This is a genomic window from Achromobacter marplatensis, assembly GCF_049060505.1.
Lineage (GTDB): Bacteria > Pseudomonadota > Gammaproteobacteria > Burkholderiales > Burkholderiaceae_B > Achromobacter > Achromobacter marplatensis_A.
In genome coordinates, this window is sequence record NZ_JBMGRB010000003.1 from 449063 (window position 1) to 504430 (window position 55368).

55 protein-coding genes (2 of these 55 only partly in view) are annotated in these 55368 nt (G+C 63.7%); 29 read left to right on the forward strand and 26 right to left on the reverse strand.

Annotated features, from left to right (window positions below):
• From ACI0FO_RS10325 to ACI0FO_RS10335, 3 genes are all read right to left on the reverse strand, one after another.
• Positions 1-2118 carry the 5' portion of a fimbria/pilus outer membrane usher protein gene (locus tag ACI0FO_RS10325; RefSeq protein WP_416026358.1) on the reverse strand. It extends 450 nt beyond the left edge of the window, so 2118 of the gene's 2568 nt are visible here — the first part of the coding sequence; it begins with the start codon at positions 2116-2118; the stop codon falls past the left edge of the window.
• 115 nt (positions 2119-2233) lie between these two features.
• Positions 2234-3004 carry a fimbria/pilus periplasmic chaperone gene (locus tag ACI0FO_RS10330; RefSeq protein ID WP_416026360.1) on the reverse strand — a complete coding sequence of 257 codons (771 nt, stop codon included), beginning with the start codon at positions 3002-3004 and terminating at the stop codon, positions 2234-2236.
• 92 nt (positions 3005-3096) lie between these two features.
• On the reverse strand, positions 3097-3642 hold the full coding sequence (locus ACI0FO_RS10335; RefSeq protein WP_416026362.1) for a fimbrial protein: 546 nt from the start codon (positions 3640-3642) through the stop codon (positions 3097-3099).
• Between the two features lie 279 nt (positions 3643-3921).
• Here ACI0FO_RS10335 and ACI0FO_RS10340 point away from each other — a divergent pair, with 279 nt between their 5' ends.
• The gene (locus ACI0FO_RS10340; RefSeq protein ID WP_416026364.1) at positions 3922-4758 is read left to right on the forward strand and encodes a putative bifunctional diguanylate cyclase/phosphodiesterase; all 837 of its coding nucleotides are present in this window, start codon (positions 3922-3924) and stop codon (positions 4756-4758) included.
• A gap of 23 nt (positions 4759-4781) precedes the next feature.
• Here ACI0FO_RS10340 and ACI0FO_RS10345 read toward each other — a convergent pair whose 3' ends face one another.
• The 7 genes from ACI0FO_RS10345 to ACI0FO_RS10375 all read right to left on the reverse strand — a co-directional run bounded on the left by ACI0FO_RS10345 (position 4782) and on the right by ACI0FO_RS10375 (position 14705).
• A complete protein-coding gene (locus tag ACI0FO_RS10345) occupies positions 4782-8165 on the reverse strand; it encodes an ATP-binding protein (RefSeq protein WP_416026366.1) in 3384 nt (1127 codons plus the stop codon).
• A complete protein-coding gene (locus ACI0FO_RS10350) occupies positions 8152-8814 on the reverse strand; it encodes a response regulator (protein ID WP_416026368.1) in 663 nt (220 codons plus the stop codon). The genes ACI0FO_RS10345 and ACI0FO_RS10350 overlap by 14 nt, the downstream gene beginning before the upstream one ends.
• Positions 8815-9014: 200 nt before the next feature.
• Positions 9015-9443: a hypothetical protein gene (locus ACI0FO_RS10355; protein ID WP_416026369.1), complete on the reverse strand. Its 429-nt coding sequence runs from the start codon at positions 9441-9443 to the stop codon at positions 9015-9017.
• A gap of 334 nt (positions 9444-9777) precedes the next feature.
• Complete coding sequence (locus ACI0FO_RS10360) at positions 9778-12600, reverse strand: autotransporter outer membrane beta-barrel domain-containing protein (protein ID WP_416026371.1); 2823 nt, start codon at positions 12598-12600, stop codon at positions 9778-9780.
• 367 nt (positions 12601-12967) lie between these two features.
• Positions 12968-13813, reverse strand: coding sequence for an MBL fold metallo-hydrolase (locus ACI0FO_RS10365; RefSeq protein ID WP_416026373.1), 846 nt, complete (start codon positions 13811-13813; stop codon positions 12968-12970).
• Positions 13814-13832: 19 nt separating this feature from the next.
• Positions 13833-14159: a hypothetical protein gene (locus ACI0FO_RS10370; protein ID WP_416026375.1), complete on the reverse strand. Its 327-nt coding sequence runs from the start codon at positions 14157-14159 to the stop codon at positions 13833-13835.
• A gap of 18 nt (positions 14160-14177) precedes the next feature.
• Complete coding sequence (locus tag ACI0FO_RS10375; RefSeq protein WP_416026377.1) at positions 14178-14705, reverse strand: sugar ABC transporter; 528 nt, start codon at positions 14703-14705, stop codon at positions 14178-14180.
• Between the two features lie 161 nt (positions 14706-14866).
• Between ACI0FO_RS10375 and ACI0FO_RS10380 the strand changes: the two genes are divergently transcribed.
• The 4 genes from ACI0FO_RS10380 to ACI0FO_RS10395 all read left to right on the forward strand — a co-directional run bounded on the left by ACI0FO_RS10380 (position 14867) and on the right by ACI0FO_RS10395 (position 19987).
• The gene (locus ACI0FO_RS10380; RefSeq protein ID WP_416026379.1) at positions 14867-15760 is read left to right on the forward strand and encodes a LysR substrate-binding domain-containing protein; all 894 of its coding nucleotides are present in this window, start codon (positions 14867-14869) and stop codon (positions 15758-15760) included.
• A 196-nt stretch (positions 15761-15956) separates the two neighbouring features.
• Positions 15957-16463: a sigma-70 family RNA polymerase sigma factor gene (locus ACI0FO_RS10385; RefSeq protein WP_416026381.1), complete on the forward strand. Its 507-nt coding sequence runs from the start codon at positions 15957-15959 to the stop codon at positions 16461-16463.
• Positions 16456-17427, forward strand: a complete 972-nt coding sequence (locus tag ACI0FO_RS10390; RefSeq protein ID WP_416026382.1) for a FecR domain-containing protein — start codon at positions 16456-16458, stop codon at positions 17425-17427. The genes ACI0FO_RS10385 and ACI0FO_RS10390 overlap by 8 nt, the downstream gene beginning before the upstream one ends.
• 115 nt (positions 17428-17542) lie before the next feature.
• Positions 17543-19987: a TonB-dependent siderophore receptor gene (locus ACI0FO_RS10395; RefSeq protein ID WP_416026384.1), complete on the forward strand. Its 2445-nt coding sequence runs from the start codon at positions 17543-17545 to the stop codon at positions 19985-19987.
• A gap of 78 nt (positions 19988-20065) precedes the next feature.
• Here the strand turns inward: ACI0FO_RS10395 and ACI0FO_RS10400 are convergent, their stop codons facing one another.
• Complete coding sequence (locus ACI0FO_RS10400; RefSeq protein WP_416026386.1) at positions 20066-20962, reverse strand: oxidoreductase; 897 nt, start codon at positions 20960-20962, stop codon at positions 20066-20068.
• Between the two features lie 261 nt (positions 20963-21223).
• Here ACI0FO_RS10400 and ACI0FO_RS10405 point away from each other — a divergent pair, with 261 nt between their 5' ends.
• From ACI0FO_RS10405 to ACI0FO_RS10425, 5 genes are all read left to right on the forward strand, one after another.
• Positions 21224-21592, forward strand: a complete 369-nt coding sequence (locus ACI0FO_RS10405; RefSeq protein ID WP_416026387.1) for a VOC family protein — start codon at positions 21224-21226, stop codon at positions 21590-21592.
• 686 nt (positions 21593-22278) lie between these two features.
• Positions 22279-22965, forward strand: coding sequence for a protein-L-isoaspartate(D-aspartate) O-methyltransferase (locus ACI0FO_RS10410; protein WP_416026388.1), 687 nt, complete (start codon positions 22279-22281; stop codon positions 22963-22965).
• Entirely contained in the window at positions 22943-24259 is a 1317-nt protein-coding gene (locus tag ACI0FO_RS10415; RefSeq protein WP_416026390.1) for an erythromycin esterase family protein, read from the forward strand. The genes ACI0FO_RS10410 and ACI0FO_RS10415 overlap by 23 nt, the downstream gene beginning before the upstream one ends.
• Positions 24260-24336: 77 nt before the next feature.
• Entirely contained in the window at positions 24337-24720 is a 384-nt protein-coding gene (locus ACI0FO_RS10420; protein ID WP_416026392.1) for a c-type cytochrome, read from the forward strand.
• 106 nt (positions 24721-24826) lie between these two features.
• Positions 24827-25210: a YkvA family protein gene (locus ACI0FO_RS10425; protein ID WP_416026393.1), complete on the forward strand. Its 384-nt coding sequence runs from the start codon at positions 24827-24829 to the stop codon at positions 25208-25210.
• Here ACI0FO_RS10425 and ACI0FO_RS10430 read toward each other — a convergent pair.
• Complete coding sequence (locus ACI0FO_RS10430) at positions 25203-25775, reverse strand: TetR/AcrR family transcriptional regulator (RefSeq protein ID WP_416026395.1); 573 nt, start codon at positions 25773-25775, stop codon at positions 25203-25205. The genes ACI0FO_RS10425 and ACI0FO_RS10430 overlap by 8 nt on opposite strands.
• A gap of 207 nt (positions 25776-25982) precedes the next feature.
• Between ACI0FO_RS10430 and ACI0FO_RS10435 the strand changes: the two genes are divergently transcribed.
• Both ACI0FO_RS10435 and ACI0FO_RS10440 read left to right on the forward strand, forming a co-directional pair.
• Positions 25983-27074: an alkene reductase gene (locus ACI0FO_RS10435; protein ID WP_416026397.1), complete on the forward strand. Its 1092-nt coding sequence runs from the start codon at positions 25983-25985 to the stop codon at positions 27072-27074.
• On the forward strand, positions 27071-28072 hold the full coding sequence (locus tag ACI0FO_RS10440; RefSeq protein WP_416026399.1) for an NADP-dependent oxidoreductase: 1002 nt from the start codon (positions 27071-27073) through the stop codon (positions 28070-28072). The genes ACI0FO_RS10435 and ACI0FO_RS10440 overlap by 4 nt, the downstream gene beginning before the upstream one ends.
• 15 nt (positions 28073-28087) lie before the next feature.
• Here the strand turns inward: ACI0FO_RS10440 and ACI0FO_RS10445 are convergent, their stop codons facing one another.
• From ACI0FO_RS10445 to ACI0FO_RS10455, 3 genes are read right to left on the reverse strand one after another with little or no spacing between them, the layout of a single operon-like run.
• Complete coding sequence (locus ACI0FO_RS10445; protein ID WP_416026400.1) at positions 28088-29170, reverse strand: HlyD family secretion protein; 1083 nt, start codon at positions 29168-29170, stop codon at positions 28088-28090.
• A 4-nt stretch (positions 29171-29174) separates the two neighbouring features.
• Entirely contained in the window at positions 29175-30701 is a 1527-nt protein-coding gene (locus ACI0FO_RS10450; protein ID WP_416026402.1) for an MFS transporter, read from the reverse strand.
• Positions 30698-32170: an efflux transporter outer membrane subunit gene (locus ACI0FO_RS10455; RefSeq protein ID WP_416026403.1), complete on the reverse strand. Its 1473-nt coding sequence runs from the start codon at positions 32168-32170 to the stop codon at positions 30698-30700. Before ACI0FO_RS10455 ends, ACI0FO_RS10450 begins: the two co-directional genes overlap by 4 nt.
• 308 nt (positions 32171-32478) lie before the next feature.
• On the opposite strand from ACI0FO_RS10455, the gene ACI0FO_RS10460 reads away from it, so the two are divergent.
• Complete coding sequence (locus ACI0FO_RS10460) at positions 32479-33297, forward strand: AraC family transcriptional regulator (protein WP_416026404.1); 819 nt, start codon at positions 32479-32481, stop codon at positions 33295-33297.
• Here the strand turns inward: ACI0FO_RS10460 and ACI0FO_RS10465 are convergent.
• Genes ACI0FO_RS10465 through ACI0FO_RS10475 form a run of 3 tightly spaced genes read right to left on the reverse strand, consistent with a single transcriptional unit; the run spans position 33270 to position 37186 of the window.
• A complete protein-coding gene (locus ACI0FO_RS10465) occupies positions 33270-34793 on the reverse strand; it encodes an amidase (protein WP_416026406.1) in 1524 nt (507 codons plus the stop codon). The genes ACI0FO_RS10460 and ACI0FO_RS10465 overlap by 28 nt on opposite strands.
• 14 nt (positions 34794-34807) lie before the next feature.
• Positions 34808-35788, reverse strand: coding sequence for a Bug family tripartite tricarboxylate transporter substrate binding protein (locus ACI0FO_RS10470; RefSeq protein ID WP_416026408.1), 981 nt, complete (start codon positions 35786-35788; stop codon positions 34808-34810).
• Between the two features lie 48 nt (positions 35789-35836).
• On the reverse strand, positions 35837-37186 hold the full coding sequence (locus tag ACI0FO_RS10475; protein ID WP_416026410.1) for a D-serine ammonia-lyase: 1350 nt from the start codon (positions 37184-37186) through the stop codon (positions 35837-35839).
• Between the two features lie 117 nt (positions 37187-37303).
• Here ACI0FO_RS10475 and ACI0FO_RS10480 point away from each other — a divergent pair, with 117 nt between their 5' ends.
• The 6 genes from ACI0FO_RS10480 (at position 37304) to ACI0FO_RS10505 (ending at position 42609) form a co-directional block, all read left to right on the forward strand.
• Positions 37304-38206, forward strand: coding sequence for a LysR family transcriptional regulator (locus ACI0FO_RS10480; RefSeq protein WP_416026614.1), 903 nt, complete (start codon positions 37304-37306; stop codon positions 38204-38206).
• 146 nt (positions 38207-38352) lie between these two features.
• Positions 38353-38859 (forward strand): ferritin-like domain-containing protein, encoded by a 507-nt coding sequence (locus ACI0FO_RS10485; protein WP_416026412.1) that lies wholly within the window; start codon positions 38353-38355, stop codon positions 38857-38859.
• A 182-nt stretch (positions 38860-39041) separates the two neighbouring features.
• The gene (locus tag ACI0FO_RS10490; protein ID WP_416026413.1) at positions 39042-40211 is read left to right on the forward strand and encodes a zinc-dependent alcohol dehydrogenase; all 1170 of its coding nucleotides are present in this window, start codon (positions 39042-39044) and stop codon (positions 40209-40211) included.
• Positions 40212-40596: 385 nt separating this feature from the next.
• A complete protein-coding gene (locus ACI0FO_RS10495; RefSeq protein ID WP_416026415.1) occupies positions 40597-40821 on the forward strand; it encodes a hypothetical protein in 225 nt (74 codons plus the stop codon).
• 121 nt (positions 40822-40942) lie between these two features.
• Positions 40943-41446 carry a DUF421 domain-containing protein gene (locus ACI0FO_RS10500; protein ID WP_416026417.1) on the forward strand — a complete coding sequence of 168 codons (504 nt, stop codon included), beginning with the start codon at positions 40943-40945 and terminating at the stop codon, positions 41444-41446.
• A gap of 128 nt (positions 41447-41574) precedes the next feature.
• A complete protein-coding gene (locus tag ACI0FO_RS10505; RefSeq protein WP_416026616.1) occupies positions 41575-42609 on the forward strand; it encodes an FUSC family protein in 1035 nt (344 codons plus the stop codon).
• Positions 42610-42676: 67 nt separating this feature from the next.
• Here the strand turns inward: ACI0FO_RS10505 and ACI0FO_RS10510 are convergent, their stop codons facing one another.
• Positions 42677-42901 carry a winged helix-turn-helix domain-containing protein gene (locus ACI0FO_RS10510; protein ID WP_416026419.1) on the reverse strand — a complete coding sequence of 75 codons (225 nt, stop codon included), beginning with the start codon at positions 42899-42901 and terminating at the stop codon, positions 42677-42679.
• Between the two features lie 2 nt (positions 42902-42903).
• Positions 42904-43416: a hypothetical protein gene (locus ACI0FO_RS10515; protein WP_416026421.1), complete on the reverse strand. Its 513-nt coding sequence runs from the start codon at positions 43414-43416 to the stop codon at positions 42904-42906.
• A gap of 96 nt (positions 43417-43512) precedes the next feature.
• Between ACI0FO_RS10515 and ACI0FO_RS10520 the strand changes: the two genes are divergently transcribed.
• On the forward strand, positions 43513-44805 hold the full coding sequence (locus tag ACI0FO_RS10520) for an SDR family oxidoreductase (RefSeq protein ID WP_416026423.1): 1293 nt from the start codon (positions 43513-43515) through the stop codon (positions 44803-44805).
• On the forward strand, positions 44805-45269 hold the full coding sequence (locus tag ACI0FO_RS10525) for a DUF2269 family protein (protein ID WP_416026424.1): 465 nt from the start codon (positions 44805-44807) through the stop codon (positions 45267-45269). The genes ACI0FO_RS10520 and ACI0FO_RS10525 overlap by 1 nt, the downstream gene beginning before the upstream one ends.
• A 48-nt stretch (positions 45270-45317) precedes the next feature.
• Here the strand turns inward: ACI0FO_RS10525 and ACI0FO_RS10530 are convergent, their stop codons facing one another.
• Positions 45318-46673, reverse strand: coding sequence for a PQQ-dependent sugar dehydrogenase (locus ACI0FO_RS10530; RefSeq protein ID WP_416026426.1), 1356 nt, complete (start codon positions 46671-46673; stop codon positions 45318-45320).
• A complete protein-coding gene (locus ACI0FO_RS10535; RefSeq protein ID WP_416026428.1) occupies positions 46670-47098 on the reverse strand; it encodes a DUF2231 domain-containing protein in 429 nt (142 codons plus the stop codon). Before ACI0FO_RS10535 ends, ACI0FO_RS10530 begins: the two co-directional genes overlap by 4 nt.
• Before the next feature lie 146 nt (positions 47099-47244).
• Here ACI0FO_RS10535 and ACI0FO_RS10540 point away from each other — a divergent pair, with 146 nt between their 5' ends.
• From ACI0FO_RS10540 to ACI0FO_RS10550, 3 genes are read left to right on the forward strand one after another with little or no spacing between them, the layout of a single operon-like run.
• Positions 47245-47505: a hypothetical protein gene (locus tag ACI0FO_RS10540; protein ID WP_416026430.1), complete on the forward strand. Its 261-nt coding sequence runs from the start codon at positions 47245-47247 to the stop codon at positions 47503-47505.
• On the forward strand, positions 47502-47789 hold the full coding sequence (locus ACI0FO_RS10545) for a hypothetical protein (protein ID WP_416026431.1): 288 nt from the start codon (positions 47502-47504) through the stop codon (positions 47787-47789). Before ACI0FO_RS10540 ends, ACI0FO_RS10545 begins: the two co-directional genes overlap by 4 nt.
• Positions 47786-48616 (forward strand): DUF2243 domain-containing protein, encoded by an 831-nt coding sequence (locus ACI0FO_RS10550; RefSeq protein WP_416026433.1) that lies wholly within the window; start codon positions 47786-47788, stop codon positions 48614-48616. The genes ACI0FO_RS10545 and ACI0FO_RS10550 overlap by 4 nt, the downstream gene beginning before the upstream one ends.
• 50 nt (positions 48617-48666) lie before the next feature.
• Here ACI0FO_RS10550 and ACI0FO_RS10555 read toward each other — a convergent pair whose 3' ends face one another.
• A complete protein-coding gene (locus tag ACI0FO_RS10555) occupies positions 48667-49659 on the reverse strand; it encodes an SDR family oxidoreductase (RefSeq protein ID WP_416026434.1) in 993 nt (330 codons plus the stop codon).
• Positions 49660-49777: 118 nt separating this feature from the next.
• Here ACI0FO_RS10555 and ACI0FO_RS10560 point away from each other — a divergent pair, with 118 nt between their 5' ends.
• Positions 49778-50860 carry a flavodoxin family protein gene (locus tag ACI0FO_RS10560; protein ID WP_416026436.1) on the forward strand — a complete coding sequence of 361 codons (1083 nt, stop codon included), beginning with the start codon at positions 49778-49780 and terminating at the stop codon, positions 50858-50860.
• Between the two features lie 187 nt (positions 50861-51047).
• Here the strand turns inward: ACI0FO_RS10560 and ACI0FO_RS10565 are convergent, their stop codons facing one another.
• The gene (locus tag ACI0FO_RS10565; protein ID WP_416026437.1) at positions 51048-51473 is read right to left on the reverse strand and encodes a CBS domain-containing protein; all 426 of its coding nucleotides are present in this window, start codon (positions 51471-51473) and stop codon (positions 51048-51050) included.
• Between the two features lie 21 nt (positions 51474-51494).
• On the opposite strand from ACI0FO_RS10565, the gene ACI0FO_RS10570 reads away from it, so the two are divergent.
• Both ACI0FO_RS10570 and ACI0FO_RS10575 read left to right on the forward strand, forming a co-directional pair.
• A complete protein-coding gene (locus ACI0FO_RS10570; RefSeq protein WP_416026439.1) occupies positions 51495-51821 on the forward strand; it encodes a hypothetical protein in 327 nt (108 codons plus the stop codon).
• A gap of 2 nt (positions 51822-51823) precedes the next feature.
• Complete coding sequence (locus tag ACI0FO_RS10575) at positions 51824-52081, forward strand: DUF1488 family protein (RefSeq protein WP_416026441.1); 258 nt, start codon at positions 51824-51826, stop codon at positions 52079-52081.
• A gap of 55 nt (positions 52082-52136) precedes the next feature.
• On the opposite strand, the gene ACI0FO_RS10580 is transcribed toward ACI0FO_RS10575, so the two are convergent.
• Positions 52137-52988 (reverse strand): c-type cytochrome, encoded by an 852-nt coding sequence (locus tag ACI0FO_RS10580; RefSeq protein WP_416026442.1) that lies wholly within the window; start codon positions 52986-52988, stop codon positions 52137-52139.
• Positions 52985-53455: a c-type cytochrome gene (locus ACI0FO_RS10585; RefSeq protein ID WP_416026443.1), complete on the reverse strand. Its 471-nt coding sequence runs from the start codon at positions 53453-53455 to the stop codon at positions 52985-52987. The genes ACI0FO_RS10580 and ACI0FO_RS10585 overlap by 4 nt, the downstream gene beginning before the upstream one ends.
• Positions 53456-53557: 102 nt before the next feature.
• Between ACI0FO_RS10585 and ACI0FO_RS10590 the strand changes: the two genes are divergently transcribed.
• Both ACI0FO_RS10590 and ACI0FO_RS10595 read left to right on the forward strand, forming a co-directional pair.
• Complete coding sequence (locus ACI0FO_RS10590; RefSeq protein ID WP_416026445.1) at positions 53558-54541, forward strand: cytochrome c oxidase subunit II; 984 nt, start codon at positions 53558-53560, stop codon at positions 54539-54541.
• On the forward strand, positions 54487-55368 hold the start of the coding sequence (locus ACI0FO_RS10595; protein ID WP_416026447.1) for a cbb3-type cytochrome c oxidase subunit I. It continues 1716 nt past the right edge of the window; the window shows 882 of its 2598 coding nt (coding positions 1-882); its start codon is at positions 54487-54489; its stop codon lies off the right edge, out of view. The genes ACI0FO_RS10590 and ACI0FO_RS10595 overlap by 55 nt, the downstream gene beginning before the upstream one ends.

Sequence of the window (55368 nt, forward strand, 5' to 3'; positions counted from 1 at the left end):
CGCATTGGCAATACGCGCGCCTGCCGCGTCCTTGGCCTCGACGATGGCGATGGTGTCGCCCACGGTAGGCGTGAATGCCACACCGCCCGAGTAAGCCACGATTCCGCCGCTGATGCCGAGGCCAGCCTGGGAGTAATTACGCCCTGTGCTGGCGCTGCCGGTCAGCGTTGCAACCGGCGACGCGTAGCCCACGTTGGCGCCAGCAGTGGCCGAGTCCCGAGTATTGCCGCCTCCGGTGTAGCCGGCATTCACCCCGTAGCTAAACGCGTTGTCCTCGCCCAACGTGCCAGTCACCGATTCCTGTAGCGAGTTCCCACCAGAGGAGTTATGGACAAGGCTGGTCATCGAATACGGCGCGTGTTGACCCTTGCCCAAAGGAATGCCCACGTTGAACATCACCTGGTTGTCCCATTTGCCCGTGCCCAAATTCAACTGGCGCGCTGCGGAGACACCATAGGTAATGCGCTGGTAGCTGTTGTTGTAGCCCGCCTGGAACTGAGTATCCCGGCCGCTTCGGTTCCAGTAGTTTTGCGTGGAACCCGACACGTAAAATGAGCCATAGCCTTGCGGAAGCATCTGGTTGATGATCATTTGCAAGCGCCCGCGCTGGATACCGTTCAGGTACGGGTTATCAGCCTGACCACGCTGGTTCAGGCTGCGCAGCGCCATGGCATCAGTCATGCTTAGGTAACCACTACTGGAATACCGATACGCGGCAAGAGTCAGGTTGGTGTTGGTAGGCGCAAGCAGCTTGCTGTATGACAGCCGCGCGCTCTGCCCCGATCGGCTGGACGCGTTCTGAAGGTTGGTCCAGGCTTGCGTCAAGTCGGCACCGAATGCACCGTAGTCCGTGTTCAGCGCGCCACCGCCCATTACTGCACGATAGTCTTGCGCGGCGATCAGGCCGCCATAACCGGTCACCATATTGGTGATGCCATGCTGTAGCGTCGCCTGCATCAGCATCGGCCGACTGCTGATCGACGTATTGCGGTACTGACCCACGGTCATGCCGTAACGCGTGATCCCCGGTCGTAGCGCGTTGACTGCCGCGGCATACGGCATACGCGAGGTATGTACACTGCCGTCGGCCTCGGTCACGATGACTTCCAGATCTCCGCCATAGCCGGTCGGATACAGATCGTTAAGCTCGAACGCGCCCGGTGCCACGGTAGTTTCGTAGATGATGTTGCCAGCTTGGCGGACCTGCACGCGGGCGTTACTGTTGGCTATGCCACGGACGGTTGGCGCATAACCGCGCTGCGATTCTGGATACATCCGATCATCGCTGGCAATTTGCACGCCACGAAAGCCGAAACTGTCGAACAGCGCGCCATCCGTGAAAGCCTCGCCAATGATTAGCTGGCTCTTGATCGACACGATGGAGCGCTGGAGGTTGGTCTGGATACTCTGATAGCGCGTTCCCATCACGTCGTCGTGCGAAAGGTTGCCGACATGTCGGAAGCGCCACCCGCCGAAGTTCAGCCCTGCGTTCAAGCCCGCATAGCTTTGCGTGAACGACATGCCTTGCGATTCGGAGCGATAGACATTGGCGTTGTACTGTAGCTGTGCCGCGGTGACACCATCGTCCCAGTACTGCGGGTCGACATAGCCCCGCGCCGAGTGCGACATCGCGACCTGCGGAATCGATATATCCAGGCGCTGCTCGCCGTTGTCGAAACTGGCGGAGGCATCTGGAATCAGCACGGGCAGCGGCGCACAGCCGGCCGCCAGGCGATCAGCCGCTTCCGGTCCCAGCTTGGACAGGTCTACCCCCATACGCTCGATGGCCGCGCGGTCGAAGCAGGGTTGAATGTTGTGGATGTCGCGCCCAACCTGGCTTAGCGTGACGTCGAGGTGGCCCAGCCATACCTGGTTGACGTACAAGTCGGCGCGATAGTTGCCGGGCAGCGCAACGTTACCCTTGTTAAAACGGCTGACGTCAATGCCGGCGCCACCAGACTGCTGCAGGAAGATGTCGTTGAATTGCACATCCGCCACCTGAGTCGCAACGCTGGCGCCAGATGACGCCCAAGCTCCGGCACATGCAAACAGGGACCATACTACTGCGCTGACCGGGCGCAGCCGGGACGGAAACGAAGAGGTCTGCTGGGTTTTCATGGATTTATCGTCAATCTCTGGCTTTTCGCGGACAACACTTGCCCTTGCCGCTGGCGCGGTATCGTCAGTCGGGGAGACTTGCGTGGAAATGCGCCGGGCGCGGCCCGGCGTGCGGTTATCGCGAAGGACCTTGCGGCGCGCTGCTGCCTGGTATGGCTTCACCGCTTACTGCGCCACCGTAGTCGTTGATAGCGTTGAAATGGACCTTGGTGCCAGGACCCTGCGATACATCGCCGGTCAACAGGAACGTCCTGGTTTCACCTGGACCGACCATGCCGCCGTCTTCAAACTTCGCGGTCTTGCCACCGCCAGTGAGCTCGATGCTGGCGAAGGACACGTGGTATGGGCTCGGATTGCGGGCTTCAAGCCCTAGCTTTCCCTCTACCTGCGTGACGCGCCAACTGATACTGCCAGGGGCGTCGTCCGGACTGCTCTTCAGGCCCGCAGGGCGGAAGAACAGCTTGATCCGCGAGCGGAAAGCCATTTGAAGTTTGTTTGCGCCTGCCTCGTCGGCCGTTGGCTTGGGCGGGATCTCGAGCACATTCAGCCAGAACACGGATTCGCGGTCCTGCGCCAGCGGTTCGCCGGTGTAAATAATGCGCAATGTCTGGGCTTTCTTGGGATCGATACGGGACACCGGCGGCGTCACCGTGAACGGTACGTCAATGGACGATGGGCTGGCTTGCGCGTTGCCGTTGTCAATCCATGCTTGGGTCAATGCCGGCGATTCGCCTTCATTGGTTAGTTTGATCGTGGTCTCAGTGTCTTTGGCGTTGTAGATTACCCGCGTCCCCGCTATGACCACGGAAGCGTGCGCGTGCGGCACACCCATAAGCCCCAGCGCCACAACGCCAGCGGAAATCAGGGATTTTATATTCGCTTTCATGAGGGTCACGATGAACAGTAGCGGTTGGCCGGCAGACCTTGATTCCAGCGAGGTGCGGAGCGCACCGGGAACACGCTCCGCAGCCTCGCGGTTTATTGGTAAGCGATGGTGTACATCACGCTGGAATTGGCCAGACCGGCCGTGGCGACGCCAGTGGCCACATACTGCGCGATATAAGACAAGGTTGCAGCACCGGTCGTGATTGCAACGGACTTCGAGTTCTGCGATGCGTCGGCGAAGCCCGCCTTGATTGGGCTGAAATCGCTGGCATTGAGCAAACCGATCTGCACGTTGCTGGCACCACCCGCATTCAGAATGAGATTGCCCGTGGTGGCATCCGTCGTGGGACCTGCCTCAAAGAACGTATGCACATTGCCAGAGCTCGGCGTACAGGCGGTCAACGCGATCTGGAACGGCGTGCGGCCGGCAGTAGCCCCCGTGTTTGCCAGCGTCGACGACGACACCGTGGGCAGCTTCACCGTGAAGTCTTTGGCGCCTGTGCCGTTGCCATTGATAGTGCAAGTCTGTGCAGTGATCTGGCCGTTAAAAGTGATGGTACCGTCGGCCGCATGCGCCGACTGCACGCCCATTGTGGTAACGGCGACGATCAGAGCGGCGAAGAGTTTGGTATGGGTCATGATGGCTTTTTCATAATGGTTAATAAATCACAATCGAATCCATTGGATCCGCCTAACCCGTGCCGCCATACTTCAGGCTTGTGGAAACCACAGCCGCTGGTAGCCGGGATGTGAGAAATTCTAGTGATCGCCAGTCATGCTTCACATAGAACAACTTCGAAAGCCATAGCACCTTTTTAAAAGTATTTCTATGTCCTGCCTGCAGTACGGAATCTAGTCTGGCGTTGAGGAATCGCGCCGCACTCTGGCTCGAGATTCCACATCTCCCGGGTCGACACAATGAACGAAAAATCCACAAACCTGCACGGCTCATGGCAGCCACCAGAGGCATCGCCGGGCAATTCCCAGTTTGAGCAGGCGTTGCAATGTGCCATTGCACGCGGCGAACTGTTCATTGATTACCAGCCGGTTTTTCGGCTGCTTACCGGAGACATGACAGGCGTGGAGGCCCTTGTACGCTGGAGGCATCCTGTACGCGGCGTGATATCACCTGCCGAGTTCATTCCAGCGGCAGAGGCAACCGGGCTCATCGTGCCCATAGGCGAGTTAGTACTTGAGGAGGCGTGCCGAGTTCTGCGCGCATGGCGCGTGCCAACGATGCGAGAGCTATCCGTTTCCGTGAACGTCTCTCCGGCACAACTTGCATACGGCGACTTCGTCCGCGTGGTACGCGAATGCGTGGCGGAATACGAGGTCGACCCACGGCGTTTGCAACTTGAAATCACCGAGACAGCACCGTTAAACGATCGCCAACTCGTCATCAAACGACTGGTAGAGCTACGCGGAATCGGCGTCTCCATTGTGCTCGATGACTTTGGATGCGGCTACATGTCGCTCCTGCAGTTGGCCACACTGCCTATCGATGGCATTAAGATCGGCCACCAATTCACAGTTGCTCTGCCGGACGATCCTCGTGCCGCGGCAATTGTTTCGTCCATGATTGAACTGGCAACGATCCTTGGACTATCCGTCGTCGTTGAAGGCGTTGAGACCGCCGGCCAGGCATCGTGGCTAAGTGCCTATAGCAATGTTTGCGTGCAGGGCTTTCTGTATGCCAGGCCACAACCCGCTCTGCGCGAGCCAATCCATATCCCAAGACCTCTTGCTCGCGGCTGAAGCACTGCGTATGCCATCGAATTTCAAGCGTCGCGCAAGTGGCCCGCTCTTGGCGGCCCCGAATGGACAAGCATCTGCGAAAGTTCCTCTCCAATTGCTCGCGCCAGCGCTTCGATGCTGTCGTTCCAGCCGTTGGCGTCCGCGATGGATCCCCGCAACTCTTCGCACGCCTCGCGCAGCATAGACGGCCCTAATACCGACAAGGCGCCCGACAGACCGTGCGCCCAGCGTTCCAGCGCATGAATATTTCGGTAGTTGACGGTATTCTCTAGCGCCGCGAGATCACGATTGCCTTGTTCGATGAAAATAATGGCGTACTCTTCGGGCAATACTGGAAAGCGTGGAGCATCGGCGTCGGTGGCGGTGTCGTCCTGAGGGGGCACCGCCAAAGCGGGAGCCTCGCCGGATGCGTCAGCAATACCCGGCATGCTTCGCAGCCCAAGATCCGGATTCGCAGCTTCATCGAGAACGCGAGCAAGTACAGAAAGAGCCACCGGCTTGCTAAGGTAGTCCGTGAACCCTCGCTGCCGTCCCAGCTCCGCGTCCTCGGCGCTCGCGGTCGCGCTAACGGCGTAGACGGGCAGCGACGGGACGCGCGCACGGATCGCCGCCAACAGTTCGTAGCCGTTCATGACTGGCATGTTGATATCCGTCAGCACGATATCGACGTCTATCGAGGCAATTTTTACAAGCGCCTCATTTCCGTCTTTAGCCTCGACGACACTTGCCCCCAGCGTGCCCAGCTGGTCGCTTAGTAATCTGGCGTTGAGCAGATTATCCTCGACGATAAGAACCGTCACACTGCCGTAGTTTCGCCCCGCCAAGGGCCTCTCCCTGACTGTCGGGCTATCCGATGCTATGGTGGCTGTCCCCGGCAACGCGCGCAGCAACTGTGTGGCCGCGCGAATGCCAGCCAGACTGTAAAGACTGACTTCGATGCCCCCGCCCTCGCGCAACACGGGCACCAATGGCCCGTCCTGGCGCAGCCATACTACGTTGTGCAAAGTTCCCCATAGATTCAGGACCTCGAGCTCCGTGTACTCGTCGGTCACCAGCAGATAGTCCGCCGGTTCCCGCACCTGAGCGTGGCCGGTCAGTACGACGGGTGGATTCTGCTGCGGATCGAAGAAATTCGTCAGCCATTCTTGGTTCTCGATCGCACGGAATAAGATCGCAACGCGCGGGTCGGGCAATGTCCACGCTGAGCCGGCCGTGCATGTATCCATTGCCGGCAGCGGCAATGTGACGGTGATCCGGGTTCCAACCCCCAACGTACTGTCGACTTCAATACGACCACGCATCAGCGCGCTTAGCCGCGCGCATATCGAAAGCCCAAGCCCCGTGCCGCCGGCACACGCAAGCCGCTGATCATCGCTCTGCGTGAACGGGCGAAAAAGCCGCCGTTGCAGCTTATCGTCGATGCCAATACCCGAATCGGTCACGCTGATTTTGAGTTCCGCGTCTATCCATTGCGCACGAACTACGATTTTTCCAGAGAGCGTGAATTTGAACGCGTTCGACAGCAGGTTGTCGACGATTTGGGCCAGCCGAATCGGATCGACCTTCATCTGCGCCGGAAGGGCACGGTCCATCACAAAGTAAAAGCGAAGCCGATGACGCACTGCAAGCGGCGCGTGTGTCAGCACGATACGGTCGAGTAGATCTGTGACCGACGTCCATTCCTCGGTAAGACGCATCTCGCTTACGTCCATTTTCGAGAAGTCGAGCACATCGTTGACAATCTGCAATAGGCCGGCCGCCGACGACTGCATCGCCTGTACGCGCGCGGTCTGCTCCCGAGAGAGCGGGCCGAGCGCGACTAATTCCAAATTACCAACGAGTGAAGCGAGCGGCGTTCGGATTTCGTGGCTCATGGAGGCGAAGAAACGTACCTTCTCGCGCGCCGATTCGTCACTTGTGCGCTTTGCCTCGCGCAACAGAAGCTCTGCCTCATAATGGCTGGACATGTCATTTATTGCGCAAAAAAGCACATCCTCTTGGTCGATCTTCGCGGGTGCGTAAGTGATTTCGAGGTGCAGGCTGTCTTCGCCAATCCGCTCCATGGCGAACACGAATTGGTAGAGCGACGGTGCATCCACGCCCGTTACGGCGGCAGGAGGCGACAGACGCGGGGCTAGCGCGGCGCAGAGCGCGTCAGGCAGCTTCGTCGCCTCCTCGCCAAGACCGAGTACGTTGCGCGCAATCTGGTTCGCAACTACCAAGGAAAAGTCCCGCTGGCGAACCACACACAGGCCGACCGGTGTCGCGTGGACGAGCAAATGGTTGATCAGTTCGCCTTCCAGGGCGCGTCTTGCTTGCTCGTAGCTGCGCGTGAGGAAGCGATAGTTCCAATAGCGCGCCATTGCGATCAGCAGCCAGATCAGCGCCGATGTCAGGAAAAATATGATCAGCAGCGGTACGCGGACGAGCACAAGGTACTGTTGCCACGTAATTGAAAGCAGATATCGACCAAAGCCAAGAGCCAGCGGTCCCTGGTTCGATACCCAGCCGAAGCCAGAGACATAATGAAAGCTCTCGTCCTCCTTGGTGGCGAGGCGATCTTCGAAAAGCTTGGCGCTCGCCGTTGACAGCGGCCCGGCTAGCGGCTTACCGCTGGGACCGATCAGCGTCGGGACAGGCATACCGGCGTCACCTCCGGCAAGCAGCGAAATCTCGTTTAGAGCGACTGCGGTGATAATGAGTGCATCGGGCTGGCTATTTCTTTCGACAAGCAGGGCGCCAAGGACAAGCGCTGGGGCAAAGCCCAGTTCCGGCGGCGGCTGGAACCAATGGACTGTGCGAACCGCGTTGGCAGGCGTCGACACCAGATTCGCGTTGTCTGCTGCGATTTTCTTGAATGCGGCATCGACCAGGGCGTCTAGCATAGCGCTAGCACCCGCAGGCGATCTGCCATCTACTGGCTTTGCCACGATCTGGTAGCCATATGCGGCTTTGCCGTCCAACCGCACGAACATGAGCGGTGACTGGGCGCCATACGGAGCAAACATCCGCACCGCGCGGTTGCAAAGTCCACGCAATTCCGGATCATCCGGTAGCCCCTCAAACGTCGAACCGCACGCAGGCGACGGCCAAGGTTCCTCAACCACGAGCATGTGCCGTTCATCAAGGCCGAACAGCATACGCGCGCCAAGCAAAAGGCTATAGCGCCGCATCAATAGCCCATCGCTTTCGGTGGCGGTCCTATGCAGCCGATTCAACTGTTGCTGCAGAGCATTCGAGCCGACGCTGAATGCCGTGAAACCCGCCGCACATAGCGCCGCGAAAATGAGCAGCGCGATCACCATCGTGAAAACCCGCCGTTCGCGCTTGAGGTTGATGTCCAGCGCGCGGATCGTCCTCAGCGGCGACGTCGGTGCCGGGCCCAGCGAGCGATCACTGGAATCCATTTTCGGCGGCATAGGAGATGAGGTCAGCGGTCGTTTCAACGTGGAGTTTTCGCATTGCCATACGCTTCTGCGTTGCAACGGTCGTGACTGCGCGGTTCAGGCGCTTAGAGATATCGGTGACCGACAGTCCAAGAGCGAGGAGGCGCACGACTTCAAGCTCGCTCGGCGAAAGCGGCTTTGTGCTGCGAAACTCGTCCACGGTGCTACCTTCCCGCGCGAGGCGTGCCTCGATCCTGGGCGAGAGCACGGTCTGCTTCGATTCCAGCGCGCGGAGGCAGACTTGCGCGAGCGCATCACTCGGTTCTTCTTTGCTGACGATGGCAGCTACGCCAAGGCTGCATAGACGGCTCAATATCCCACCGTTCTTTAGCATCGTGAACACAACAATGGGCATATTGGGATAGAGGCGTCGCAAGCGTCCAATGAGACGCAGGCCATCCTCTTCATTACCCTCGCCTGGCATTGCGTAGTCTGTAATGACGAGTTCGCAGGGGCCGTTGGCAGCCAACTCTGCAAGTAACTCACGGCCTGAGCGTGTTCTTGATCGCACATTGAAGCCAAACGGCCCGAGCGCGTTGGTCACGGCTATCAGGATCATGGGATGGTCATCCGCGATGACGATTTGTACGTTGTGCAGAACGCTCGTCATATTCGCCCCGATGTTTGTGCGCCGATAGGAGAACGATGCGCCTGCTGCTTCAATGCGGGGCGCAAATGAAGGACCAGACTGTAAAACCTAGCCCTGCACCGGAATTTATTCTAGACGATTCGGAAACAAAAGTAGATTCAGTGATACTGGAGTATGTGCAGCGCAACAAGTCATAGGCGGCTACCGTCCAACGGCATGGCCTATCTATCTTTGGCTATGGCTGAACTTTGGGCAGCATCACACTGCACGTGAAAACAGGCCACCGAGAACTGCGCATCACCGCGACTTAAACCGCGGCATATGCGTGTCGGCATCTGGTCTATGCGGATCGGCACCGACTCAATGGACGAACGGCGCGTGGCGACAGTCTCGGGAACCGAGAAGGTCTCGCCCTTTTTTGGCGTTCGGCACTCGTAGCTAGCGGCCACGAACGCCGTGGCCGCAAAAGCAATGGCAAATATGGCGGCCACGCCAAGCCAGGGGCTAAATGTCGCTTGCTGCCAAACGAGAAATAGAACTGTGAAGAACAACAGGAAGCAGGTTGGCAGAATCCAGAGTGCCAACTGGCAAACTTTCTCGCACAAGCGCATTACGTACAGAGGGCGTTGTTGGCGTTGCAATTCACTCATGGCGGCTAGCACGGCAGATCTCTCTCCCGCGCAAATGATTGGGTTCCGCTAATTTATTAGCGGAGCGTCAAGATCTCTATAGAACAACTTCTATAGAGATCCCGGCGGCTGTGCAATTCTTGTCGCGGCCCATGGTGATCCCCCCGCAAAAGCGTTGTAGTCAGAAGTAGAATTTTCTCATTGAGGAGTTCTACCGCATGAAGACGTCGAGATTCACGGACAGTCAGATCATTGAAGCCATCAAGTGCGGGAAGGCCTTAGACCAAGTACAAAAGAAGCTTGTGCCCCCATCGCCGGACGGCAATCACGCCGACGCCCTAGCTTCGTGCCGGCGTCAGAACGCCCAGCGCCAGGACAGCGCTGCACCATGGTCGCGGTTGCCGCCGCCGAATTGACCGGAATATGCCAAGCCGAGCGTCGCATTGCGGCCCACGGCGGCATTCAGCCCGACGTCTAGCAGCGCCGCATCCCGAGCGATCGGCGCGCCCGCCACGGAGAAGGAATCGCCCGCGTCGAAGGCCATGCGCGTGGCGGGCAGCACGTCGCCAAAGGCGTGGCGCCAGCCCAGCCCGGCAGTCACCGAGGCCCGCACTGTTCCCAGCAGCATTTCCTGGCGCCCGCGCACGCCTAGCGTGGCGGTCGTGGTGTTGGCGGCCTGGCTTGCGCCCGACAGCGCGGCGCTGCCGCCACTTTCGCTAAAGCTGCGGGTGCGCCGGCCGGCCCAGGCCACGCCCGCGTAGGGTTCCAGCGTGAACGCCGCGCTTGCCTGCCAGGCATAGCCCAGCTCGGAGAACAACTGCGTGGTGCTGGCGCCGTAGTCGGCGGTCAGCGTCTGGTCCAACCCGCCCATGGCGATGCGCCGTTCGCTGCCGATGTCGTGCCAGCTATAGGCGCCGCCCAGCAGCAGGTTCAGTTTGCCTGAACCGGCCTGGAAGGATTGGCCGCCATACATCACGGCGCTGTAGCTTGACACGTCGGTTTGCGCGTCCACGCCGTCCAGGCGCAGATCGCTGTCCGTGTAGCCGAGCGCGCCGCCCAACCGCCAGCCACTACCGATGGCGTGGTCGGCGCCCACAAACACGCCACCCGTGTGCTGGCGCACGGCTGCCGTATTGCTGGTGGCACCCAGGCGCTGCCAGTTGCCTACGAGCTGGGCCCAGGCCGGCTGCGACGCGAAGACGGGCAAGGTGGAGGCCGCTGGCGCAACGTCACTCAAGCCCGCCCCGGCAGTGGGCGCGCCCGGACGCATGCCGGCGCCCAGGCTGGCGCGCAAGTGCGCGAACGGCACGTTGCGGGTCTGGCTGTCGATGCCTCGCAGCGCGCTGACGGTGCTGGCGTGCACCTCGCCCGACAGGGCAGAAAAGAAGGCGGGCGGAGCGCCCACGGGCAGGTTCAGCGCCGAGCGATAGACCTCGTTGCCGATGGGCATGCTGTCGACCGCATTGGCGGTGGCGCGCGCGTTGGGCGTGGAAACCAAGTCGGCGAAGCGGATCGGGCGCGTGGCGGGGTCGACCGACCCGGCGCCCGGCTGCGTTCCAGGTTGCGGCTGGGGCAAGGGTTCCGGTTCCGGGTCGATCTGCTTGCGCGTCAGCGTCAGGATCGCGTCGCGGTCGTCGGCCGAATAGCTCAGCGAGGGCACCAGATAGGCCAAGTTCGACGTCGCCGAAACAAAGCGCGTTCCGCTGAAGGCGCCATCGGCATGCAGGACGACGTGCTGGGAGTTTTCGGCAAAGGCTCCCGGGGTGGCCGCGACCTGCACGGTTGCCCCGGAAATCTTGGCGGCACCGCCCACATCCAGGCGGTCCGCCTGCGTGGCCGTGGCGCGCACGACATAGATGCCGCCGCTGCCCAAGTCCAGTCCGCCGGCCATCGCCACCCTGACCGGCGCGCCGGAATCGCTGCCCAGCGCGAGCTGGTTGCCGGTACCCTTGAAGCGCACGTCGCCGGTGGTAGCCGATCCTTGCCACAGGACCAATTTGTTGCGGTCGCCTTCGAAGATCACGGCCGCCGTGGTGCCGGCAAGCGCGCCCTTATTGACGACAGTGGTCATGGTGCCGGCCCGCAGCGCGGCGCCGTCGGCGCCCTGCTCCGACCAGAACGGGGCACTGCCGGCGGCGCCGCCTGCAATACTGCCGTTGTTGACGACGGAGCCCGAGCCGATCGATACGCCAGTGCCGCCATCTCCGCTGCGGGTGTCGTACATAATCAATCCACCCGAATAAATGCGTCCGCCTGCGCCGCCTGTAATGACGGCTTGAGGGCCTACTGTGATGTCGCCGGAAGTCAGCACAACGGCATCGCCGCCGCCACCGCTGCGGTAATAGGACGTGCCGCCCGCACCGCCGGATATATTGCCATTCAGGATCAGCGCGCCAGAGTCGATGGCAATGGCCGCGCCGCCGCCGCCACCGCCGCCGCGGCTCAGGCCCCCAGCGAAGGGGATGGCATTGACGGAATCCGAGCCGGCGCCGCCGCGCATGATGACCGGAGCATCGATAAACAAGTCGACGCGGGAAAGGCCAATAATGGACGTGCCCCCACCGCCAGCCCCGCCGGAGGCGGCGTTCATGCCGTCCTTACCCACCACCGTCGAGGGGCCATCAATTCTGTACGACGGCACTCCCGTGAGATCGATGTTTTGGTTGCCGCCGTAGCCCCCCCTTTCCGCAAAACCCCATTGAGCCGTGCCGCTGGAACCGCCGCCGCCGCCACCCGCGCCAGCCACGCCGCCACTGCCGCCGCCAGCGCCCAGCAGCAAGATGGCGCCTGACGCATCTCTAGAGGGCGTCCCCGCACTTCCTGCCGTGCCGCCCGTGCCGCTGGGCCCGCCGCCCGCGTTGCCGGGGCTGCCAGCGGGAACGCCGGTGCCGCCAGGAGGAGCATTCCAAAACCCGCCGCCCGCCCCACCATAGCCGCCTATCGCCACGGATTCGGGGATGACATCGCCCCCCTGACCTCCGTTGCCCCCCTTAAGGCCACCGCCGCCTCCGCCTTGGCCGCCCGCGTAGGCGCCCATGCCGCCCATGCCGCCCCCTCCATGGCCCGCAGCCGCCAGCGTATCTGCGGGAATGAACAGATAGAGGTTCAGGGACAGGGCAACGGCCGTCGCTTGTTTCAACCGGGAGGGCGGGCGACGATCATTCGGGCGTAACAGCATTGGGGTATCCGGTGAAACTCTGCGTTAGCGGCTTCAGTAACGAATCCGCCTACTGGAGGGCCCGGACAATTCGTGAATGTACCGCCGCAGCCGGGTCGGCTGCTCCTGCGGAAGGATTTGCTCTCGGCCTCAGGTCGTTACACCTTATTCGTTAAATGCCGTCGGCGCATCGGACTTTAGTCGCAGAGACGCAGCCTGCTGAACGCTACTGAAAATTGGGCAAGACGGACAGCATGGCCGCCGGCCTTGCGCCGGGTATGACCGACCTGCGCTTCTGGCCGCTGCCGGCTACGGGCCAAGCCACACCGATCCCGCAACCCGCCCTATAGCGCAACACGTCCTGAGTTCACCGGCACGTCTTGGGGCTTCATACTTCAGCCTGATAGACCAGGCCGTACCTTCCGCGGTTTCGCTTGATTCGCGCGAAGCCCAGTTCCCCCAAGTGCATGCCGGCGATCAGGAGCCCTTCCGAACAGACCAGGTCCAGCAGTTTTGAGCGAGTTGCAGCGGCAAGAGACGGGTCCTGGTCAAATGCAATCGACACGTCCGGCCGTTCGATCTGGATGTGGGGGAAATGAACGATGTCTCCCCAGACGACCAGGCTCTGATCAGGTGATTCGAAAAGATATCCGGTGTGCCCCTGTGTGTGCCCCGGTAGCGGCATTGCTCTGATGCCCGGAAGCACTTCCCCTTCATGGAAAGTACGGAGCGTATCGCGGTAGCCGTCGAACACGCGACGCGCGATCAGGAAGTTGCCGCGTGCGCGCTCGGAGGCACGGCTCAAATTCCCGTCGTCTTGCCAGAACGCAAGCTCTTGCTGATGCACAACAAGCTCCGCATTCGGAAAGGTAATGTTCCCGGCGGCATCCACCAGTCCCCCGACGTGATCGGGATGGGCGTGCGTGAGCAGGATGGTGTCGATATCGGAGGGTTCGACGCCGGCAAGCGATAAATGGGATATCAGGCGGCCGCCCCATTGTTTGATCCCCCCTGCCCCGCCGTCGATGAGAATGGTGCGGCCCGCTCCGCGGACCAGGTAGCAGTTGATATGCACCGCGGCAGGCTCCTTCTGGCCCGCGTCATTTTGCATTCTGGAGGCCTCGCATGGGTCGATATTCGAGAGGAAATCCAGGTTGGCGGTAAGGTAGCCGTCGCTGATTGCGGTGATCGTGAAATTTCCGGCTTGCTGACTTGGAAACGTGATGGCGGACACAACGGTTCTCCGGGGGACTTTAGTTTCGGGCGTGGACGTTCGACGCTGCATAACCGAAACAGCGGATGCGCGCCTTAAGCTCCGTGCAACGCGCGATGGCGTCATCAAGCCCTTCCATGAACTGGTTCATTACCGAGGCCGTGCGAAACGTCTCAAGGCGATATTGGACTTCCGCGAAGACGGGATGTCCCTGACCATGCCGAACCGCGACATAAATGATATGGACGTTCTCAAGTGTCGCGGCAAGGACGTCCGTACAGAGTGTGATGCAGTCGCCGCTAAGTTCGGCAAGCCGCTCATCCGACGGCATTTGCACGGTAGGAATATAGATAGTGACGTTGGGCATAGCGTGCCTTTTTTCGGTTTACACGGCGCGCGCGCGAGTCAGTTGTTCCGTCATCGGCGAATAGAGGTGCACGCCTTCGGGCAGGCAGTCAACAGGCTGAGCCTTTTGCCGAGGCAATTTTGCCAACCAGCGGCGCGCCGGGAACTTCTCCAGTGCAACGGCGCGCAGGGCCAAGGGTGTGAGGCCCATCCGCATCAGAGGTTCAGGGCCGCTTGCGCAAAGCACAAGGAGCTCGTCTTCGTTGACCGCCGGCGCCAAGCCGATATCGCCATACAGATTTCGGTGCCAGTCGGTGATGTGCTGCTGCCACGTTGCGAAATTGCCGCCGCCTTTCTGGCGATATTCCTCTCCCGTCAGAACATCCAGACCGTCGATCGTGTGGATGGCCAGATACATCGGGCAACCCTCGCTTAACGCCTTGAAGCGCTGCGACGTAAGAAACCCCGTAACCGAGATGAGGGCAGGCAGTTTTTCAGCGCTGTAGAAGTCGTTCCATTCGGCTTCGCTGCGGGGATCGGCGAAGCTGCATTCCACGGTGTAGATCATCAAATATCCTTCGTGACGGGGCGCGTGCTTCCAGCACCCGACTCCAATTCATTGCAGTAAGGTAATGCTAAGCTGACATATTCCGCGTAGCTAGCGATATAAAATCAGCCTTCATTGACATTTGCTCAAGCTGGCTGACGCCCACCCCCGAAGAGTCCTGCATGCGACGTAAGATTCCCAGCAACTCCGCGCTGATGGCTTTTGAGGCAGCGGCTCGCCATGGCAGCTTCGCCCGCGCCGCCGAAGAACTCGCGCTGACCGAGGGCGCGATCAGTCGTCAGATCGGTCGCCTGGAGGCGTTTTTAAGCGTCGCGCTCTTCGAGCGGATTGGAAACCGGGTACGGCTTGCACCCAACGGCATGCGATATGCGCAGCAGGTTCGCCAGATTCTGGACAGGCTGGAGCGCGATAGTCTTTATTTGATGGGGCAGCCCATTGAGGGAGGGACCATTGATATCGCCGCGATTCCGACCTTCGCCACCCGCTGGCTGATCCCTCGGCTGAAACGCTTTCAACGTGCGCATCCAAACATTACCGTGCACATCACCGAGCGCATGGAGCCCTTCATTCTTGCGGGTAGCGGCTTCGACGCCGCGATCCATTTCGAGCATCCAGCATGGGCGGGTATGCATTTACATCACCTGCTAGAAGAGGTGCTGGTGCCCGTCTGTAGTCCGGCGCTGCTTGCGGAAGCCGGCGCAAACGTGTCGCTGGACGAGCTGCCGCGCCTTCACAGGCGGCAGAATCCCGACGCTTGGCAGCTTTATGCCCAAGAGGCCGGCATTGTGCTGACCAATTCGGCCGTAGGCGCACGTTACGATCTCCATTCCATGCTGATAGCCGCGGCGGTAGCCGGCCTGGGGGTCGCTTTGGTGCCCCGTCTTTACATCGAGCCAGAGCTTGAACAAGGTAGCCTGGTAGCGCCTTGGCCGGACAGCAAAGCGATTAGCAAGCACTTCTGCCTGGTTCTACCCGAGCCGGTCGAGTTCAGCGCAGGGGCACTACAGGCCTTTGCGAAATGGATTCTTCACGAAGCGCAGGGCGTGGCGTCGTAATTTTCTACGCACGGTCGCCACCGAGGGAAACCCGGCACTACTGTCGAAGTTCAATGATGGCGGAAGCCCACATTTCTTAAATCAAAGACTTAGCGAAGTTCGGTTCATTCATTCTGGGCGCCATGGCAAAGGGCCCAAGGGCGGTCTTGTCTCGGTTAATATAGCGAACAATTCTCATTCTCTAAAGGAACGCAGCGTGCCCGCGCCCTCGGCCGACTCCGCCATCAGCCAGCTGTATCGCGAGCACCACGGTTGGTTGCTGGCCTTTCTGCGCCGCAAGTTCTCCGGTGATCGGGACAGCGCCGCGGATATCGCGCAAGACACGTTCGAACGCGTGCTGCGCAGCGATGTGCGGCCGATACAGCTGTCTCCGCGCACACACCTCACCACCATTGCGAAAAGCCTGGCCATTGATCAGTTCCGGCGCAAGGCGCTTGAGCAAGCCTATCTTGCCGCGCTGGCAAGCCGCGCCGAAGCGACGGCGCCATCACCGGAAGCCCGCGCCCTGCTGCTGGAAACGCTGGAACAGATCTGCGCCATGCTCGACGGTCTGCCAGCGCGCGCGAGAGAGATCTTCGTCCTGTCCCAGTTTGACGGCTTGGCCTACGCCGAGATCGCCGCGCGTCTGGACGTATCCGTGAACGTGGTGCAGAAGAACATGATCAAAGTCCTGCAACGTTGCTACACGGTTCTGTATGCCTGACGCTCCGCCCTTCCAACGCCTGCAAGCGGAAGTCGAACTGCCGGCCGCCGTGGTCTCGCAAGCCGTTCGCTGGCTGGTCCAGTTGCAAGCCAGCCAGGACGGCGCGGCGCAGGCCGCCTGCCAACGTTGGCGCGGTGAAGACCCATGCCATGAATTGGCATGGCAACGCATGCTGGCGCTTAGTCATGACCTGGGACTGGCGGCGGCCATCCCCGCGCCGCGCGGCATCGCGACCGACACGGTGCTGGGCGCCACCCAACGCCAGGCGCGACGCCGGGCGCTCAAGTGGATGGTAGGCGGCTTGACGGTGGGCGGTGTAGCGTGGAACGTGGCCGACACGCCTCTGCGAGCCGGCGTGGGCCATCGCACCGTGACGGGCGAAATGCGCGATCTAACGCTGGACGACGGCACGCAATTGCGTTTGAACACCGACACGCGTCTGCGGGTCGTCATCGACGCGATGTCTCGCAAGCTTGTGCTTGAGCGCGGAGAAATCCTGATCCAGACGGGCGCCGATCCCCGCCCGCTGATGGTGGTGGCGCGGGAGGTCAGGCTGACGCCGCTAGGCACCCGTTTTGTGGTGCGCAATCTACCTGATGAAGACGGCTTGCTCGTGGTGCTGGAAGGCGCAGTCGCGCTGGATCCCGGCCCACGGGTTGCCGCCGGCCATCAAGCGCATTTCGGCACAGGCGCAAGCACCTTGATCGAACCCCTGCGCAGGGCAAGCACGGCGTGGGTGGATGGCATGCTGGTGGCCGATCGCCTGCCGCTGGTGCAGTTCCTGGCCGAGTTGGGCCGCTACCGGCAAGGCTGGCTTGACTGTGATCCGGCCTTGGCCCCCCGACGCGTGACCGGCGCCTTCGACTTGCAGGACACCGACCGCACGCTGGCGCTGGTCGCGCGGGCATTGGGGCTGCGGGTGCAGTACCGCACGCGCTATTGGGCCACGCTTAAAGCGGCCTGAAGATGTAACAGGCGGGCAGATTTTCTTCTTTCGTTCGAAGTACAGGCAAGTCCCCCGTGAGGCGCCCGCGGGAAGACGAGCTTAGAAGAAGCCAACGAAGAGGAATCCACGCATCATGTCCCAGTCTTGCCCGGCAAACCGGCCGCCGCGCCTCGTGCCGCCTGTCCTGCTGTCCCTGTCGTTTGTGTTGCGCGGCCTGCCACCGGCCCTGGCGGTCTTGGCGGCCGCGACCAGCGCGCACGCGCAGCCTGCGCCGATGGCGTTCGCCATCCCGCCCGGTCCGCTTGACACGGCACTTGGCCAGTTCGGGCACGCCGCCAAAGTCTCCGTGGCCGCTGACCCGCGGCTGACGGAGGGCTTGCAAAGCCCTGGTTTGCAAGGCAGCTACCCCATTGCCATCGGCCTTGCGCGACTGCTCGAAGGCACGGGCCTGGAGCCCGTTGCACAAGGCGGCGGCTATACCCTGCGCCGGGTAGCCGGCACAACGGCCATACTTGAAGCGGTCACCGTCACCGGCCGTCTGGACGCGACCTCCGAAGGCCAGGACAGCTATGCGGCGCAGGCGGCCACCATCGGCAAACGACCGCAAGCGTTACGCGAAATTCCCCAATCGGTCTCGGTGATCACCCGCCAGCAGATCGAAGACCAGAACCTCACCACCGTGCATGACGCGCTGAACAAAGCCACCGGCGTCACGGCCAGCACCCAGGGCGATGGAACATCCATCTTCTACAGCCGGGGCTATGCGCTTGAAGCGCAATACGATGGGGTGCCGACGGGCTTTAGCAGCCTGAACGGTTATTCGCAGCTGGACATGGCGGTGTATGACCGCCTGGAGGTTTTGCGCGGTCCGTCCGGGCTGTTGCAGGGTGCGGGCGACCCCGGAGGCTCGGTCAATTTCGTGCGTAAGCGTCCGCTTCGCGAGTTTCAAGTCACCGGCAGCATGTCCGCAGGTTCCTGGGACAACTATCACACTGATCTCGATATCACCGGCCCCCTCAATGACAGCGGCAGCATCCGCGGCCGCACCGTGCTGGCGGCCGAAGACCGCGGCTACTTCTACGACACGGGCAAGAACAAGCAGGTGACGGCTTATGCGGTCCTGGACCTGGACCTGACATCGTCCACCACGCTGTCTCTTTCGGGCGCGCTTCAGCGCAACAAGCTTTCGGGCCGCGCCAACGGCCTGCCCACCTATGCCGACGGCTCCTTCCTGGACGTGCCGCGCTCGACCTCGGTGGGCGAACGTTGGCAGACCCGCGAATATCCGATCACCGAAGGCGGGGTCGAGCTCAAGCAGGAGTTGGCCAACGAGTGGTCGGTCAATACCTCATTCCGCTATCGCCGCACCAACCTGAAATCGAACTATCTCTACACGACCAGCGCCGTGGATCCCTTGACCAACCTGGTCGACTTCACTGGCCGGCGCACCGACTGGCCCGCCATCAACCGTGATTTCGACATCAACGTTGGCGGCCCGGTGAACCTGTTCGGCCTGCGCCACGAATTCCTGCTTGGCTACAACCGCAGCTTTTTCGAAATGCAAGGCGATTACAGCAGCAGCAGCTTCCCTGGCCGCGACGTGTTGTCGCCGGGGTTGGGCGACGTGAAGCTGGAATCTCCCTCGCCTTCCTTCCTGGAGCAGGAGATTCAGTCGGGAGTCTATGGCACCGCGCGGCTCAAGCTGGCCGAGCCGCTGACCCTGGTGCTGGGCGGCCGTATCACGGAATACGAGCATCGGTCGCGGTCCGCGGATGGGTCTGGCGCATGGACTTATTACGGCAAGGAAAGCGGAAAATTCACGCCGTTTGGCGGTCTGGTGTGGGACGTGAACCAGACGGTCACCCTGTACGGCAGCTACGCCAGCATCTTCAAGCCACAGTCCGCGATCGATGTATCGGGCAATGCGCTCAAGCCGCGCGTGGGCTGGCAAGCCGAAGCGGGCATGAAGCTCGCGCTGATCGAAGACCGACTGCATGCGAACCTGGCGGTGTTCCGCATCCGTGACCAGAATCGCGCGATTACCGACCCGGACCCCTCGCACGTTTGCAACACGTGGAACGGCGCTTGCTCGGTGGCGGCGGGTCTGGTGCAAAGCCAGGGTTGGGAGTTCGAGATCAGCGGCAAACCCTTGCCCAACTGGGACATCATCGCGGGCTACACCTTCAACGACACCAAGTATCTGAAGGACAGCGTGGGCGGCAATCAAGGCCGGCCGTTCCTGTCGACCGCGCCACGCCACCTGTTCAAGCTGTGGAGCATTTACCGCTTAGACTCCAGCGACCTGGGCGGCGTGCTGGACGGCTGGAGCGTCGGGGCAGGCGTGAATGCTCAAAGCGCCACCTCGGCTGGCAGTGACGACGCACGCGTGCGCCAGGGCGGCTTCTACACCGTGTCCGCCCAGATCGGTTACCGCGTCAACCGCGACGTGTCGTTGACCCTCACGGGCAACAACCTGTTCGACCGCCACTACTACGAACGGGTCGACGGCGTATCCGGCTACAACTTCATCGGCGCGCCGCGCAACGTGATGCTGACGCTGCGCGCAACGTACCACTAGGCGCGTGGACGGCGGTGCCGGACACCATCCTTCGGCTGACGCCATTCCAGGTTTTCAGCCCCGGCGCCGACCGCGGAATCAGCCCGGACCGTCGCTCGCCGCGGCCAGCAGGGGCACGACGATGTCGCTGATTGGCGTCGGTATGCCGTGCGCGCGGGCCCGACGCGAGACCACGCCGTTTCGGATATCCCATTCCAGTGGCCGGCCGGCTTCGCGGTCAGTCAGGATGGATGTGCTTAAGTCCGCGGAAGCGGCTTGAAACTTGGCAAGGATTTCCTGCGGAACCTCGTCGTCCAGCTTGGCGCCCTCGGCGCGCGCCACGGCCAGGCACTCTTGCAAGTACGCCAGCGAGAGCGCGGCGATGTCGGGCCGGGCAAACATGCCGGCGCGGCGATGCGTAAGGGCCATGAGGCCGGCCACCGCGTTCTGCAACAGCTTGCGCCACGCCACGGACAGGAAATCCGCCGTGATATCCACGGCGCACAGCGTCCCCGCGAGCCCATCCGCCACCACGCGGGATGCCGGCGTGTCCGGCAGGCTCAGGCGCGCGTCGCCTCGCAGGCGTACCGAGCCGTCGGCCTGCGCTTGCGCAGGGAACCACACAACGGCGGGGACGATCCTCGCACGCGGAGCGTGCATCGCGACCTTTTCCAACTGCTCGACGCCGTTCTGCAGCACGCACACGACAGTATCCGGACCGCATAAAGCCTTGAGCCATCCCGATGCCGTCTCGGTCTGCGTCGCCTTGACCGCCAGAAAAACGAGTTCCATCTTGCGATCGATCTGGCCAGGATCCGTGCGCACGGGTCCCGGAACGACGACGTGGCGATCGCCATCCTGCAGCGTCAGCTGGCCACGGGGCGTGCGGCCACATAAAAGAGGAGTCCGGCCGGCCTCGTGCAGCGCGGCCGCCACCGTGGTGCCGATGGCGCCCGGGCCGACAATGGCGATGGCGGTATCTGTTGCGGTACTCATGAGTTGAATTCCTTCTTGCTTCGCGGGCTAAAACGTAGCGTGACGCCTTAAGATGTTAAGACGTTAAAGGAAACCGCCAATGACGTCGAGGTGGCAGCCAAAGGCTGGTCAGGGCATGGGGCCTTCGCCCTATGGCAGCGTTGGCTTCTACCCGCGGCATCGGGTGCAGGCTCATACCGCGGCGGAGAAGGTCTTCGGGCGGACCGGCGTCGAGTACGCCGGCCAAAAGGGACTTCCAGAGCAACTTAATGGAGATGCGTCATGTTTGATCACATTGGCTTTGGCGTCAGCGATATGGATGAAAGCCGAACGTTTTTTCTCCGGGCGCTAGCCCCGCTGGGCGTTGGCCTTGCCATGGAGGGGCCCGACAGTATCGGATTGGGCAGGCAAGGCAAGCCTTCACTTTGGCTGTACGCCACGTCCGCCGTGACGCCGCCTCTGCACATCGCCATTTCGGCTCCCGCCCGGGCTGACGTGGACGCATTCTACGAAGCCGCTCTTGCGGCCGGCGGAACGGATAACGGCGCGCCCGGTTTGCGTCCGCACTACCACCCAAACTACTACGCGGCGTTCGTCCGCAGCCCGGACGGGCATAACGTGGAAGCCGTCTGCCACCAACCGGAAAATTGACCCCCGCGCGCCGCATGCGTCGGCAGTAAAAGGCCACGCAAATCGGCCCATGGCGCGGCGCGCCATTGCCGCCCGATTTACCGGTGCTTTGCAAAAAACGGCCGCTGCTTGCGGCCGTGCGCGGCGCCGCCCTATCGCGATCCGCCTCGGGGCCGGCCTTTCTGGTCGGCGTGCGCCGTGTCCCGTTCTGCTGATCCGCCACGCACATGGGGGCCGTTGCGGCTCTCCAGTTCCTCCTCGGCTTCCCGCTGCTGCGACGCCTGGGACGCGTGGCCGCTCCCGCCCCCGCTATGAGCGGCGGCCGGTTCCCCTGGGTTGCCGGCGTCTTCTCTGTCCCTATCCAGCGCACCGCCGCCGTGTCCTGCCGCGCGCCGCCCTGAATGCGGGTGCTCGTAGCCTTGCGGGTCGGCCGCGGACGGCTCCCGTGTCTGCTCGCCGGTCGACGTGGACGGGCCGCCGGATTGACCGGCCGCGGACCGCTGCGGGGTGGTTGATGAGTTAGGCATGTCGTTCTCCTGAGTGTGCTCGCTGGCGTGTCCCTGCGCCAAGACGTGACGTGGACGCCCCTTGGCAACCGGCCGGGCAGCAAATGGCGTGCCCCAGGCCGAATGGAGCGGGGTCGGCACGGCCTTTGCTGAGGGGTAACAGGCAGCGGGGAACCACTGCTTGCGTTATGGACAGCCGTCATGCACGAACACCAGGACCTGCGTGAAAATATGGTGCAGCGCCAGCTTATCGCCCGGGGCCTGTACGACCCTGCCGTGCTGGCCGCCATGCGAGAGGTGCCGCGCCACGCGTTCGTGCCAGATGGCACGCGCGCGCTGGCCTACGACGATAGCGCGCTGGCTATTGGTTGCGGACAGACCATATCCCAGCCCTACATCGTGGCGTTGATGCTGCAATCCGCGGCGCTTCGGCCGGATGACCAGGTGCTGGAAATCGGCACGGGATCCGGCTATGCCGCCGCAGTGATGGCGCGGATTGTCCGCGTCGTCCACACCGTGGAAAGGCATGAGCGTCTTGCACGCGAAGCGCGCGAACGGCTGCAACAGCTTGGCTACGACAATGTCGTCGTCCACACCGGCGACGGCACCTTGGGACTGCCGTCCGGCGCACCGTTTGATGCCATCGTGGCCGCGGCATCCGGCCCCATTGTGCCGCCGGCATGGCGGGAACAGCTTGCCATTGGCGGCCGGCTGGTCATGCCCGTCGGCGCGTCCGCAGGCCTGCAGCAGCTGATCCGGATTTTGCGCAAGGAAAAGACGGAGTATCGGGAAGAGGCCCTTGGAATGGTGGCATTCGTGCCGCTGATTGGCGAGCAGGCCTGGCATCCAGACGGAGAAAGCGACCATGAGCCAGACGACCCTCGATGACACGATGCTGGCGCAGTTGCGGGCTGCCGCGCAGCCATGGACGGATGCCGACCACCCCGAATTCCTGCGCCAGTTCGACCGCTACGCCAACGCGCGCGTCGTGCTGCTGGGCGAGGCCAGCCACGGCACCTCGGACTTTTACCGTGCGCGGGCCGCCATCACGCGCCACCTGATCCGCGAACATGGCTTCAACATCGTGGCGGTGGAGGCCGATTGGCCGGACGCCGCGGCGGTGGACCGGCTGATAGGCGGCCACGGCTCGGTCGACGCCCCCTACCCGGCCTTCGCACGCTTTCCCACCTGGATGTGGCGCAATACCGATGTAGCGGATTTCGTGCGGTGGCTGGCCGACCACAACGCCCGCCTGCCGCCCGCGCGGCAGACCCGGTTCTACGGGCTGGACATCTACAGCATGGCGCAGTCCATGGCGGCCGTGCTGGCCTATCTGGACAACGTTGACCGCGAGGCGGCCGGCATCGCCCGCCAGCGCTACGGCTGCCTGGACCCTTGGCGGCAAGACCCGGCCGCTTATGGCATGGCGGTGCTGACGCGCCGGCACGAGGACTGCGAGCAAGCCGTCATGGCCCAACTGCGGGAGTTACTGGAAAAGCGCCTGGACTATGCCGGACGCGATGGCGAGCGATTTTTTGATGCGGCCCAGAACGCCCGGCTGGTCGCCTCGGCGGAGCGCTATTACCGCGCCATGTATTACGGGTCGGCGCAGAGCTGGAATTTGCGCGATACACACATGTTCGAGACGCTGGAAAACGCGCTACGCGTCAACGGCCCGGCCGCGCGGGCCATCGTCTGGGCGCATAACTCTCACATCGGCATCGCGGCTGGCACCGAGATGGGACAGGAGCGCGGAGAAATCAATATCGGCCAGCTATGCCGCGAACGCTTCGGCGATGCGGCCATCTCGGTCGGCATGGGAACGCACTGCGGCACCGTGGCAGCCGCCAGCGAATGGGACGGCCCCATGGAGGTAAAAAACGTCCGGCCATCGCTTGCGCAAAGCTACGAGTTTCAGATGCACCAGACGGGCATCCCGCGATTCGTGCTGGATTTGCGCGATGCGGACGCAGGCTTGCGCCAAAACCTGGAAACGCCTCGGCTGGAACGCTTCATCGGCGTCATCTATCGCCCTGAAACCGAACGGCAAAGTCATTACGCCAAGGCCTCGTTACCCAAGCAGTTTGACGCGTATCTGTGGATGGACCAGACGCACGCCGTCGAGCCCCTGCCCGGGCCGCAAGGCGCTGGCACGCCGGAGACATGGCCGTTCGGCTTATAAGAAATAAGGTGTCAGACGGCAGTTTTGCCGTCTGCGATAATTCGCTCCCGATCACGATCCGACTTCGACAAGACCCCATGAAAGTAAGGGCACTATGCATCGCTTTGCTAGGCGTTGTGATGCTGACGCATGTATCGTCATCCTTCGCGCAGAATCACAATGGAAAGACCCTCTTTACCCAGAGATGCGCCATGTGCCACGGCGCGGATATCAAAGGGACCGGGCCATTGGCCCGGAAAAGCAATCCGCCCACCCCAGACCTGACAACCGCCGCGTTCAAAAAGCGGCTCAGTGACTATCCGGGCGTGATCGTTTCGTCGGTGATCCTTCGCCCGAATGGCGACCTGATTCCCAGGACCTTGCGAGAGAACGGCGTAAAGGTGCCGCCGCATTCCTGGACGGTTCAGGATTTTCGCGATTTGAACAAATACATGAGCGATGTGATTTCAAAAAGCCGCTAGCGTTGCGTCACGAGCCGCTGTCCGCGCCGGGCCGCAGCCCCGCAAGCACGCTCTCCCGTCTTAGAATTGCAGGACTTCCACCGTCCGCGAGAGCGTCGCGCCGATCATGAACGTCACTGAGCGCATGAAGACCTGGGCCACGCGGATACGACGGGACGGCATCACCTTGTGGTTCGCCTGCAAGCATCCCCGAACCCCATGGTATGTAAAAGCCCTGGCGTGGTTCGTGGTCGCCTATGCGCTAAGCCCGATCGATCTGATACCCGACTTCATCCCCGTGCTGGGGTACGCGGATGACGTCCTGTTACTACCCGCTGCCATTTGGTTGACCATCAAACTCCTGCCATCCGACGTGCTGTTGGAATGCAGAGGCCAGGCAGAAGCCTGGATGACCGCAAGGAAATCGAAGCCTCGCAGCTGGGCCGGCGCGATGCTGGTCGTGGCGCTGTGGTTGGTCTTGGGCGTGGCGGCGTGGTGGTTGCTTATTTAGGCGATAAACGCGCCAGGACGTCAGCCCGGCAAACGTCCAGAATTTCGTCCGTCAGCGGTGCATCGTCCGGGCAGGACCTTGACAGCACCAGCGCGCCAACGGCCTGCGCCATCAGGGCGATGCGGCGCGCGCGTACCTCTTTGCCCACGCCTTCGTCCGGCTGGCCGTCCTGGGAATCCGGGTGCGGCAGTTGGGCCTCGATACCCGCCGCGAAAGCCGCTTTTACCGATTCCGGCTGGCGCGCGGCATCGGCGCATAACGCCGCCATCGTGCAGCCGTCGCCGGGCGTATCCCTGTGTTGGCGGGAAAGGTAGTACGTCAGGAAACCAGCCAGGTCCATGCCGGCAGCGACTTCGGCCGACTGCGCCAGGCCGCAGCTTGCCGCCTCCGCCATCAGGTCGGTCTTGGAGCCGAAATGCTTGTAGAAGCCGCCGTGGGTAAAGCCGGCGGCCGCCATCAGGTCAGCGACGCCCACGCCATCGTAGCCCCGCTCTCGGAACAGCGAAGTAGCGGTTTGCACGATATGCGCGCGGTTTGCCTGCGCTTGTGCCTTGGAGACTTTCATACCTTGAGTCGCTTGACGTCCGACGATGGAATAGCCGGACTATATCACGGATAGATTATAGTCATCATCAAACCATTGACAACATAGATTACGTACATCATCATTACGCCATACCCAACCAGACCCCGCCATTCCCAGCCATTCCCAGCTACGCACTGCGCGATCATCGGTTTCCCTCCCCGCTCCCCACACGCCCCCCGCCTAGACATGACCCAAACGACCCTCTTCCAGCCCTACGCCCTGGGCGCGCTCACCCTTGCCAACCGTATCGTCATGGCGCCGCTGACACGCAACCGTGCCGGAACCGGCCTGGTGCCCAGCGCGCTGGCCGCCACCTATTACGCGCAGCGCGCCTCGGCCGGCCTCATCATCTCGGAGGCCACCCAGGTCTCGGCCCAGGCCCAGGGCTACCAGGACACGCCGGGCCTGTACACGCAGGACCAGATCGCGGGTTGGCGCAACGTCACGGATGCGGTCCATGCGCAGGGCGGGCGCATCTTCGTGCAGCTGTGGCATGTGGGCCGCATCTCGCACGTCGACCTGCAACCGGGCGGCGCCGCGCCGGTGTCCGCGTCTGCCATCCGCGCCCAGGCCAAGACCTTCGTCAACAATGGTTTTGCCGATGTCTCTGATCCGCGCGCGCTGAACATCGACGAGCTTCCGGGCATCGTGAACGATTTCCGGCAGGCCGCTGCCAACGCGATGGCGGCAGGTTTCGATGGCGTGGAAATCCACGGCGCCAATGGCTACCTGCTGGAACAGTTCATCAAGGACGGCGCCAACCAGCGCACTGACGCCTACGGCGGCACTATCGAGAACCGTGCGCGCCTGTTGCTGGAAGTCACCGCCGCCGTGGCGGCGGAAATCGGTGCGGACCGCACCGGTGTGCGGATCTCGCCGGTATCGCCGGCCAATGCCATTTCCATCAGCGACCCGCAGCCGCAATACGACTACATCGTCGATCAGCTCAGCGCGCTAGGCATCGTCTACCTGCATGTGGTTGAAGGCGCCACGGGCGGGCCACGCGATGTCGCGCCGTTCGACTTCGATGGCCTGCGCCGCCGTTTCAACGGCACCTACCTGGCCAACAACGGCTACGACCTGGACTTGGCCCGCGCGCATCTTGCCGACGGCAAGGCAGACCTGTTCGCCTTTGGCCGGGCATTCATCAGCAATCCCGATCTGGTCGAACGCTTCAAGACCGGCGCGCCGCTGGCGGCGTTGAACCCGGCCACCTTGTACGGCGGAGGCGCCAACGGCTACACCGACTATCCGACATTAAGCCCCGCCCGCCCATGAAAGCCTTCATCATCGACCGCTATGGCAAGCACGAAACGGGCCGCATCGCGGATATGCCGGAGCCGGTCTTGCGTGAGGACGACGTCCTGATCCAGGTCCATGCTGCCAGCGTCAACGCGCTGGACGCCAAGATCCGACGGGGCGAATTCAAGTTGATCTTGCCTTATCGCCTTCCTCTTGTTTTAGGCAACGACGTGGCGGGCACGGTCGTGCGCGTGGGAGCGGGGGTGCGCCAATTCAAGCCGGGTGACGAGGTGTATGCGCGCCCCGACGATGATCGCATCGGTACGTTCGCCGAGCGCATCGCCATCAAGGCGTCTTCCGTCGCGCTTAAACCCGGCAATCTTGGCATGGCCGAAGCCGCGTCCCTTCCGTTGGTGGCCCTGACCGCGTGGCAAGCGCTGGTGGAAACCGCGCAACTGAAAAAAGGGCAGCGCGTGTTCATCCAGGCGGGTTCCGGCGGTGTCGGCACCGTCGCCATCCAGTTGGCCAAGCATCTTGGCGCCTTCGTTGCCACGACTACGAGTACGGCCAATGTCTCATGGGTAAAAGCCCTTGGGGCGGACGTTGTCATCGACTACAAGCGGCAAGATTTCGCCACAGTGCTTCGCGACTACGACGTGGTGCTCAACAGCCTTGGCAAAGACGATCTGGCCCGGTCTCTGCAGATTCTCAAGCCGGGCGGACGTCTGGTTTCCATTTCCGGGCCGCCCACCCCGGCATTCGGCGCCGCGCGCGGGCTGGCCTGGCCGCTTAAGCTGGTATTGCGCCTGCTCAGCCGCGGCATCCGCCGCAAAGCTGCGCAGAAGCGCGTCGAGTACCGCTTCGTCTTCATGCAGGCCGATGGGGCGCAACTGCGCGAGATCACATCGCTTGTCGAGTCTGGTGCGATCACCCCGGTCATTGATCGCGTCTTCCCGTTCAACGACACGCAGCACGCGCTGGCCTACGCCGAGGCGGGCCATGCCAAGGGCAAAGTCGTGGTGAAGATGTTGTAGGTTGTCTGTCGGGCATCAGTTCCGCCGCATTGCGACCTTGCCGTCATGGGGGGAGCCCGGCGCATCGACGGACACGTCTATCTCTGGCTCGACCGACATTCCCACCCTTAAATGAGCGGTGTCCGGCTGGCCGGCATCCAACCGTATCCGGGCCGTCAGCCGCTGGACAATCTTGGTGAAGTTGCCCGTGGCGTTTTGCGGGCCTAGCGGCGCATAGCTGGCATTGCTGGCGGGCGCCAAGCTGTCCACGGTGCCGCTCAGCGTGATGCCAGGCAGCGCGTCGACCTTGATCTTGACCGGCTGCCCCGGACGGACTCTGGCAAGTTGGGTCTCACGGTAATGGGCTTCGATATAGACGTCGTCCAGCGGTACGATCACGGCAACGGGCTTGCCTGTTGCGATGAACGCCCCCACTCTCAACGCGCGCTGGCCCACCGTGCCGGCGATGGGCGCGGTGATGCGCGTATAGGAGAGGTTAAGTTCCGCAGACGCCTCTTCCGCCTTCATCTGCGCCAGCGTGGCTTGCGCCTTGCGCAGTTCGGCGCGAAGGATGTCCAACTGACGCAACGCCGCCTGATGGGCAGCTCGGTCCTTTTCCAGATTGGCGGCATGGATGGCCGCTTGGGCTTGTGCTTGCTGCAAGGCCTGCACCGTGCCCGAGCCATCCGCGGCCAAATTGCGGTACCGGGCCAAGTCCGCCTGGGCGAGCCGCAACGAGGCCCGGTCCGCCGTGACCGTGGCCTGCGCCCGCACGATCTCGCTGTCTTGGCGGGCCTGTTGGGCCAACAGGCTTTCAATGAGCGCCTGCGCGTTTAGAACCCGAGCGCGGGCGTGCGCTACCGCGATGGAAAAATCCTGGTCTTCGATAACGGCAAGCAGTTGCCCCGGCGTCACGCGCTGGTTGTCTTCGACCAGCACCTGGGCGATGCGGCCCGAAACCTGGGGGGATACCTGGGTGTAGTCGGCGCGCACATAGGCGTTGTTTGTCGATTGCAGGCTCGACGCGCTTTCCGGACGGTTGACGTAGAAGAGTCCGACTGCGACGGTAATGGCAAGCAAGACGCCGATAGCGGTCTTGCCGGTCTTGGGCATTGACATTGGATTATCCATGAGAAGAAGGGGCAGGTTGCGGCGCGGGGATGTACTGAAGGCGCAACACCAGGGGAATCATCAACAGGGCCAGCAGACCCAGCAGCAGATAGACGTCGGACGTCGCCAGGACGAAGGCTTGTTCGTGCAGGGCCGATGCCACCTGGGCGACGCTGGCCAGGTGCGTCCAGCTTCCGTGAAGCAGCCCCGGGGAATCCAGCAGCGCATCCGCATGGAATCGTTCTCGCAACACGGTAAGCTGGCCCACGCCCGCACTGCCGATCAACGTACCGAACACGCGCAGGGCGTTGATGGTGCCAGAGACGTAGGGCCCCTCCGAGGGATGCACCACGCTGGTGGCAAGAAACAGCAGCGATATGACTGCCATGGGCTGGCCAAAGGCCTGCAGCGTCTGGACAACAATGAACTGCTCCCAGATCCAATCCGCAGTCAGGCGAGAACCGAACAGGCACGACAGGGCAATCAGTCCCAGTCCCAGCGCGAACACGACGCGCGCGTCGACCCACTTTCGATACAACAGCGCGGCGACGCAAGGGCCGATCAGCAACTGAGGCAAACCGACGATCAAGCCGATAGGTGCGCTTTGCAGCGCGCGGTATCCCCAAACCCGACCGAGATAAGCGGCGGGAACCAACGAGCCCGACAGCATCACGATCAGCAGGCACACGAACACGGTGAATCCAAGCCCCAGGTTGCGGCGCCCTAACAAGCGCAACTTGATGAAGGGTTCGGGATGGAACCATTCGCTGATGAAATACGCCCCGGTGAACGCTACGCCGATCGCAAGCGAACTGGCAATCAACCGCGATTCAAACCAGTCCAGCCGCACGCCCTGATCCAGCGCGACCGTGATCAAGGTCAGCCCGACGGTTCCCAAGGCCATGCCAGGCCAATTGGCGTGCTTGAAACGTTCTGCCTGGGATGGCGCGTCCGGCAGCGCCCAGCCGACCAGCGTGCCGGCAAGCAGCAACAACGGGATCGCTTGCCAATACACCAGGCGCAGGTCGCTGAAGGTATCGGTCCACAAGCCCGTCAGCCAGATCGACACGTTGGGCGCGAAGGTGGCCGTCATGGCGTAGAGCGCAAGGCCGTGCAGCCGGATCGGCGGGGGCAGGAATTTCAGCGCGGCCATCATCAGCACCGGGATCAACGCGCCGCCAGCCAAACCTTGCAGGCCGCGCAGCGCCAGCAGCAACGGCAGACTGTTGACGAAAGGAAGCGCCAGGGCGATCAGCGCGCACAGTCCGACCATGCCCAGGTGGAACCGGCGCAGCGAAAGCGTGATGGCGAACCACGACGCAAAAGGCATGGCGACAAGCTCGCCTGCGGTATAGACCGTGCCAAGCCAGGAGGCATCGTCCAGCCCCTGGCCGAGCGCGCCGCGGATGTCCGCCAGGGCCAGCGCACCGATCCGATTGTTCAGGCCGGCCGTCATGGCGGCAAGGAAAATGCCCGTCAGCGCAACCAGGGGCCTGGCATGGCGTTCACCGCCGATTGCCGGCGCGGCATGCGCGCTCATTGCCGGGCCTCCTCGTCCGGCGAAGGGCCGGAAACGGTAGCGGGGTCCCATCCGCCGCCCAGCGCCTTGTACAACGTCACGACGGTCAGCGTCGATTGCGTCGAGCTGTGGGTCAACGCCAGCTGGCTATCAAGCAGATTGCGCTGCGCGATCAACACCGGCAGGTAGTCGGCCGCGCCCTGCTGGTAGGCCCGCTCGGACGCCTGCAAAGCGAGTCGATTATGGTCGAAAGCGCGTTGCAGTTCGACATGACGGCGCTGTTCGGTCGCCCAAGCGTTGAGCGCGTCGTCGACTTCATGCCAGGCGCGCAGCACCGTCTGTTGGAAGGCGATGGCGGCTTCCTGCTGACGGGCTTCCGTCAGCGCCAGCGTGCTGCGCAGCCTGCCGCCTTCGAAGATGGGCAGATACAGCGTGGGGCCTACCGAGAATTGCCGCGAGGCCCAGTTGCCCAAATCACCGCCATGGAAAGCTTCCACGCCCAAGCGTCCGCCAAGCGTCAGGCGCGGATAGAAATCGGCGGTCGCAACCCCGACGGCGGCCGTGGCCGCCTGAAGACGCGCCTGCGCGCGCTGGATATCGGGACGGCGGCGCGCCAATTCAGCAGGCAGTCCCACCGGCACGGTACGCGGCGGCTGGGGCAGCGTCCGAACGGGCCCAAGCTCTGCATCCAGGTCGCGGGGAACCTGGCCCAATAGCAGCGCCAGCGCATTCATATGCGCGTCGCGCTCCCTTATCAATTCGGGCGTCAGCGCGCGCACGGTGGCCACTTGCGCGCTGGCGGCCGCGGTGTCGAAATGGGTCGCGACGCCATTGCGGGCGCGACTTTCGGCCAAGCGCAACGCGTGGGCGGCAATCTTCTCGTTCTGGGCGGCGATATCGATCCGCGCCTGCGTGCCGCGCAGCAGGACGTAGTGGCGTGCGATCTCGGCGGCCATTGCAACGCGGACGCCTTCCAGGTCATACCAGGCCGCGGCCGTCTCGGCCTTGGCCTGCTCTTGCTGCTTGCGCGCGTGGCCCCATACGTCGATTTCCCAGGACGCATCGAAGCCGGCCTGCCAATATTCGTAGGCGTCGGTGGGCGCCCCAAGCGCCACCATCTTGCCGTTCGCGCTGTCGCGTTCTTGAGCATATGAGGCCCCTGCGCCCAACCTGGGCATCAACCCCGCCGTCGAGACGCCAAGCAGCGCCCGGCTTTGCGCCAGGCGCGCGGCCGCCGCGTGCAAGTCCAGATTGGTTTGCGAGGCCCGACGCTGCAGGTCAGCCAGAATGGGATCTTCCAGCATCTCCCACCAGGCAATGGGCACCGGGTGCTGCTTCAGCGTGAAGGAAAGAGACTGCGCGTCGCGCGGCTGCATGCTCGTGACGGGCGGCTGATTCAAGGGGGGATGGAATTCGGGACCTACGGCGCAACCTGTCAGGACCAGGCCTAGCAATACGGGGGATATCCGGGCAATCGGAAAACGGATCATGTGGCTGCTGTTGCTCGGCAGCCGCGCGCCCCAATGGGGCCGTCTGCCGATAAGGTGTTGACGAAGGCACCGCCGCATCCGGCAAGAGCGCGATGTCTTGCGGCATCCGTATCGCGCCGGTCGGTGGATGTAAGCATTCTCATTATCCTTATGGATGCCGTCATTCCATAAACAGGCCAATCCATTGGTCAATCCAGCCAAAGACGATTGGCCGGATTGATCAATCAGCTGGCTCGATATGAGGATGACGCCGTGGGGGATCTGCCCTATCGTGGCCTGGCATGCCGCCCACGCCTGACCGTCGCTTTATGGAATACGAACCCGCTTACACCGACCCCGAACCCCACCAGATTGACCGGCCCGTGGTTGCCTCCAGTATTTCGCTGGTCACGGAAGGCGGCGAATTCCCTCCTCACCGCCACCGTAAGGCGCAGTTGCTTTACACCGTATCGGGCGTGATCACCTGCGAGACCGAGCGAGGCGTCTGGATGGTTCCGCCTGGATGCGCGGTATGGATCCCCGGCGACATGAGCCACCGGGCGGTCCCATCAGGCAACGTGCGCGGGTACGCGCTCTTTGTGGAACCTGACGCGGCAGGCGGCTTGCCGAAGGCGTGTTGCAGCGTTGCGGTCTCGGTGCTGTTGCGGGCGCTGATCGACCGGGCCTGCCAACTACCTGCTCGATACGAGCCCCAGGGCGCTGACGGCCGGATCATGTCGGTGCTGTTGGACGAACTGGTCGCCGCGCCGCTAGAGCAGCTGCATCTGCCACGGCCGTCAGACGCGCGATTGCTGAAATTGACCAACGCGATGCTTGCGGATCCGGCCGATTCCGCCACGCTGCCGCAGTGGGCGGCACGCATCGGCATGAGCGAACGAAGCATCAGCCGCTTGTTCCGCAGCCAGACCGGCATGAGCGTCGGCCGTTGGCGGCGTCAATGGCATGTCATCGCCGGCCTGCAACGGCTGACGTCGGGGATGTCGGTGCAGGCCGTCGCCTACGAACTGGGCTACGACAGCGCCAGCGCCTTCGTGACGATGTTCAAGAAGGCGCTGGGAAAACCGCCCGGCCGTTTTTTGGCCGAGCGCAACGGCTCGCTCTACACGGCCGACACGTCTCCGCTCTGACCCTGGCCTTGCCGTTGCGGCGGAGTGGTCACGATCGACGTCAAGGCAGGTTCCGCCATGCGCAGCGCGGCCAGATCCGGGCGCGGGCGCCGCAGGGCGTCCTGCCCGGCAAAAGCCTGTTCCATCGCCTGGGCGGCCGCCAGCACGTCCCGGTCGCCCCGGAAGCGCCCCACGATTTGCAGGCCAAATGGCATGCCTTGGTCGTCGCGCCCACACGGCAGCGTCAAGGCCGGATGCGTCGTCAGCGTGACGACATACGTCAGCGCCAGCCAGCGGTAGTAGTTCTCCTGTTTGACGCCGTTGATGGTGTCGGCATACAGCTGCGTCCAGGGAAATGGCGAAACCGGCGTGGTGGGCGAAAGGATCAGGTCGTAGTCGTCATAAGCGCGCTGGAACCGCTTGATCAGGCGGGTCTGTTCGGACTGCGCCCAGGCGCAATCCATCAGGCTCATGGCCGCGCCCATTTCGAAATTGGCGCGGGTGTTCGGCCCCAGGCTGGCGGGGTCTTTCTCGTAGGCATCGCGCATGCCCGCGACGAAGGCTTCGGCCCGCAGTACGTCGAAACAACGATGGGCGTCGCCCAGGTCCAGTTCGATCGGGTCGCACGCCGCGAACAGATGCCGCATGGCGGCGATTTTCTTCCTGAACACGGCGCGGATGCCGTCATCGACCGCGCAGCAGCCGAAGTCTTCGGTGTAGGCCACGCGTAGCGAACCCAGGTCCGCCACGCCCGGATGCAGGAACTGCAGCGGATCCAGCGGATAGCTGAGCGGGTCGCCGGCGTGCGGCCCGGCGGACGCGGCCATCTGCAAGCAGGCGTCCGCCACCGTGCGCCCCATCGGGCCGACCACGGAGATCGGCGTCCAGCCCAGCAGCTTGCGCACGCTGGGCACGATGCCCGGCGACGGCCGGAAGCCCACCACACCGCACTTGGATGCGGGGATGCGTAGCGAACCGCCGGTATCCGACCCGGTGCCTACGGGCAGCATGTCGCAGGCCAATGCGGCGGCGGAGCCCCCGGACGAGCCGCCGGCGTTCAGATTGGGATTGAATGGATTGCCTGTCGCGCCCCACACCGTATTGCGTGAATTGGCGCCCGCGCCCATCTCCGGCACATTGGTCTTGGCGGCAACGATGGCCCCGGCGCGCCGCAGGCGCGCCACCAGCTCGACATCCTCGTCGGGCACATAGCCGCGATACAGCGCCGAACCGTAGGTCGTCAGCACCCCGGCGGTGGGCTCCAGGTCCTTCACGCCCATTGGCAGGCCATGCAGCAGGCCCAGCGGCTCGCCCGCCATCACGGCGCGTTCGGCGGCGCGCGCCTCGGCCCTGGCACGCTCATAGGCGGTAGCGGTAACCGCGTTCACGTAAGGGTTGACCGCTTCGATACGCGCGATGCACGCCTCCAGCAATTCCACCGGGGAAAGCTGCCGCGCGCCTATCATGCGCCGCAATTCCACGGCGCTCAGGCCGACCAGGGTGTCGTCCAATGCCATCGTCCCTCTCCTCTTCAATCGATCTTGATGTTGGCGCGCTGCGCGACGTCTTTCATCACCGGCAGTTCCTGCTGAATCAGCGCCTCGCCCTCGGCGGCGCTGGCAAAGGCCGCCTCGAAACCCTGGGCCTCCAGGCTCTTTTTCACTTCCGGCGATTCGACCGTGGCACGCAGCGCCTGCTCCAGCCGGCTTTTCACATTGGCCGGCAAGCCGCGCGGCGCGGCCACCATCAGCCACGTGTCCATCGCCACCGAGGGATAGCCCTGTTCCGCGAACGTGGGCACATCCGGGAAAAACGCCGAGCGCGCGGGGCTGGAGATCGCCAGAACCCGCACCTTGCCCTGCTTGCTTTGCGGCAGCGCCGCGGCCACCGTGTCGACCGAGAACGGGATCTGCCCGCCGATCAGATCCGTCATCGCCGGGGCGCTGCCCTTGTAGGGGACGTGCGTCATCTTCAAGTTGGCCGCCGCCATGAAGGCTTCGCCCACGAAATGCGCGGTGGTGCCGGTGCCAAACGAGCCGTAGGGCGGTTGTTCCTGGGCGTGCTCCTTCACATAGGCAACGAACTCCTTCAGGTCTTTGACCGGCACCTTGGGATTGGCCAGCAGCGCCAGGCCTGTGCGGCCCACGATGCCGATGGGCTCGAAACTCTTTACCGGGTCATACGGCAGGTTCTTCTGGATGGCCGGGTTCACCGTGAAGGTCGTGCCGGAACTGACCAGCAGCGTGTAGCCGTCCGGCGCGGCCTTTGCCACAAAGCTGGCGCCGATCACGGTGCCCGCGCCGGCGCGGTTTTCCACGACCACGGTGCGGCCCAGCTCCTGGCCCAGTTTCTGCGCGACCACACGCCCCAGCACATCGGTGGCGCCGCCGGGGGGAAAGGGCACGACCATCGTCAACGGACGGTTGGGATAGGCGTCCTGGGCCGCTACGGGCGCAACGGCGCCCACGGCGCTGGCAAAGGCGAGACTGACTGCAAGAAGCGAGGTGTTCATGGCTGTGCTCGATGGAAGGGGTGGAAAATGCGGCGCGTCTGGCGGCGCCTAGGAACTGGCCGCTAGCGGTCGCCCGCGGCTCAGGAATCGGTCATATTCTTCGTCGGGCACGAACAGCCCGCCCGTGGTCCAGGCCAAATGCGTAGCGCGAGGCATGTGCGCCTGCAGGCCCTGCGTGCGTAACCACGCTTGGCCGGCGACGCTGCCGCACAAATGGCGAGGCCCGCTGAAGCCCGCAGCGGCGGATGGCTCGATGCGCAACCCTTCGCTGTCATGCAAACGCGCCAGATCGGCGTACAGGGTGTCGTCTTCCACCGTGACCACGCCGCGCAGGCGGGCGCCCACCGCCGCATAGGCCAATTCCGACGCGCACGGCACCGCCAGCCCGTCGGCCTCGGTCTGGTTCGTCAGCCCCAGGTCGTAGACCGACGGCGGCATCGGCAGGCCGGGCAATTGCCCGTAGCCCGCCATCATGCGCACCAGGAAGCAAGGCGACTGCACGGGCTCCGCAAAGAAACAATGGACGTGCGGGCCATAAAGCTGGGTCAGGCCGAACGCGATGCCGCCGGGGGCTCCGCCCACGCCGCAAGGCAGGTAGACAAAAAGCGGGTGGCGGGCATCCACGCGCACGCCGGCCTGCGCCAGTTGGGCGCGCAGGTGCAGGGCCGCCGCCGCATAGCCCACAAACAAGGAGGCGGAACGTTCATCGTCCACGAAGTAACCGCAAGGGTCCGCCTCGACCTGCGCGCGCCCCGCCGCCACGGCCTTTTCGTAGTCGCCCGCGTGCTCCACGACATCTACGCCGCGCGCCCGCAGCCGCGCCTTCTTCCAGGCCTTGGCATCGGCGGACATATGCACCGCCGACCGGAAGCCCAACGCCGACGCGATCACGCCGATGGACAGGCCCAGGTTTCCCGTGGATCCCACCGCCACCTGATACCGGCCAAAGCAGGCCCTGGCCTCGTCGCTTGCCAGCTTGCGGTAGTCGTCACCCGGGCGCAGCAAGCCCTGCCCTATCGCCAGCGATTCCGCAAACTCAAGCACCTCGTGCAAGCCGCCTCGCGCCTTGATCGAACCCGCGACCGGCAGCGCATGGTCGGCCTTGATCCACAAGCGGCCCATGCCGGGCGGCAAGGCGATGGCCGCCTGCATGCCCGCGGCCGGCAATAGCGGCGATTCGATCATGCCCGCCGTCGCGGCAAGTTCCGGAAATAGCTCGGCCAGCAATGGCGCGAATCGCGCAAAGCGCTCCTGCGCGGACAACACCGCGTCCATCGAAAACGGGGTGCCGGTTTGCGCCGTGGCGGCGATCGCGGCGGGCCGCGTCCATAGCAGCGGCCGGGCGCGCCGAAGCGATTCAAGAACGGGGGACAGGGAAGAGTCGCGGGATTGAAACATGGCTGTGGTAATGCCGACGGCGCAGGAAATGCCCCCATCCTAGAGTTCGTCATAGCTTTGCAGCAATATCAACGGATAGAATTCTGCTTTGCGCTTTCCGCAAACCTGTCCGCCATGATGAACCCCCAAGTCCTGCAGGAAATTTCGCTACGCTATTTTTTGGAAGTCGTGCGCACCGGCTCCGTCAGCGCGGCCGCGGCACGGCTGGACGTCGCCCCGTCGGCCGTCAGCCGCCAGATTGCCCGGATGGAGCGCGAGCTGGATACGTTGCTGTTCGAACGCCAGGCCCGGGGCATGACCCCTAACGCCGCCGGCGAACTGCTGGCGGCGCATGCCAAGCGGATGCAGCAGGACGTCGAGCGCGTGGCCGGAGACATCCAGGCACTGCGCGGTCTGCGGCAAGGCCATGTGCGCATCGTCAGCACGGAAGGCTACGCGTCGGAATTCGTGCCCGCCGCCATCGCCCAGTTCCGCCAGCAGTTCTCCGGCATCCGCTTTTCGCTGGACGTGTGCTCGCAACAAGAGATTCCCCAGCGGATCCGTGACGGCTCGGCCGACATCGGCGTCACGCTCAGCCTGACGTCACAGCGAGACATTCGGGTAGAAGTCCGCGTGCCAGCGCCGGTCCGGGCAATACTGGCCGTTGACCATCCGCTTGCGGGCCGGCGCGACTTGGCGCTGCCTCAGTTGATCGCCTACCCGCTAGCCCTGCCCAGCCCGGATTCCACGCTGCGCCAACTGATCGACATCAGCTGCAGCCGCCAGCAGCTACATTGCGAACCGGCCTTCACCAGCCGCAGCATCGACGCGCTGGTCGGCTTCGCCAGCGCCGGCGGCGGCGTCGCGTTTTGCGGCGAACTGGCGATCCGCCACCGTCTGCGATGGGGCAGGATCGTCGCGGTGCCGCTACGCGACCGCGAGATGAACGAGCGTCACTTTGAAGTGCAGACGCTGGCGGGCCGCATCATGCCGGACGCCGCCAAGGCGTTCATCGCCAGCCTTGCCGAAGCGGCGTTGTGAACCCGCGCGCCTTGTCAGCCGGCAGGAGCTAGCCGGATAAGCCATTCAAGGCATTGCCGGGGCCGCGGCCGTTGGGTACCGGGCATGGCGTTTGCTCCCCCGCGTAGACCGCCATCCACGGTGGCACTTAACCAACGGAGTAAGCGATGAGCCAGAAGACCTTGCAGGACCTTTTCATTCACGAGCTGTCTGACATCTACAGCGCCGAAAAGCAGCTGACTCGGGCGCTGCCAAAGATGGCGCGCGCGGCGAGCGACCCCAAGCTTGCGGAAGCGTTCACCGTACACCTGGAGGAAACCCGGGGGCAGGTGGAACGCATCGATAAAATCGTCGAAGCCGCGCAATTCCGTCTCAAGCGCATTAAATGCGCGGCCATGGAAGGCTTGGTCGAAGAGGGCAACGACGTTATCGACGAAGTGGAAAAGGGCCCCGTATGCGACGCGGCGCTAATCGCTGCGGCGCAGAAAGTCGAACATTACGAAATTGCCAGCTACGGCACGCTTTGCACCTTCGCCAAGCAGTTGGGCGAGACAGAAGCGTTGAAGCTGCTGAAAGAAACGCTCGCGGAAGAAAAGGCGACAGACGAAAAGCTGAGCATGCTTGCCTTGCAGCAGACCAACGCCGAAGCGGCGCGTGCCGGGAAGGCCAAGTAATCCCAAGGCCCCGCCCGCCCAGTCGCCTTCCGACGCCAGCCATCCGAAACGCGTGTGCCGGCCGTCACACGCGATCAAGCCCCGTGGCGTCCGTGTTGGGCGCGGTGCCGAAGGCGGCACGATAGTTGCGTGGCCGCAGCACGCGATCGCAACGACGCGACCGCCGTTTTTAGGGGATTCTCATGAAAGCACTTTGCTGGCACGGCAAGCACGATGTGCGCTACGACACCGTTCCCGACCCCATTCTGGAAGATCCGCGCGACGCCATCATCAAGGTCAGCGCCTGCGCCATATGTGGTTCGGACCTTCACCTTTTCGATGGATTCATGCCCGGAATGAAATCCGGCGACATCCTGGGCCACGAATTCATGGGCGAAGTCGTGGAAGTGGGCGCCGATGCCCGGAAACTGAAAGCCGGCGACCGGGTGGTGATTCCCTTCACCATTACTTGCGGTCAATGCGAGCAATGCCTGAAGGGGAATTTCTCGGTATGCGAACGCACCAATCGCAACGCCGACCAGGCCGCGAAGATGTTTGGCCACACCACGGCAGGACTGTTCGGCTACAGCCACCTGACGGGAGGCTACGCCGGCGGTCAAGCCGAATACGTTCGCATACCCTTTGCGGACACCACCCACGTTACCGTTCCTCCAGAACTGACAGACGAGCAGGTGCTGTTCTTGGGAGACATTCTTCCCACGGGATGGCAGGCGGCGCTGCAATGCAATATTGCCCCGGATGACACCGTTGCCATCTGGGGGGCCGGCCCGGTCGGCCAGATGGCCGTGCGCAGCGCCATGTTACTGGACGCGGCCCAGGTCATTTGCATCGATTCCATCGCCGAGCGGCTCAACATGGCGCGTGACGCAGGCGCGGTGACCATCAATTTCGAAACCGAGAGCGTCGTCGAACGCCTGAAGGCGTTGACCCACGGCAAAGGGCCGCAAAAGTGCATTGATGCCGTGGGCATGGAATCGCACGCCAGCAGTTCGATGGAGTTTCTGTATGACCGGGTGAAGCAAGCCGTCGGCGCGGAAACGGACCGGCCCCACGTTCTGCGCGAGATGATTTATGTCTGCCGTCCTGGGGGAACGCTATCGATTCCCGGCGTGTACGGCGGGATGATCGACAAGATTCCGTTTGGCGCATCGATGAACAAGGGACTGACCTGGCGCATGGGACAAACCCACGTCCGGCGCTGGACCGACGATCTCCTCAAACGCATCGCCGACAAACAAATAGACCCGTCGTTCGTGATCACGCATCGCGCGCAGCTGCAAGCCGGGCCAGACTTGTACAAGACATTCCGAGACAAGGCCGATGGCTGCGTCAAGGTGGTGCTGACGCCTTGAGCGCCACGCCACGCGATCGCGCGTCATGGTGGCCACATCCCCAGCAGCCATACCACCACCAATATGGCCACCAGCGCGCCAAGGAACATCGCGAATTGCCGCCACGGGCCGCGCCCGGAGAAAGATCGGCGGGCGGTATGTGCCTGGGCTTCGTCCGAGGACGGTGGTGCAGATTTCCGCGGTTTCATATCAGCTCCGTTTCGCCGGCTTCGAGGGGGCCACGCCGGCTGCAACAGGGACTCGAACCGGCGTGACGTTGCAGCCGCAATTTTCGTGCCGATGCAGTGGTCCCCTTACGCCGCAGGGCCGCTAACTTCAGGCATGACATTTGCTGGTGTCGAGGCTCCTGCCCTGCGATAAACGGGCAACTTGCAATGGTGCCGACATGAATGACTCCACATCGAACCGCCGCCCTCCCGCCGCGCCGCAGCACGCCGATCGCGCCGCACGCGGATTCACGGGGCAGCCCACCGCGGAGGGGCCGCCCGAAGGCGAAGTCAATCGCGACCCGAACACGAACTCCGGCTACCCGGCAGGCGGTTCCCAGGCGCCGCGTGGCAAGGACGCTTATGGCCGCGAACGGAAAGACAAGGACCGCGATTCCGAGTGATCCCGGTGTCAGTGCTTGATATTCGTGTCACGCCCGCATGCGGTGCCCCATCCGCCAGCCAGGCCAGCGGGGGATCCGCCGCTCGGATCCCTCATCGCTGGATAGACTGAAAGGAGTTGCCATGACGCCGGACTGGTCGGGGATGTTCACGTTTTCGATTTCGCCAATAGAGATTTTCATCCGTGGCTCGATCGTCTACTGGTTCATTTTCGCGCTGCTGCGCGTGGCCGGAAGGCGGGATATTGGATCGCTAGGCGTTGCCGACATGCTTGTTCTGGTGCTTATTGCCGACGCCGCCCAAAATGCCATGGCGGGCGAGTACAAGTCCATCGTCGACGGCCTTGTCCTGGTCTCCACCATCGTTGGCTGGACGGTGGTGGTGGATCGCGTCAGCTACTTCGTCGAGCCGATCGGCCGCCTGCTGGAAGCCGACAGAGTTTGCCTTGTCCGCAATGGCGTGATCTCAAAAAGAAACCTTCGGCGCGAGTACCTGACCGAAGAAGAACTCATGAGCCAATTGCGGCTGAAAGGCGTTGCCAAGATCAGTGACGTCAGCCGGGCCTACATGGAGCCGGATGGCGATATCAGCGTAATCAAGTGCCGGCAATCGGACCGAGAATCCTGATGTAGCGAAACTTCGGGCCGGGTAGAAATTTGAGAATCGCCGTTCACCACTTGCTGAAGTCTGCCGCCGCTTGGCGCGCGGTCGCCAACCGGGACGGATTCCGCCTTCCCGCCCAGACGGTCGCCGCGGTGCTTATCGCATACGGTCTGATGACGTGGCAACGCATCCCCGAGGTTGCATGGGGCGCGTTCTCGGCGCTCTACGTGGTGCGCGCCAGCGTTGAAGGCACCATCAGCGAAGCGGTGGCGCGAATCGCCGGCGCAATGTTGGGCGTGGCGCTAGGAGTGGGATTGGTCCTGTTGGCCCAATACGCCGACTTCCCTGCGCTATGGAGCATTGCCGTGGGCGTGACGACGGCCGCCTATCTATCGATGCGGCATCCCACCTTGAGCTACAGCCTTGTCACGGTCACGATATTGACGGTATCGCCGGGCGATAACCTTCTTGTTGGCGCATACCAAAAGGCCGTCGCGATCATCATAGGATCGGTTGCCGGCATCCTTTCCGCCGTCTGTTTGCTACCCCTATCGGCTCGTCGCAGCATGCGGGTCAATACGGCGATTTCAATTGAAATCTATGGTGAACTACTGGTCGAATGGGCTTCGGAATTGAACGAAGGCAAAGAACTTTCCGCTTCGATCGACCGCCCTGCCATGCAACGCGCAAGATGGCGTGCCAGCGATATGGCATCGCAATCCCGTGCGTTTCCGATGCGCAACGCAAGCTGGGACGTCGCGGCGTACCGGCTACACGACCGGGTCGACGGACTATGGCGTACCGTCCCCTTGCTTGAGCGCGCCAGCGGGCTCGCGCTGACGGAGAATGTTCGTCACCGGATCGGCCCGACTCTCTATCGCGTTGCGGTGGCGGCCAGGCAACAACTTGCCGATCTGGCGGTCGCGTTGCGCAACGAACACGCCGAGCCCATGCCTTGCCGAACCGCCGAACCGCTTAGCCGTTTTAATAACGTTCTTGACAGGACATCCCGCGCGGGCGCTTACGACGGGACCGAGCGGGAAGCCGTCGAATTGATCCGCTGGGTCTGGAATGAAGTCACCCGCGAACTGGACCGGCTGTGCGCCTGTATGTCCGAAGACCCCGAGGAAGAGGATTCCGCCCGGCGACGCCAGGGTCGGCGCGAAAAAGGCAGGCCAAATGCCTGAATCACGATCAATGGCCACGCGACGCGCTTCCGCGTGATGACCGTGCCCTGCGGCCTGGCGGTCGGCGTCAACGAATCACGAAAGCCCCCTTGCCGGGATGAATCTCGACGAGCCCTCTTGCCGCCAGGTTTTGCACGGCCCGGCGGACCGTGCTTCGGCTGACTCGAAACCGGCCAATCAGCGCGTTTTCCCCCGGAAGGCGCGTGCCGGGGGCCCAGAGGCCATCCCCTATTTCAGCGGCCAGGGCCGCCTCCACAACGCTATAACGCAAATACGGATTAGGAAATGCCATGCCTACCTCTTGTCCGCTTTTTTCGACGTGAGCGCGTCGGTTCCTTGCCTGCTGGACGGACGCGTGTATGCCATGATCGCAATGCCCAAACCAAATGCCGCATACACGCAGCACATGGCCCGCCGGGACAATCTGTGTTCGAAGCCGGGCGTCAGCCGCCGAGGCGTCAACTGGTAATCGACGAAACACGCCACCGCGGCCGTGACCAGCCCTTCAGTCAAGGCGCGGGAACGCGTGACGGGCGCCGATGACTCGGCGACGGCACGCGCGTGCAGCGTTGCCCAGAATACCGACGCGGCATGATGGATCAGGTATCCCGTGGCGGTGTGACGCCATGTCAAACGATGCGCCCGCAGCGCCCTGTCGCCCCATATCCACTGACTGGTCGCATTGGTCGGCGCGAATGGCCAGCCAGTCTCTTTTCGGCCGACAGCCAGCAACATCGCGGTCGATAGCAAGCTGGCGGCCGCGCCGCTACGCAGACCCGCAATCAATGCCTTGCGCCACGCCCTCATGTCACATCTCCCTATTCCAGGTGCCGCACGGGTATGGATATTGCTGACCCGTCGCCATCCGCGCCGACGATGCAGGGGCGGGATGGAGATCCTGGCGTGAAAATCCTGTTGACCGGTGCGCGAGGCTTTATCGGCGGCCATCTAGCCGAAGCACTACTTTCCGATCACCATCGGCTTGTCTGCCCGGTGCGTGCCGCGCCGCACGACGCATCGGAAGATTCCAGAGCAATATTCGTGCCTGTGGACTTCGCGTCCTACGCCCGCGCCGAGGATTGGCTGCCGCTTCTGGATGGGGTCGACGTGGTCATTAACACGGTCGGCATCTTCCGCGAGGAACGCGGGCAAAGTTATCAGCGCATCCATGAAACCGTGCCCCTGGCACTGTTCAAGGCGGCCCGCCAGCGACGGGCATTGGTGATCCAGTTTTCGGCGTTGGGCGCGGACCGGCATGCACAATCGGCGTTTCATACCAGCAAGCGCGCCGCGGACGACGGGCTCCGGGCGCTTGGAATGCCGGCCTTCATCGTTCAGCCCTCGCTTGTCTATGGCGCGGGCGGCGCAAGCGCCGCGCTGTTCAACCGCCTTGCGGCGTTGCCCGTGTTGCCGTTACCCGGCGGCGGCACGCAGCGCGTTCAGCCGGTACACATCGCCGACGTGGTGGCGGGCGTGCGGGCACTGCTTGGCCGGCCCACCCAAGATGCCGTGACCCTTGCTTTCTGCGGGCCGGACGCGCTGACCCTTCGGGACTACCTCGCCACGCTGCGGACCGGGCTGGGCTATTCCGCGCGCCAGCGCATCGTCGCCATTCCGGGCGCATGTGCCCGCTTGGCCGCGCGCATGGCCGACGCGCTGCCGGGAAGCCTGATCGGACCGGATAGCCTTGCCATGCTGGAACGCGGAAACACGGGCGACGTCACGGCGTTTTCCCTGTTGCTGGGGGCCGCTCCACGTCCGCCTCGGCGCTTTGTCGCGCCGCGCGAACGCCACGCATCGCGCGCGGCCGCGACGTTGGACAATCTGTTGCCGCTGCTGCGGGCGAGCGTCGCCGCCGTGTGGCTCTGGACCGCCATCGTATCGCTGGGCCTGTATCCCATCCAGGACAGTTTGGCGCTGTTGCAACGCAGCGGCGTTCCGGCGGCCTATGCCACGTTTGCGCTATACGGCGCCGCCGGTCTCGACTTTGTATTTGGAATACTGACTGTCATGTGGCGCGGGCGGACCGTGCGATGGCTATGGCTGGCGCAGATGACGTTGATACTCGCCTATACCGCGATCATCACCTGGCGCTTGTCCGAGCAGTGGCTGCACCCGTTCGGCCCGATCTCCAAGAACCTGCCCATGCTTGCGGTGTTGCTGCTGTTTTACCTGCACGACGACCGGAGGCGCTGATGGAGTACCTATGGGTAAAGCTGCTGCACATCTTGTCGTCGACCCTGCTATTCGGCACGGGCATCGGATCTGCCTTCTATCTGCTATGTGTCGTGCTGCGACGCGATGCGCAAGTCGTGGCGCAGGTAGCCCGCATCGTGGTGTTGGCCGACTGGCTATTCACGGCAACCACCGCCATCGCCCAACCGCTTACTGGCTGGTATCTGGCGCGCCTGATGCAGCTTCCATTTTCCACGCCCTGGTTGATGTGGTCGCTGGTGCTGTATGCAATTGCCATTGCCTGCTGGCTGCCGGTTGTGCGGCTTCAAATGCTCATGCGCGATGAGGCACGGGCGTCGGCGCTCGCGGGCCTGCCGTTGTCGGCAGCCTTCAAACGGTACTTCACGCTATGGTTCGTGCTGGGTTTTCCGGCGTTGGGCGCCTTTCTGGCCATCTTCTGGCTGATGGTCTTCAAGCCTTCCTGATTCCAGCCGGCCACAAGCGCGCCGTCAGCCGCGTCCGGTGCGCGCGGGCTATCTGCCTGGCGCCGACTGCCCCGAGGCCGGGCCCTGCGCCGCCGCGACCGGCTGTTTGGTCTGCGCCGGCCGTGTCGGCGTGACGCGCCAAATCGTGTTCGATAGGTCATCGGCAACGATCAAGGCACCCTTGGGATCGACCGTCACGCCTACTGGGCGGCCGCGCGTCGTGCCATCGCTATCGCGGAACCCGCCCACGAAATCAACGGGCGAACCCGACGGCCGGCCGTCTCGGAATGGAACAAAGACCACCTTGTAGCCGACAGGGTCGCTGCGGTTCCAGCTGCCGTGTTCGCCAACAAAGACCCCATTGGCAAAGGCTTCCCCCATCGTCCCGGTCGAAAAATCGACGCCCAGCGCCGCGACGTGCGCCCCCAGGCTGTAATCAGGCTTGATCGCGGCCGCGACCTTTTTGGGATCTTGCGGCCGGACGCGGTCATCGATGTTTTGGCCCCAATAGCTGTACGGCCAGCCATAGAAGGCGCCTTCCTGGACGGCGGTCAGGTAGTCGGGAACCAGGTCGGGGCCAATTTCGTCGCGTTCGTTCACGACCGCCCACAATTGACCGGTTTCGGGCTGGATGGTCAGGGCGGTGGGATTGCGCAGCCCGGTGGCGTAGGCCTTGGATTCACCCGTTCGGGCATTGATCCGCCAGATCCGGGCGCGGTCGGCTTCCACCGCCATGCCGCGTTCCGTGATGTTGCTGTTGGAGCCGATGCCGACATACAGGTATTGCCCATCGGCGCTGGCGGTCATGGCCTTGGTCCAGTGGTGGTTGACTTCCGATGGCAGCGGCGTCACGGTTTCAGGCGGGCCGCTCGCCTTCGTTTGCCCTGGCTGGTAATCGAATCGCACCACGGCGTCCTGGTTGGCGACGTAGAGCTTGTCGCCCACCAATGCAAGGCCATACGGCGCATTGAGGTTTTCGGCAAACGTCAATGCCTCGTAGGTGCCGTCCCCCTCGGCGTCGCGCAGCAGCGTCAGGCGGTTGCCGCCCTTTACCGGACTGGTGCCTTTGGCCTTGATCATGCCGGCAATCACGTCCTTGGGTTTCAGCGGCGGAGCACTGCCGCCCCTGCCTTCGGCCACCAGGATATCGCCATTGGGTAATACCAGCGTCTGCCGCGGAATCTTCAGCCCCGTGGCAATGGCTGAAATCGTGTACCCGTCTGGCACGGTCGGCGCCTTATCGCCCCACTCGGCCGGTTTGGCGATCACCATCTCGGGAAGCAGTCCCGTTTTGGGCTTGGGCAAATCGGGCGCGGGGCCGACTAGCGCAGGCCCGGCTTGGCCGGCGCTGACGCCCGTCACGGCGGTCAGCGACACGGCGGCGATCAATCGAATGTGTTTCATACGGCGCCTCTGATGTGCGGGGTGCGAAAGCCAAGCCATATCGCCGCGCAAGAAAGCACCACGACGATGATCGACAAGACCAGGCCGGCGGGCATGCTTGCCCACGCGTCACGCGCATGGATCAACGCATTGAAAATACCCACGACCCACGCCGCCAGCAACGCCAGGACATACAGGAGGGTCCGGCGCGTTCGCTGACTTGGTCGGAAAAGATCGACGATGGCGAAGATCAGCGCGATGCCGCCAAACACCAGGCCGCCGACCAGGAGCCACGAGGCGAAGTTATTCCACTGGATGTCAAAAGACTTCGCATAGACGGCATCGGCGCCGGCCGCGCCGAGGAACAAGGGAAGCATCCCTGCCAGAAATACGGCCTGTACCGGATGCACGCACAGGCCATACCGAGGTTCACGGATTGAGGTCACTTTTGATCGCTCCTGGGTAACGGGCGGGACCGCCGCGCAGCAAGCACCGTGCCAGCGCCCGCACCGTGGCGGGGCAGATATCCGTAGCGCGACGGGAACGCGAATTGCTCGGTGTTCGCCACCGCCAAGCACGCCAGGAGATCCGCATGCCCCAGCCACCAACCGATCAATCCCGCAAGTCCATCCCCGGTCAGCCGGATGTCAACGCGGGCGCCTTGCGGCCGTCGTCTCGCCCCGAAGAGGCCGAAAGGGTGCCCGATATCGACCATCCGCCGGCGGCGAAAAGCCACGAAGGGGCGGGCTTTGACCGCGCCGAGGCCCAGGAAGAAGCCGAGGCCCGAAGCGGCACCCTGCCCGGTTCGAATGACACGCGGCCCGTGCCGCCCGACCGGCGGCCGACAAAATGATCGTGGAAGCGTTTCAGCGCGCCGACGGCATGTGGAGCTTTCGGCGGCTGGCGATGCTGGGCGTCGTGCAGGACGCCCGCGCGTACCCCACCAGCCAGGCGGCGGTTGAAGCGGCCCGCGCCGAGTACCCGAACGAGACGATATCGATCGTTACCCCCCCATCACCGGAGCAGGACATGAACGCCTCCCCGGCGCCTGAACGCGACACCGAAGGTGACGTCTTCAAGCCCGCGGACGACACGCCTGCCGTACTGCCAAAACGTGCTGGGCCGGCCCCAAAATGACCGATGCCCTGCACGCGCGCCCTGCCGTCGCCTTGCCACGCCGCCGTCCGTGGGCGGGCTACCTGTTGGGCTTCGGCATGGGCGGCTTCTTCGACGGCATTTTGCTGCATCAAATTTTGCAATGGCATCACCTTCTTTCCGGCCTGAGCGCCGCGTCGCTTGCCGATCTGCGGGTGCAAGTCGTGGCCGATGGCGTTTTTCACGCGCTGATGTATGCGGTGGCCGGCGCCGGGTTATGGAGCTTGTACCGATCGCGCGGCGCGTCGCAGCCTTCACGAAGAACCTTGCTGGCGCACTTTCTACTGGGATTTGGCGTGTGGCATGTGGTGGACGCCGTGCTGTCGCACTGGCTTACTGGCATCCACCGATTACGCATGGACGTGCCTGACCCCTTGCCCTGGGAGGTGGCTTGGCTGGCGCTGTTTGGCCTATTGCCGCTGATGGCTGGCTGGGTCATGGTTCGGCGCGAGCCGCCCGCCGGCCGCGGTACGGGCGGCCAAGGGCCCCTGCTGTCGGTCGTGCTGGCATTGGCGGTGGCCACGGGGGCGATGCTGAACCTTTATCCGGTTTCCGCTCCCGCGCAGGATACCTCGGTAGTGGTGTTGCGCCCCGATGCCAGCTCGGCCGACCTGCTGAAGGCTTTGGACCACACGCCGGCGCGTATCCTGTGGGCCGATGCAACGGGCGGAGTCTGGGTGCTGGCTGACGCATCGTCCGTCTCGCTACGCGCCCTGTATGGCGCGGGCGCGTTGTATGTCAGCGGCGCCACGGCACCCGGCGGGTGTTCGGCCTGGCTGCGCCCCCAAACGCCGCGAAGGACGCAGTGAAGGACGCCGTGAACAACCCCGCGAATGACGCCGTGAACGACGCCCCAGCGTCACCGCCCGCGCCGGCTTAGCGCCCACAACACGGCGCCGCTCAACAGGGCGGTCGTGGCCAACGACGACCTGGGATGCGTCACCATCTGCGTGTAGACGCTATGCCTGCGGCCGCGGCGCTGCACGGCGGAATGCTCCCCACCGGCCGTGTAGAGCGAGTCCGATCCGCCTGCCGCGGGCGCCTCGCCCCGTTGGTGCCGATATAACCAGCCCGACATCCGATCGGCTAGCGAGGGAACATTCTGGCCAAGCGTTGCAATGGCGCGTGAGGCGGACCCCACGAACAGGTCCCGGGTGGGGTGTTGGGCGGCGTGCAAAATAGCGTCCGCGACCGTTTCCGCGGCATAGACGGGCGGCGGCAGATCCGGCTCCACGTCCATGTAATTGCGAGCATGCACGGTGAAACCGGTAGCGACCGACGCAGGTTTGATCAGCGTGACCGATATCGGCGCTTTCTCTTCCCTCAACTCCATCCGCAGCGCGTCGGTGAAGCCCTTCACGGCGTGCTTGGCCGCCGAGTAAGTGCCTTGCAGGGGGATGGCGCGATCCGACACTTCGCTGCCCACGTTGATCAGGGCGCCTCCCGATTGCTTCATGTGGCGCACCGCGGTCAGCGACCCGTAGACCACGCCCCAATAGTCCGTGTCGAACAGCTTTCGCTGGTCTTCGATCGGCACCTGTTCCAGGCTGCCGTATATCGAGACCCCCGCATTGTTGACCCATGTGTCGACGCGGCCGTAGCTTTGTATCGCGTGGTCCAGTATCCGCTGATGGTCTTCCTCTATTCCCACGTCCGCCACCACGCTGACGGCCGCGCCGCCCCCGCGAATGACCTCCTCGACGATGCGGGCCAGGGCTTCTTCCTGACGCCCGGCCAGGACGACTTTGGCGCCGCGTTCGCCCGCCATCCTTGCCGTGGCGGCGCCAATGCCGCTGCCGGCCCCCGTGATGACGATGACTTGGTCGCGTAGTGGTTTCAGGCTAAGTTTCATTAGAGACTCCCGGTTCGGCGCCGAAGGATAGCGACGCGATGACCGGGCAGCAAGGAACATACCCGGAAGGCACGGCATGCGGCTTGCTGCACGGCAGTGCTCTGATTGGAGGCGCCAGATGACCGATTTCGTGCCGATGGTCCGCAAGGGGCAATATGCCGGCCCGCTAACCCGCGAGACGTTCCGGGCGCGCTTCATGCAGCGCTTTTACGATCCTGCGTTCAAGGGTGAGCACCCTGCGTTGGAACGGCTTGAAGCGATCGCATGGGAGGCATACCAGGAAGGCCGCAAGGCGCCGGTCACCGTCAAGGCCGGGCCGGGCTACGCCGACCCGGGTTATGACCTCTCGGTGCAATGGAAGCAAACGCGCGACGCGCTTGAGCGCGCTGCGAAGGTCCAGCAGGATGCGAACACACCGTCGCGCGTGCTGGTGATCATCGGCGCGTCGCGCAACGACGGCACCTGTCCGGGCGAAATCTCCAAGAGCTGGCGGCTGGCGCGCATCGTTCTGAACGAACTGCGGGCCGCCGCCGTGCAGACGGACGAACTGGATTTGAGCCGCCTGGTTTCCGAATACCAATATCAGATCCATCCGTGCAAGGGCTGCGTTTCAACAGCGATGCCGCTGTGCCATTGGCCGTGCAGTTGCTATCCCAACCACGCGCTGGGGCAGGTCAACGACGCCATGAACGGTATCTATGAGCAATGGGTGTCGGCCCATGGGGTGATCCTGGTGGCCCCTACCTACTGGTACCAGTCGCCCAGCCCTTTGAAACTGATGATCGACCGGCTGGTATGCGCCGACGGCGGCAACCCCGACCCCACGTTGACCGGCGGGAAGGACCCACTGAAAGCCAAGCAGGTCGAACTGGCGGGATGGCCCTATCCCAAGCACCTGGCAGGCCGCGCCTATGGCTTGGTGGTGCACGGCGACGTCGCCGGCGTCGAAGCGCAACGGCGCGCCCTTGCCGACTGGCTGGACTGGATGGGGCTGGTGGACGCCGGCACGACCGCCCAATTGGACCGGTACATCGGCTACTACCAACCCTATGCCACCAGCCACGATGATCTCGACCGCGACGAGGCGGTGCAGCAGGAAGTGCGCAACGTCGCGCGGGCCATGGCCGCGTCCCTGCCCAGGTTGCGGCAAGGCGGGCTGGCGGCTCCGGACCGCCACATCCGGGCCCCTCGGCCGAAATAGGCATCGCGGGCCAGGCATCGCGGGCGGGCACGGAACGTGCGTAGACAAGGGTGCCGCAGCGGCAAACCGTCGTGCCGATCCAGCATGGCTGTCTCCCCCCCCTCCGCCGCTGCGGCGCCTACGCTCTATCCGTGGATTTGCCCCGTTCTTGGAAGCGGGGCGTTTTTTTTGGAAGCGGATGTTGACCCTATCGGGCGGGCTGGGCGGGTTCGGAGACATTGGCTAGCGTATCGCCCGCCGCCCCCGCCTTGGCCGCGATGTCTCCCAGCGAGACCACCCCGACAAGCTGCTTGTTCCGGTCAAGGACAAGGACGCGCCTGATCATTTCGGTCTCCATGATGGACTTGGCCGTCTCCACCGTATCGTCCTCGTAGCACCAGACCGGCCGCTCCGACATCGCGTCATCCACCCTTGCGGCGTCCGGCGCGGCGCCCCGCGCCGTGCAACGCACGGTGATATCGCGGTCGGTGACGACCCCCACCAGCCGCCGCCCATCGCAGATGGGCAACTCTCCGACGTCCAGGTCGGCCATCAACTCGGCGGCGCGCCGGACGGATTCTCCCTGAACGACATAGGCCGGTTCAGGAGTCATGATTTCGGATAGACGTGTCATCGCTTTCTCCTGGTTCATTGATTGGATTCGCCCCACTGGCTTTCCCGCGAGCACGGCGAACCGTCGATGCAGCACGCCGCGTTCCACCATTCGCCCCGCGCGCCCATGCCCCCACCGGCATCGCCCCTTGTGCAGCGCGATAAAGAACGCAACAAAGAACGCAACAAAGAACGCAACAAAGAACGCAATACGGAACGCGATGGCGCCAAGAGTAAAAAATACCTGCCCTGCCGTTTTTACCTTTTGGCGGAAAGGCCGGGAAAACGGGTGCGGCACATGGCTTGCTGCGCAGGGCGAGAAGGACCGGGGACGGATGCTTCGGCCTGGCTGCTGAAAAAGGAGGAATAGCCATGAAATTCACGAAAGCCACGGAAGCGCAGGCACGCGGCGATGCCGTGGTCTTCCAGCTGGAGACCGCTGGCGTGACGCGTCAATTCGAGATCTCGGGCGACGTGCTGCGCCGCCGCTTCGGCGCAGCGAACGACACGGGCGCAGAGCTTCTGCGGGCGTTCGAAAGCGGCGCGCAGGCAATCCAGGACGCGGTGCACCGCGCCCAATGGGTCCCGGCGGACGGGGCCATCCAACTTGGGGCGGGCGACTTCGAATGACGCCGATGCGGGGGCGTAAGGGGGTGTTTGCTGAATAGGCGCTGCCACCCGGGCTTCAGCGGCGGCTGTCGGACAGCGTGTTCAGGAACTGCGCAATGTCGCGCGCGTCCTGCTCGGATACCCCCACGTCCGGCATGGCGGTGCCCGCTTTGACGGCCCCGGGCGCACGCAGCCACCGTTGCATATTTTCCGGCGTATTGACCATCACGCCAGCGATGTACGGGCGGTCGGCCATGCCATCCAGGGACGGCCCGACATGGTTCCAGGCGCCCGTCACGCCGGGGATGGCATGGCACGTCACGCACAGATATTGTTGCAGGGCCTTTTTGCCTGCCGCGGCGTCTCCGATACGCAGCGCCCCCTGCGTCACGGGCGCCGGCTCGGCAGGCGGCAGGCCGTCGTCGCGATCCCGGTAATCCGCCGGGGACAGCAAGGGAAGCACGCGCAGGAAGGCCACCACATCCCAGATCTGGTCGTCCGTCAGGCGATACTGCCAGGCGGGCATGCCGGTCATCTTGATCCCCTGCTGGGTAATCCAGAAAATCTCGGCGGCCGGTCGCGTCCGGGCGGTCGCGACCAGCGCGGCGGGCGCCGGATTCAACCCCAGCGCATAAGGTTGCGGCGCAACCCCGGGGGCGCCGTGGCATTGCACGCAGTGCGTGCGGTATAGGCGCCCCCCATTCCGGATACGTGCCTCGCCGTTCAGATCGGGCGCTTGCACATCGGCCGCGCGCGCTTTTACCGAGCGCGCCATCGCGGTATCCATCAGATGATGCACCGCCATCGTGTGGGGGGACGTTGCGCTGACGTCGTACCAGCCGAAGTAGATCACCGCACCGCCCGCCAGTCCGGCAAGGGCCCCTGCGGCCACGACGGCCACCGCCGCGATGCGCGTGGTGCTCATCATGGCGCTCCCCCGCGTGCGCCGCCGGGCGACAACAGAAAGGCGGCGATATCCTCGGCGTCGGCCTTCTGCAAGCCCGTTGCGGGCATGGCGGTGCGGGGATTGATGGCGGGCGGGTCCAGCAGCCAGCGCACAAGATCGTCCGAGGTATTGGGCAAGACGCCTGCCACATAGGCCTGCCGCCACAGCTCGTGCAGCGGCGGCCCCACGTTGGACGCCGGCCCCCTTACCCCCGTGACGGTGTGGCAGGCAACGCATCCGCGCTCGGCGATCAGCCGGCGTCCCCGCGCCGGGTCCGCGTCCAGGCCCTTCCCGGCCGCCAGGGCGGGGGGCGAAAGCGGCGGACGTTTCTCGCCGCACGCACCCGTCATGACCGACGCAGCGAAAACCAGCAACAGGCGAATGGGTCGGTCGATCCGGCGCAAAGGGGCCTCCGTGAATACCCCCGCGACCCGCAATTTTCGTTCCACGCCCCAGGCTCGCGCGGACGTGGGCACGCCACATGCTGACGCGCGGGCGGTCGCAGTCCAATCCCCGGCCTGCCCCACGCAGGAATTTCCGCTCAAACCGACATGCCGTCTTTCCTTCCCCTGGCGCTTGCCGCCACGATGTCCGCCGCGGCCTGGGCGCAACCCCGGCAGGGCCCGCCGGCGGACGGGGACGAGATCGGCCGCATCGACCAGATCAGCACGGTGCTTTTCATCGGCGGCGCCGGCATTTTCCTGATGGTGGCCGTGTTAATGGCGCTGGCCATGCACGGGCCCGCGCGTGTGCGCCGGGCGTTGGCCAACCCCGCGTTGATCGTGGGGGCCGGCGTCGCCTTTCCCGTCCTGGCGCTAACGGCGCTGCTGCTGTGGGTACTGGGCCCCGGACCGTTGGCCGCTCGCAATGGCGCGGCGGCGGCGGCGGTGCGCGTTGAAGTTACCGGAGAACTGTGGTGGTGGCGCGTCCGTTACCTGGATCGTTCCGGCACGCTGCTTTTCGAAACCGCGAACGATGTGCGCATCCCCGCCGGACAGACGGTGGAATTCCTGCTCAGGTCCGACAATGTGATCCACAGTTTCTGGATCCCCGAGCTGGCCGGCAAGCTCGACATGATGCCCGGCCGCGTGAATCGCCTGCGCGTGACGGCGCGCGCGCCCGGCGTGTTCCGGGGGCAATGCGCCGAGTACTGCGGGGCGCAGCACGCCCAGATGCGGTTCGACGTGCAGGTGCTGGCGCCGGCGCAGTTTGACGAATGGCTGCGGCAGCAACGCCAACCGGCCCGGTCGGCGGGACCTGAGCTTCGGCACGGCGAACAACTGTTCCAACAAGCCTGCGCCCAATGCCATGCCGTGCGGGGAACGCCCGCCACGGGAACGTTGGGACCTGACCTGACCCATCTGGGCGGCCGCCCATCGCTGGCGGCCGGCGTGCTGCCCAATAATGTGGGCGCGCTGGCGGGGTGGATCGCCGGCGGGCAACATATCAAACCGGGCAACGCCATGCCGGCCTTTGACCAATGGGCCGGCGAAGACCTGCGGGCCGTGGCCCGCTATCTGGAAAGCCTGAAGTGACCCCAGAGACCCCTGCGCCCGACGCGTCCCCTCCGCTTCCGAATCCGATCCCGCGCCCCGATGGCGAGTTCGCGCAGCTCAAGCTCGCCTGGCGGCGCCCGACCGGGTTCCGCGCCATCACGGTCGTCAACAACACCTCCATCGGCCTGCTCTATATCGGCACCGCGTTGCTGTTTTTTTTGCTGGCCGGCATTTTGGCCTTGATGATGCGCACGCAGCTGGCCATGCCGGACAGTGATTTGATCGGGCATACGCTCTACAACCAGCTGTTCACCATGCACGGCACGGTGATGATGTTTCTATTCGCGGTGCCGGCGGTCGAAGCGGTGGCCGTGCTGCTATTGCCCAATATGCTGGGTGCGCGCGACTTACCGTTTCCACGGCTGTCGGCCTATGCCTATTGGGCCTACGCAATCGGCGGCCTGGTATTTTTTTGCAGCATCTTCGTGGGCCTGGCGCCCGACGGCGGCTGGTTCATGTATCCGCCGCTGACCAGCACCCGCTATTCGCCGGCGATGAATGCGGATCTGTGGCTGCTGGGAATCGGGTTCATCGAGATATCGGCGATCGCGGGCGCGATTGAACTTGCCGTCGGCATCCTGCGCACGCGCGCACCGGGCATGACGCTGGAAAAGATGCCCGTGTTCGCATGGGTGATGCTGGTGTTCTGCGGGATGGTCATCATTGCGTTTCCCGCCGTCATCGTGGCCACGGCGCTGCTGGAGCTGGAACGCGCCTTCGACCTGCCGTTCTTCATTGCCGAACGGGGCGGCGACCCGTTGCTGTGGCAACACCTTTTCTGGTTTTTCGGGCATCCCGAGGTCTAC

Coding starts and splice junctions, on each gene's coding strand:
- ACI0FO_RS10330 (WP_416026360.1), bottom strand. CDS start 3,004: ATGAAAGCGAATATAAAATCCCTGATTTCCGCTGGCGTTGTGGCGCTG.
- ACI0FO_RS10335 (WP_416026362.1), bottom strand. CDS start 3,642: ATGACCCATACCAAACTCTTCGCCGCTCTGATCGTCGCCGTTACCACA.
- ACI0FO_RS10340 (WP_416026364.1), top strand. CDS start 3,922: ATGAACGAAAAATCCACAAACCTGCACGGCTCATGGCAGCCACCAGAG.
- ACI0FO_RS10345 (WP_416026366.1), bottom strand. CDS start 8,165: ATGGATTCCAGTGATCGCTCGCTGGGCCCGGCACCGACGTCGCCGCTG.
- ACI0FO_RS10350 (WP_416026368.1), bottom strand. CDS start 8,814: ATGACGAGCGTTCTGCACAACGTACAAATCGTCATCGCGGATGACCAT.
- ACI0FO_RS10355 (WP_416026369.1), bottom strand. CDS start 9,443: ATGAGTGAATTGCAACGCCAACAACGCCCTCTGTACGTAATGCGCTTG.
- ACI0FO_RS10360 (WP_416026371.1), bottom strand. CDS start 12,600: ATGCTGTTACGCCCGAATGATCGTCGCCCGCCCTCCCGGTTGAAACAA.
- ACI0FO_RS10370 (WP_416026375.1), bottom strand. CDS start 14,159: ATGCCCAACGTCACTATCTATATTCCTACCGTGCAAATGCCGTCGGAT.
- ACI0FO_RS10375 (WP_416026377.1), bottom strand. CDS start 14,705: ATGATCTACACCGTGGAATGCAGCTTCGCCGATCCCCGCAGCGAAGCC.
- ACI0FO_RS10380 (WP_416026379.1), top strand. CDS start 14,867: ATGCGACGTAAGATTCCCAGCAACTCCGCGCTGATGGCTTTTGAGGCA.
- ACI0FO_RS10390 (WP_416026382.1), top strand. CDS start 16,456: ATGCCTGACGCTCCGCCCTTCCAACGCCTGCAAGCGGAAGTCGAACTG.
- ACI0FO_RS10395 (WP_416026384.1), top strand. CDS start 17,543: ATGTCCCAGTCTTGCCCGGCAAACCGGCCGCCGCGCCTCGTGCCGCCT.
- ACI0FO_RS10400 (WP_416026386.1), bottom strand. CDS start 20,962: ATGAGTACCGCAACAGATACCGCCATCGCCATTGTCGGCCCGGGCGCC.
- ACI0FO_RS10405 (WP_416026387.1), top strand. CDS start 21,224: ATGTTTGATCACATTGGCTTTGGCGTCAGCGATATGGATGAAAGCCGA.
- ACI0FO_RS10410 (WP_416026388.1), top strand. CDS start 22,279: ATGCACGAACACCAGGACCTGCGTGAAAATATGGTGCAGCGCCAGCTT.
- ACI0FO_RS10415 (WP_416026390.1), top strand. CDS start 22,943: ATGAGCCAGACGACCCTCGATGACACGATGCTGGCGCAGTTGCGGGCT.
- ACI0FO_RS10420 (WP_416026392.1), top strand. CDS start 24,337: ATGAAAGTAAGGGCACTATGCATCGCTTTGCTAGGCGTTGTGATGCTG.
- ACI0FO_RS10425 (WP_416026393.1), top strand. CDS start 24,827: ATGAACGTCACTGAGCGCATGAAGACCTGGGCCACGCGGATACGACGG.
- ACI0FO_RS10430 (WP_416026395.1), bottom strand. CDS start 25,775: ATGAAAGTCTCCAAGGCACAAGCGCAGGCAAACCGCGCGCATATCGTG.
- ACI0FO_RS10435 (WP_416026397.1), top strand. CDS start 25,983: ATGACCCAAACGACCCTCTTCCAGCCCTACGCCCTGGGCGCGCTCACC.
- ACI0FO_RS10440 (WP_416026399.1), top strand. CDS start 27,071: ATGAAAGCCTTCATCATCGACCGCTATGGCAAGCACGAAACGGGCCGC.
- ACI0FO_RS10445 (WP_416026400.1), bottom strand. CDS start 29,170: ATGTCAATGCCCAAGACCGGCAAGACCGCTATCGGCGTCTTGCTTGCC.
- ACI0FO_RS10450 (WP_416026402.1), bottom strand. CDS start 30,701: ATGAGCGCGCATGCCGCGCCGGCAATCGGCGGTGAACGCCATGCCAGG.
- ACI0FO_RS10455 (WP_416026403.1), bottom strand. CDS start 32,170: ATGATCCGTTTTCCGATTGCCCGGATATCCCCCGTATTGCTAGGCCTG.
- ACI0FO_RS10460 (WP_416026404.1), top strand. CDS start 32,479: ATGGAATACGAACCCGCTTACACCGACCCCGAACCCCACCAGATTGAC.
- ACI0FO_RS10465 (WP_416026406.1), bottom strand. CDS start 34,793: ATGGCATTGGACGACACCCTGGTCGGCCTGAGCGCCGTGGAATTGCGG.
- ACI0FO_RS10470 (WP_416026408.1), bottom strand. CDS start 35,788: ATGAACACCTCGCTTCTTGCAGTCAGTCTCGCCTTTGCCAGCGCCGTG.
- ACI0FO_RS10475 (WP_416026410.1), bottom strand. CDS start 37,186: ATGTTTCAATCCCGCGACTCTTCCCTGTCCCCCGTTCTTGAATCGCTT.
- ACI0FO_RS10480 (WP_416026614.1), top strand. CDS start 37,304: ATGAACCCCCAAGTCCTGCAGGAAATTTCGCTACGCTATTTTTTGGAA.
- ACI0FO_RS10485 (WP_416026412.1), top strand. CDS start 38,353: ATGAGCCAGAAGACCTTGCAGGACCTTTTCATTCACGAGCTGTCTGAC.
- ACI0FO_RS10490 (WP_416026413.1), top strand. CDS start 39,042: ATGAAAGCACTTTGCTGGCACGGCAAGCACGATGTGCGCTACGACACC.
- ACI0FO_RS10495 (WP_416026415.1), top strand. CDS start 40,597: ATGAATGACTCCACATCGAACCGCCGCCCTCCCGCCGCGCCGCAGCAC.
- ACI0FO_RS10500 (WP_416026417.1), top strand. CDS start 40,943: ATGACGCCGGACTGGTCGGGGATGTTCACGTTTTCGATTTCGCCAATA.
- ACI0FO_RS10510 (WP_416026419.1), bottom strand. CDS start 42,901: ATGGCATTTCCTAATCCGTATTTGCGTTATAGCGTTGTGGAGGCGGCC.
- ACI0FO_RS10515 (WP_416026421.1), bottom strand. CDS start 43,416: ATGAGGGCGTGGCGCAAGGCATTGATTGCGGGTCTGCGTAGCGGCGCG.
- ACI0FO_RS10525 (WP_416026424.1), top strand. CDS start 44,805: ATGGAGTACCTATGGGTAAAGCTGCTGCACATCTTGTCGTCGACCCTG.
- ACI0FO_RS10530 (WP_416026426.1), bottom strand. CDS start 46,673: ATGAAACACATTCGATTGATCGCCGCCGTGTCGCTGACCGCCGTGACG.
- ACI0FO_RS10540 (WP_416026430.1), top strand. CDS start 47,245: ATGCCCCAGCCACCAACCGATCAATCCCGCAAGTCCATCCCCGGTCAG.
- ACI0FO_RS10545 (WP_416026431.1), top strand. CDS start 47,502: ATGATCGTGGAAGCGTTTCAGCGCGCCGACGGCATGTGGAGCTTTCGG.
- ACI0FO_RS10550 (WP_416026433.1), top strand. CDS start 47,786: ATGACCGATGCCCTGCACGCGCGCCCTGCCGTCGCCTTGCCACGCCGC.
- ACI0FO_RS10555 (WP_416026434.1), bottom strand. CDS start 49,659: ATGAAACTTAGCCTGAAACCACTACGCGACCAAGTCATCGTCATCACG.
- ACI0FO_RS10560 (WP_416026436.1), top strand. CDS start 49,778: ATGACCGATTTCGTGCCGATGGTCCGCAAGGGGCAATATGCCGGCCCG.
- ACI0FO_RS10565 (WP_416026437.1), bottom strand. CDS start 51,473: ATGACACGTCTATCCGAAATCATGACTCCTGAACCGGCCTATGTCGTT.
- ACI0FO_RS10575 (WP_416026441.1), top strand. CDS start 51,824: ATGAAATTCACGAAAGCCACGGAAGCGCAGGCACGCGGCGATGCCGTG.
- ACI0FO_RS10580 (WP_416026442.1), bottom strand. CDS start 52,988: ATGATGAGCACCACGCGCATCGCGGCGGTGGCCGTCGTGGCCGCAGGG.
- ACI0FO_RS10590 (WP_416026445.1), top strand. CDS start 53,558: ATGCCGTCTTTCCTTCCCCTGGCGCTTGCCGCCACGATGTCCGCCGCG.